The following is a 57,671-nucleotide window of genomic DNA, read 5'->3' as shown; positions in this document are numbered from 1 at the left end:
TTCAACAAAAATCCCTTTAATTCAACAACCTGCTATAGAAGTTTCTTTGGTTTATGCAGATAGTCTAAGTGCCGATAAAACCTATATAGCAGCAGCATTGGCAGCTTTATCAACGTATTTAAATAGAGAAATAAACGTCGAAAGTTCCTTAGATAACGAAGTATTGGAAAATAAAGAAAGTGATCTAACGATTTGGTTGAGTACTAAACCTGCTCCAGTTTCAGCTCGAAAAAAACTTGTATTTAAAAACGACTCCATTTCTAATGCGCTGATAATAAAAGGTGAAGATGAAAATACATTTTATATTACAGAAAGAATAACCACAGAAAACGCGGTATCTGGGAGATTAACAGAGAACCTACTTAGTATTTTAGATATCAATAAAGAGGTGAGAGAGCTACAGGCTAAAGTTGATATTCGCTCAGTCACAGAAGCGGACTTAGAAACTAATTTCATAGAAAATAAAGCATCTAAAACCCACAAAGCCAGCTGGAATCTGAATCCGTATTTATGGGTTGTTCTTTTGGTGTTATTAATTGTAGAACGCTTTGTAGCTTATAAACGAACACAGTAATGGAATCAGGAAAACTACACTTGATAAAATTTCACAGGCGTTGGCAAATCTTGTCATACGCAGAAACTGTCTTGTATGCTATTGGCATTGCCATTCTTTTCTATTTAGTATCTAAAAATCTTTGGGTTGGAATTTTAAGCTTTGTAGTTTCAATGGTTATAATTCTAGTAATAAAGAAGCCTTGGAAACATAATTTGTCTACCACAGGTACTTATATAGATGCAAATGTTGATGAGGCATCGTTTAGCACAGGGTTGTTGCTACAACCAGAAGATTCATTATCGAATCTTGCCAAGTTACAACGCTATAAAGTATCTGAAGAGCTTACGAAAAGGCTAGGTGCTATACAACCGCCAAACAAATTGAAACAGGCGGTACTGGTTACGCTAGGTTTAGTATTGCTTGGAGTTGTGGTTCAGAAATTAGACTTGTTTAAAAGCGTAGAAAGTGTTTTAGGGAATTCAACTAACGAAACACAAATTCAGTTTATAGCAACTGATAGTATTAGTGACAAGTCTATAATTCCAGAAATTTCCAGTCAAGATATTAGTGTTACATATCCATCCTATACACGAAAAGGAACAATTGCTGTAAGTGACCCAAACATAAAGGCGATTACTGGCGCAACGGTTCAGTGGCTTTTGGTCTTTGATAACTCTGTTACTGAGGTTTACTTAGACCGCATGGGGGAACTAATTCCGTTGCAAAAAGGCGAAAAGGGGTATCGTATACAGCAAGTAGTATCAGAATCGGGCTTCTACAATTTTAAATTTAAGAATGACGAAGGCATTGAATTTACGTCAGATTTATTCTCGTTGGAAGCAATACCCGATAATCCGCCAGGAATTGAGATTTTAGGATTAGAACAATACACCTATTTTGATTTTTCAGATACAAAGATTGTCCAACTACAAAGTGCAATTACGGATGATTACGGAATAGATGAAGCCTATATCATAGCCACCGTGAGTAAAGGATCGGGAGAATCGGTGAAGTTCAGGGAAGAGAAATTGAATTTCAAGGAAGCTATTTCGAAAGGTTTGAAATCGGTGAAGGCTACGAAAAAACTAGATTTAAATGCCTTAAAAATGGAATTGGGTGAAGAGCTCTATTTTTACATTGAAGCCTTTGATGAAAAACAACCCAAGCGAAATGTGGCGCGTAGCGAAACATATTTTGCAGTTATAAAAGATACCGTGAGTGAGCAATTTGGCGTAGAAGGGACTTTGGGCGTTGATCAAATGCCCGATTATTTTAGAAGTCAACGCCAGCTGATTATAGATACCGAAAAGTTAATAAAAGATAAGCCTAGCATTTCAAGCAAAGAATTTAAGTCTAGAAGTAATGAACTGGGGTTTGACCAAAAAGCGCTACGATTAAAGTATGGTCAGTTTATGGGAGATGAATCTGAAATGGAAGAAGCTCCGGCTGAGATCGAAAGCGATGAAGAAGGTGAGGATCATGATCATGCTGAAAATCAAGAAAATATCTTAAAAGAATATTCGTACGACCATGATGGTGATAATGAGCATAATTTGGTTGCGGCTGAAAAAGCAGAAGAGGCAGAAGATCCTTTGCACGACTACCTTCATAATCATGATGACCCAGAAGAGTCTACCTTATTTGAAGAATCGTTGAAGACAAAATTGCGAAAAGCTTTGAATATCATGTGGGATGCCGAATTGCATTTACGATTAAATGAACCAGAAAAATCATTGCCATTTCAATTTGATGCACTGACCCTTATTCAAGAAATAAAAAACAGTGCCCGTATTTATGTACATAGAATTGGTTTTGACCCACCGCCAATTAAAGAAGAAAATAGGCTTACTGGCACTATAAAGGATATTGAGAATTATCGAAAGAACGAAACCAAAGAAGTGGAAAATCCTTTTGAAGCATTAGAGAATGCTGTTGCTCGTTTAGAACAGTTAATACAGCAAGAAAGCACTTTTAATGAGGCTGATAATGTCCTTTTTACAGCTGCAGGCAATGAATTGGCTCAATTGGCAATAGCTAATCCAAGTAAGTATTTACAAGTCTTACAAGGCTTAAAACGAATTGAGAATAATACGGGGCGAACAATGAATAATTATAAATTCGTTCAAAAGGGATTATTATCAGCATTACCGAAAACACCGCAAATACCTGGAGCTAAAAAAGAGTATATAGACGAAATCAATTCATTGTTTCTTAAACAACTAGAGGTGTATGATTGATGGTTTCTCATTTTTACAAAAAGAGCTCATGATTCCCATCTTACTTTGCGGATTAGTAGTTTTTAATATTTATGTTTGGAAAGAATGGCAAACGAAACAAAGGGGGCGGTTTGTTATAAATTCTATTGTTGCTTTGTTAACAATCTTGGCATTGGGTATATTAATTCTAGAGCCTACAAAAGAAGTTGAGATTAATGATAGTCAGGCATTAGTGCTGACCGATAATTTTAATGTCGGAGTAAAAGACAGTCTTTTAAATCATTATAAGGGTATAAAGTTTTTAGATTATAATCCTGTAAAATCGATTCGTAAAGAGCTCGATTCCCTTACCAATGTTATTGTACTTGGTGATGGTATTAATCCATATGATTTTTATTTGTTCGATAGTATTCCCACAACCTATATTCCAAATGCTGCGCCAGTAGGAGTTACGCGATTGAACTATACAGAACAACTTGCATTGGGAGGTGAATTAAAGGTTTCTGGTAGTTATTCAAATCCTATAGAAAAGTCATTTTTAGTACTACAAGATTCAAGAAGTAACGGGTTAGATTCTATTCAGTTTACTAAAGATAAGAATGTAGATTTTAATCTAACTACTCGCCCAAAAGTAACTGGAGCATATGTTTATCAATTAGCGATTAAAGATAGTACAGGCATTGTTTTAGAAACGAATCCGATTCCTATAAAAGTGCTAAAAAAAGAACCACTACGTGTTCTGATCTTAAATACCTTCCCCACGTTTGAGACAAAGTATCTAAAGAACTTCTTGGCTGAATCTGGACATGAAGTCATTGTTAGAAGTCAATTGACAAAAGGGAAATATAAATTTGAATACTTTAATACGCCAACACAACCGGTTTATCAATTTACTGATGTGGTTTTGCAAAATTTAGACATCGTCATTACAGATTCCGAAACGTATATCAGTTTAGGGAAATCAGGCAAATCTAGATTTGAAAAGAGTATAGCAGAGCATGGTTTAGGACTATTTATTCAACCAAGTGATTTCCTTTTTATTAACCGAAGCAGCGATGCCTATTTCAAATTTAAACGTGATAGGATTAACACTGTGAAATTACCTATTTATGCTGCAGAAACAGAAAAGTACCCGTATCAGTTTGATGAGCAATTATTAGTAGAGCCAATTCACTTTGGCGGAGTATCAAACCTTGCTGCGTATCGACAAATGGGTAATGGAAAAATTGCAACAACATCACTATTAAATAGTTATCAGCTTTTGTTGAATGGAGAAAGTGAAGTATACCATGGTGTTTGGACCGCTATTTTAGATAAGATTACAAAGAAGAAAGGGCAGGCAGTTTCATGGGAATCCAATACTAAAACTCCTAGAATAGACGAGCCTTTTAATTTTGAAGTTCGAACAAACTTAGAGGAGCTCGGTATTATAAATGAAGATAGTATTTCGGTATCGCTTGTTCAAAAGGCATTGCTACCAAGTCACTATTCAGGCACTGTTTATCCGAAGAAAACAGGGTGGAATATGTTACAAGTTGAAAATGATAGTACGAACTTTTCATACTATGTTTTTGAAAAGAATGATTGGAAAGCTTTAACTAGTACCACGAACATAGCAGCTAATAAAAAGCAATTCGCAAACGAAACTCAAAAAAACAGGACGGTTTTTGTGGACCGTCCTGTTTCTCAATTATTGTTTTATATCCTCTTTCTGCTAGGGGTAGGGTGGTTATGGCTTTCACCAAAACTATCCGCCGAAGGCTAAACCACTTTACGAATTTAGTGGGGTAATTTATTTTTCACTAACCCGTAAACGAAAGTGCCTAAAAGTGCTCCACCAATAACAACCAGAATAGAGGAGTAGCCTGCACCAACAAGCACATACATAGGTCCGGGGCAAGCACCTGCCAACGCCCAACCTAATCCGAAAATAATACCACCAATTAAATAACGGGCAACACTTTTGGTCTTTGGATGTAAATTCATCTCATTGCCACCAATGGCCTTTATTTTATATTTTTTGATGATTTGAACACCAATAACACCGATAACAAGTGCAGAGCCTATGATACCATACATATGAAAAGAGCCAAATTGAAACATTTCATAAATGCGAAACCAAGATGCTGCTTCAGATTTATACATGATGATACCGAAAAAGATACCTATGGTTAAATAACTTATATATTTCATATTAACTGAATATTAGGGGGAATAAAAGGTGAATCATAACCAAGCCACCAATAAAGAAACCAATTACGGCAATAAGTGAGGGTAGTTGTAAATTACTGAGTCCAGATATAGCATGCCCACTGGTACAACCACCGGCATAACGAGCACCAAAGCCCACCATGAATCCGCCAATAATTAAAATTGCCAATACAAATGGGTCTGTAAGATGTTCAGAAGCAAATAGTTCTGTTGGTAAATATGCGTCACCGGCACTTTCAATTCCATAATCGGTAGAAAGTTGTTGAGCAACTTCAGGATTAATTTTCACTGTATTATCGGACATGAATTGAGAGGCAATAAAGCCGCCAATTACAGCACCCACTACAACAATCAAATTCCAGCGTTGAGCTCTCCAATCCAACTTAAAAAAATCTGAGTATTTGCCAGCACCACCAATAGAACACATAGTTCTAAGGTTAGATGACATACCAAATTGTTTACCTGCATAAAGAAGAATAAACATCGTTAGGGCAATTAAAGGTCCGGCCACATACCATGGCCATGGGTCATATAGTAAATTCATTATCTATTTAATTCAAGTTCAAAACCGCTAAAGAAAGCGCAAAGAAAATCAAACTTATGTAACCATGGTTACATAAGCATGACATTAACTTAAATGAATTACTATTTTCTGAATGAAATACCTAATTGAGATAGGTGGTTTAGGTAGTGTAAAATTCTGAAATTCGGTATGTTATGAATAAATGATGAGCTGCTTTTTTATTTTTTTAATGATAAGACCAGCTTTATAAGTTTAACACAGTATTAATCATGTTTCAAATCACATGAATTAATAATTCTACTAATTTTTAATTCCGAATTTTTTAAGAATAGTCTCTAACAAACACCATTTCGTAAACGCCGATTGTATAAGGTTTACACCTATAAAAACGGTGAACCATAGCCAGTTTATATGTACATAGACAGCTAATACAACACTCAATAAAACCATTATACCTACTATTACTCTAAAATATGTGTTTAACATGTTGATTTATTTTTAATATTATATTGATTTTTCAATAGGAACTACCACTGCTTTTATCGGGTTGTTCGTTTCCAGATTTTGATTGAATTCTTTAATGAGTTTAAAAAGTGTATCAATATTTTCATCTTCTGTAAAAGAGAAGAACAAACTAGATTCTAACCCACCCTTTTCAATAGGAAACCAACTAGTGGTTTGAACCAATGAAGAATGGTTTTTATAGCCATCAATATCTGAACCACTAAAGCTTTCTATACGCGCTTTTTTAAAGAGGCGTAGAATATCTTTTTCGAATTCTTCTACTACCGTTACGATTAGTAATTTCATTTTATCGTTTTTAGTCCTTATTTTTTTCTGTAATTTCTTCTATTTCCGTTTCAGGATAATTCTTTTTTTCTATCATGTAGTACACTAAAGGCACAACCAATAGGGTAAGCACGGTAGAAACAATAGTACCTCCCATTAATGAGATAGCCAAACCTTGAAATATTGGGTCAAATAAAATAACGAATGCACCAATAACTACCGTTCCTGCAGTTAATAGAATAGGCGTGGTACGTACAGCACCAGCTTCAATAGCCGCTTGTTTTATAGGTATTCCATCGGCTAAACGTAGATTAATGAAATCTATCAGTAGTACCGAATTCCGCACCATAATACCTGCGAGTGCAATCATACCAATAAAAGAAGTAGCGGTAAAAAATGCGCCCATAATCCAGTGACCTAGAATAATTCCTATCAATGATAATGGTATGGCTACCATCATTACAATAGGGGCTTTAAAGTTTTGGAACCATCCTACAATTAAAATATAAATCAAGATGATGGCTCCCATAAAGGCAATTCCTAAATCACGGAATACTTCAAGTGTAATTTGCCATTCACCATCCCATTTCACGGTATAGTCATCTTCAAACTCAGGTTGTCCTAAGTACATTTCGGTAATTTCATACCCTTTTGGTAAAGCAATTTCTTTAAGCTTTTCTTCCATACCCAAAATAGCATATGCGGGGCTCTCTAATTCACCTGCCATATCTGCCATTACATATACTACGCGTTTTTGATTTTTACGGTAGATACTTTTTGCACTTGTAGTTTCTTTAATATCAACTAAATCTGCAATAGGCACCATGTTACCCTGTTTAGAGGTAATCTTTAACTGTGAAATATCTGAAATTGTTGATTTCTCCTTTTCATCCAACGCCAATAGCAAACCTACTTGGTTACTAGCATTTTCATCATATAAATTAGTAATAGCCCTATTCGATAATGCCATGTTCATGGTATAGGCAATTTGCTGTGGTGCCACGCCATAAAGCATTGCTTTCTCTTTGTTGATTTCGAATTGATATTCAGTTTGGTCAGCTTCTACTAGCCAATCGATATCAACAACATCATCAGTGTTTTTCAAGATATCTTGAACGCTATTCGCAATTCTCATTTGCTCTTCATAGTCAGGACCATAAACTTCTGCTACAATTGTAGATAATACAGGGGGTCCGGGTGGAACTTCCACCAATTTTACATTCGCATTATATTTTGCCGCTATTTTTTGAATAGCTGGGCGCAATAATTTTGCAATGTCATGACTCTGGGCAGATCGTTCACCTTTGTCAATAAGATTAACTTGAATATCTGCCATATTACTACCTCCGCGTAAATCGTAATGGCGTACCAAACCGTTAAAGGTAATAGGGGCAGAGGTACCTACATAGTTTTGGTAATTAACAACCTCTGGTCTAGTAGATAAATATTGAGAAATTTCTTGAGCTACCACACCTGTGCGTTCAAGGGTGGTGCCTTCTGGCATATCTATGACTACTTGAAACTCGTTTTTGTTATCAAAAGGCAACATTTTTACAGCTACAGATTTGGTAAAAAACAATACCATTGATCCCATTAGCATTAAAAAAGTCAGTCCTAAAAACAACCAACGTTTGCTTTTGTTTTCAATAAGAGGGCGTTCATATTTGTTATAAATTCTGTAAATAAAGGTTTCCTCTAATGGCTTTTCTATCTTTTCAGCTTCACCTTTTTTATCTTTTTCTCTCAAGAAAATATACCCTAAATAAGGCGTTATGGTCAAAGCCACGAAAAGAGATAAAATCATTGCAATAGAAGCGCCAATTGGCATAGGTGCCATGTATGGACCCATAAGACCAGATACGAACGCCATTGGTAAAACTGAGGCGATAACAGTAAACGTTGCTAAAATAGTAGGGTTACCAACTTCGTTAATAGCATAAAGTGCAGCCTGCTTAAAAGGCAAGCGTTTCATTTTAAAATGCCGATGCATATTCTCGGCTATAATAATGGAGTCATCTACCACAATACCTGTTACAAAAACTAAGGCAAATAATGTAATTCTGTTCAAAGTATAGTCAAGCATATAATAACTCAACAACGTCAAAGCAAATGTAATGGGTACGGATAAAAATACGACCAAGCCACCACGCCATCCCATTGCTAACATAACCACTAATGTTACCGCAATTATAGACCCTATTAAGTGCAATAAAAGTTCTGACACTTTATGAGATGCCGTTTCTCCATAGTTTCTTGTAATTTCTACATGCACATCATCAGGAATTAATGTGGCTCGTAAATGGTCAACTTTATCAATAACGATATCTGCAATTTTCATCGCATCGGCACCCTTTCTTTTTGCTACTGATATGGTAACCGCTGGGTATTCGGATTTGTAATCTGATACCTTATCGCTTGCTTGACCAAAACCTAACGACACATAACTTTGAGGAACTTCTGGTCCGTCTATAATGCTCGCAATTTGCTTTAAATAAATAGGCTGGTTCTGTTGTACACCAACCACAAGATTTTCAACATCGGTTACCGAAGCCAAAAAATTACCGGTATTTACCAAAAACTCAGTATCATTCTTATCAAAACTACCAGAGCTCAATTGAGCATTGTTAGCTTTAATCATTTCAGAAACAGATAAGAAATCTAAGCCACTGGCGGCTAGTTTATCCTTATCTAGAACCACTCGTAATTGACGATCTTGATTACCAATTTTATGGGTAATAGCCACATCGTTAACCTTTTTTATCTCACTTTCTAGCTCTTGTGCCATTTGGCTTAACTGGTACCCATCATAATTTTCGCTCCATAAGGTAAGTCCAAGCATAGGCACGTCATCAATAGCACGAGTTTTCACCAATGGGAATGTTACGCCCTGCGGCATAATATCCATATGCTTATTAATTTCATTGTACAGTTTTACAAAAGAACGCTCTATGTCTTCGCCCACATAAAACTGAACAATGACCATACCTTGTTCTTTCATTGAAGTTGAATACACATATTCTACACCTTTAATATTGGAGATTAATTTCTCTAAAGGCTTAATTACACGCGATTCTACTTCAGCAGGACTCGCACCAGGGTAGCCTACAAAAATGTCTGCCATTGGCACGTCAATCTGTGGTTCTTCTTCCCTCGGAATCAAAAACGAACTGTACACCCCAATGACCATAAATACAATCATTAGTAGTACCGTTAACTTACTGCCTATAAATAATTTGGCAATTTTACCAGCTAAACCTTCCTTCATTATTTCTATATTTTATTAGTGTGTTACCACCTGCTGGGGGGCAGGTGGTCGGGCTTTCCGCTCATACTCCTCGTCACAAAAAGTGCCTGTGGGGTAACCGCTTCAATCCCTAACCCAAATTCGTTTATTGATTGGAGATTTTTGCTCCGTTAAATAATTTTCCTTCTGCAGAAACTATATATTGTTCATCTGCAGATAATCCTGATAATACTTCTACTTGATCACCAAAAGTTCTTCCCAATCGCAACCAACGTAATAAGGCTGTGTTGCTTTGGCTCACGGTATAAATTCCGGATAATTGACCATTCTTCACAATGGCTTCTACAGGTATCATTACGGCAGAACTTGTTGTTTTTCGTGCTACCGGAAATTGTACGGTTGCGTACATACCAGATAAAATCTGAGCATCGGTTTTGTCTAGTACTATCTTTACCAAATATTGACCTCCTGTATTTTTAGAAGAAGTACTCACTTCTGTCACCTTACCTTTTAAATTCTCATTTAAAGCTTTTACCTGTACGGTAACCTCAGTATCATTTTTAACAGCAAGAATTTCAGATTCCGGTACCATTGCCAAAACTCGATATTTTCCTGGAGATTCTACTTCTAGCAAAGGCATACCTGGGTTTGCCATATCACCTGCACTAATGAATTTATTAGTGACCACACCACTAAAAGGAGCACGAATATTCGCATAACCCATTTGTGCATTTACACCGTTTCTCATTTGTTTAGCAGACTCTAAGCGCGCCTTAGCCATGTTATAATTTGCTGTGATATCATCAAGTTCCTTCTGTGAAGCACTGTTTTCTTTAAATAAAGTTGAGAATCTATTAAAGTCTTTTTCGGCATTGGTAAAAGCAGCTTCAGCCTCAGTGATTCCTGCATTTACCTGTGCTAATTGAGCCGATACATCTGCATTGTTAACACTCATTAGTAATTGACCGTCACGTACCTTATCACCAACATTAACATATATTTTATCTACATAACCCATCATACGGGTACTGATATTTGCACTTTTAGCGGCTTCAATTTTTCCACTTACGGTTAAAAACGGACTACTACTATCTTCAGAAACAGTTTTTACTTGAACGGCTATTGCTGGCGAATTATCAACTACAGCTTTTTTATCTTCGCTTCCACAACTTGAGATTAGGATTGTTGCTCCTAAAATTGAAGTGATTATATATTTTTTATTTTTCATCTTTATGCTTGGTATTAAGTAATGGATTTATGCTATTCTTTCGTTAGAAATTGTACATACGCCAAGGCGTAATTATATTGAAAAATTGTTGCGTAATATTCTAATTGCTTTTGAGAGTATTGCGTTTCGGACATTAGCAAATCTGTAGTTTTTTCTAAACCTTGCTTGAACCTATTGGTTCGTATACGCAATGATTCTTCAGATTGTTCTAGAGCCAGTTTTGTAAGCTTTAATTTATTTTTAGCATCTTCATAACCTCTTTTTGCTTTGTTAAGCTCTAATTGGCTTTCAGATTTATACTGTTCTAATTGTAGTTTAGATTTGTCATATTCAGCCTTACTCTTTTGAGATTTCCCAAAACGCTTACTTCCTTCAAAAAGGTTCCATTTTAGTTCTGCGCCAAATAAATATCCTTGGGCTTGACCTTGAAAAATTTCATCGTCATGTAATTCATAAGTGCCAAAGGCATTTAATCTTGGTAAGAAAGCCATTTGGTCTGCCTTGTGCATTTGTCTATATGCTTCGGTAGCCGAATTCATGGCTAAAATATCTTTTCTGTTTTCAGATAAGTTTACAACCGTTGCAGTGGCATCATTAGTGATAGTTAATGAATCTGAAGGTTTTAAAATTTCATTTTTATCAGCATTCATTAAAACAGATAGGTAGTTGCTTGCATTTAGAATATTACTTTTTGCGTATTGCAATTGATTCTCTATTTCTGTAACCCGCACTTCTACAGAAAGAACATCAGATTTTTGTAGGTAGCCTTGTTTGTAGCTATTATCAGCTATACGCTTATTTTCTAAAGCTGTTTCTTGAGCTTTTTCTAAAACCTTCACCGTTTTATAGGCGAGTTGTAATTGCATATACGCTTTTTCAACCTCAAGCTCTAAGTAATCTTCTGTTCTCCCAGACTGTAGTTCAGTAGCTGTTAACTTAGCTTTTGCCGCTTTACGCTGATAGATGCCATCGAAGTTTATAAGCGGCTGTTGTACTTCAACCCGAGTTGCAAAATCTTCGATTTGACGTGGGTCATTTAACAAATCTGGGTTAAAATCTGCGGCAGTCAAAATTTCCTGATTCAGTTTAGAGCCAAATGCCATCAGCGGGTTTGTGGTAGCAATACCAGTATGCGATACACTAATATTGGGTAACAAAATGGCATTGGTCTGATTATAATCACCCTTTGCAGACAACACATCTTGCTGTGCCATTTTTAACGTGTTATTGCGCTCCTTAACTTTAGCTAGAACCTCATCTTTTGTAATTGACTTAGTTTGCTGTGCAAGTCCAGAATAAAAGACGAATAACAATATCAATCCTAATTTATACTTCATCGTATTCATTTATTTAAGGCAAAATTAAGGTGGTAAAATGGGCTGCACAGTAACAAATGTTACCGATGAATTTAAAAAGGACTTGAGAACCAACTTAATGTTCATGTATGCCAATAATTACTAGTGAAACAAATATATAGGGGTATTCTAAAGCTGTAAATGACTACCATCAGGAAACCGTAGTTTTAATTGATATTTTTTTTATTCTTCTATGATAATTATCATTTAAAAATAAAAGGCATTCCCATTATAGAAATGCCATTTATGACCAACCATTAAATTGAAATAAAACAGCTTATATTTCTTACTTAGAATTAAACCAGTAGCTAATACCGGCTGAAAAACAAATGTATATTCTTTTATGTTTTAGGAGATTTAATAAAAATATTGAATAGTAGTCCGCCCATTAAACCGCCATATAGTGTACTGTTTATTGGTTTGGAAGTAATGGCACCAGTACCATTAAGGCAACCAATTTCTGCGTAATACAAATACCCTGCAATAGCACCGATCACCACACCAATTGTGGTTAGAAAAATCCCTTTTTTAGTCATTAATTATTTGCTTTTCTAGTACCGCCATGACCACCAGCCACTACTAACATTATTTTTATGCTTAACCAAATGAACTTAAAAAATTGAATTATTGGGTTCATCATATAGAAGCGTTTCGATTTTGATATTCTCTGTGTCATTTTTTTTGGTCTTAAGTTTAATTAATTTAAAGTTTAGAGTACCATTCCTTAAGCTATTCAGGAATTAGCCACCAAAAAGGTTTCATTTTTGCTTTATAAATAAAAGCATAGTGTAAGGCTAGTTTTAACCAATGTCCGGCCAACCCAATTTCACCAAATGTTTTGCCTAATTGCCTTCCTTGTGTATCAGGATATTTGTGATAATCTGGTACAATGGGGTAGGTGGTAATACTAACGCCACTACCTTTTGTCATTCCATATCCTGCCGATGCAATACACGCAGCACCCATATTACCTAACGAACCTTTGTGGTGTAATTCTTTTTTTCCGTTAATAATATCAATAATATTATCTGCCACTAATTTTGCGGTAATACCAGATGGCATTCCTGTTCTGGGTGGGGCTGGGGATATAGTTGTACCATTTTTGCTTACCCTAGGTTTTGAAATTGCATGAGGTGGAGCAAAAGCAATACCAGGTGCAAAAATATTTTTATAAGATGGATTCTGATACGTTTCAGGCCAATCTTGTACACTCCATTCTTCATATGGTTTAGGCGTATAATCAGCATCTACCAACATAAATCCTTTAAAGAGTTTTTCTGTAATATCTTCGTTATTTTTATCAAACGCTTTAAATCCATGCCCTGAAAAAGCAGGTATTAGCATAGCAAAATCATAAGTTTCAGTATGGTATTCACCATCTAGTGTTTCATAATGAGCTATACCGTCTTCTATTTTATTGACCCCTGCACCAATAATCCATTTTATACCACGGTCTTCAAAAACCATCTCTACCATTTCGCTAGATTTCATGATATTGTTGCCGTAACTAAGTAGCATGCCATCCATACCAAAATCACCTAATTGATGCTCATTGGCAATCCAAACAACTTCAGCTTTGTCACGTACGTTATGTCGTCTCAATTCTTGTTCAACATTTAAAATATATTCGAAAGCTGCGCCTTGGCATGTAGATTTTGCGTGACCAGTGCCAATAAGTATTTTTACTTTTTTACCTTGTTTCATTTCCTGAATCAAGTCGTTCAAAGCATGCCAGGCATGTTCGGCGTGGGTATACGTACAAACAGAATATGCTTTATTAGTACCCGGATTTAAACCTTCAGTCATGTCAAAAGCTAATTTGGGTCCAGTAGCATTTATCAGATAGTCATAGGTTACTTTTTCGGTTTGTCCCTTTTTCTCATCGTTTACATATTCAATTTTTACAAAAGGCTTTGCAACTTCTATATCACCTTCTGGGTGAAACGTAGTTACTTTAGCTTGTTTATAACCGATATTTTTTTTCCTGTATATTGGAGCTAAGGGAAATAGAATTTGTTCAGACTTCATACGACCTATACCTACCCATATATTAGATGGTATCCATTGGTAATTGCTATTGGGCGAAATAACCAGAACTTCATGTTCTTTCGATAGTTTTCTTCGAAGGTGCGCAGCAGCAACATGTCCCGAAATTCCTGCACCTAATATGACTATTTTTGACATTATGACAAGGTTTAAAGTTTACACGAAGTTCACTTTAATCTTAATGTTGTACAGCAACATTTGTTACATATGGACCATTATTCACTATGTCATATTAAGTAAAATAGAAAAGACCGATTTACAGTCTAAAATTGATTAATATCATATTTCTATTTCTGTGTGATGATTAGTTTTGAAGGTGTTTTTTAAGAAAGATTACAAATGAGAGGAAGTTCAAATACACTGATTTATATTATTGCAGGTATCATCATGCTTCACTTTGTCGTAGGTTTTATTTGGCTTATTTATAAGCTCAACAAGAAAAAAGAAGAGAAAGAATAGGCTAATCTAAACTAATTTCGAAGCCATGTTTTTAAAAGGTAGTTTTTTATGGATTTATTTTTATTTAAAAACCGTCAAATTCTGTAAGAAGCTTTATCTTTTTTAGTGTTTTCAATTAATAGCTCGTATCGTCTAATTGCACTTTTCCATTAAACGTTTTATAGAGGAAAATAAGATAACCCGCTAATAACGGTGCACCTACAACGACCATGGTCAACATAATACCCAAAGATTTTTGAGATGATGCTGCGTTATAAATAGTAACACTATAAGTTGGGTCGATAGTAGACAGTAATAAAACAGGATATAATTGAAAAGCAACCAACATTAATAAAAACGCCATTGTCAATGAAGAGAATATCAGTGCTTGAAAATATTTTTTCTTCGAAACCAGTCTAGGTACATTGGCCACTGCCAAGAAAGCCAATATGGGTAAAATAAAGAATAATGGTTGTTCTTTAAATTTGTCTGTTACTCCGTGTATGAATATTAAAGTATACAGCGAGGTTATTGCAAAACTTGAGATAAAAAAAATCATTCCTTTTTTAAGTAAAAAGGTCAGTCTTGCATGTAAACGACCTTCGGTCTTTAGAAGTAAAAATATAGCACCCTGTGTCATAAACAACGATAGTGTGGTAAAACCTGCCATGATTGCATACGGACTTAGAAATGAAAAGAATATGCCTCCTTTGTAACTGAAGTTTTCTTCCAATTCAAAACCTTGTAATATATTTCCGAGTACAACACCTAATAGAAAAGCTATTAGAACATTAGATGTGAAATAAACGATATCCCATGTTTTTCGCCACCATAACATCTTTTCGGCACTTCTAAACTTAATTGCAGAAGAGCGTAAGACCAACAAAAGTAAAAATAACATGAAAGGAATGTACATCGCCGAAAGCATAGTTGCGTACATAACAGGAAAACCTGCAAATAATGCACCACCACCTATAATAAGCCAAACTTGGTTAGCATCCCATAACGGACCAATGGCATTGATGGCGATACGCCTGCTCAAATCTTTTTTAAAAAAAAGATGCCATGAACCTGCACCATAGTCAAATCCTTCTAAGACTGCATATCCAGAAAATAATAATCCGACGACTAAATACCAAAGGGTAGGGTAATCTATACCTAAAAAAGTTTCCATAATTTGTGATTAAACGTATTTTAAAAATTCATCAGGATTTTTAGCTTCATCGTACGGACCATGCTTTATTTTCTTATTCACCGAATAAATAAATAATAGGAAAAGTACAGCGTAAACGACTAAAAAGAATATCAATGAAAATAGAATTTGGTTGGCAGATACTTCTTGCGAAAACCCTTCATCTGTTCTTAAATGTCCGTAAACGATCCACGGTTGTCTTCCCATTTCTGCGGCAAACCAGCCTACTTGATTTGCTATCTGCGGTAATAATACGGCAAACGCAAAAATATGTAAAAGCCATTTTTTATCGAATAAAGTACCTCGCCACCATAAAAAACTGGCATACAGGGTTAAGGCAATTAAGAACATTCCGATAGAAATCATTATATGATAAAACTGAAAGACAGCATTTACTTGACCTGGACGTTCATTTTCTGGGAAGGCATTTAAACCTGTAATAGGAGCCTTAAAATCTTGATGAACGAGAAACGATAAGCCGCCAGGTAGTTTTATTCCTGTAACTTCTTGCGTTTCATTATCTACCCAACCAAACAAGTAGAGATCGGCAGAGGCAGATTTTTCATAATGCCCTTCCATAGCAGCTAATTTTGCAGGTTGGTTTACGGCAACACCATCGGCAGAACTGTGCCCAGATAGTAGTTGAGTTAATGAAAAGATGGTTGCTACAGCAAGAGCAATTTTAAAAGCTTTTTTCGAGATTTCAACATATCTACCTTTCAATAAATAATAGGCATGTACACTTAATACTAAGAAAGCACCTGCTAAAAGTGCTCCTTGCCACACATGTATAACCCTATCAACACTAGATGGGTTAAATACCATAGCCCAAAAATCTGTTACTTCGGCTCTGGCATTAAAACCTTCACCTACAATATGATAACCTGCAGGTGTTTGCTGCCAGCTATTCGCTACCACGATCCAAACTGCAGAAAACATTGAGCCTAAAAAAACCATAATGGTTGATAAGAAGTGAACCTTAGGCGATACACGGTTCCACCCGAAAAGTAGTATACCTAAAAAGGTACTTTCCAAACCAAAAGCAAACAAACCTTCGGCTGCTAAAGCACTACCAAAAATATCGCCAACGTACCTTGAATAAACGGCCCAATTGGTACCAAATTCAAATTCCATAATAATACCGGTGGCAACACCGATACCAAAAGTAATAGCAAATATTTTTAACCAAAAACGGGTTAAGATTTCATATTGTTTATTTCCTGTTTTGAGGTATAAACCTTCCATTATTACCATAATTAAGCCAATTCCTATACTTAATGGCGGGTATATGTAGTGAAAAGCAATAGTAAAAGCAAATTGGATACGGGCAAGAATTTCAACATCCATAACAGGTAATTTTTATACAAAATAAGGTAAATTCATAGGGTGGTTAGGTAACCTATGTTACATATTTGAAGAATAATCATAATTAAAACATAATTTAAGAGCCTATAGTATTATACATATAAACTGTTATTTAACACTATGTTTTTCATTAGAATAAACTACTCAAGAAATAAGGGAAAAGAAAAATCCCTAGAAATTATATAACCAATTCTAGGGATTGAGGTATATAAGCGTTTGCGTTAGTCTTTATATGCAGAAAGCATCCAAACTAATTTTTCTTGCTGTGTAATATAGTCGCTCATTAATGAAACTGTTCCTTCATCTTCAGCCTCAGCAGCGATTTTAAGTGTAGCCCTTTCTTTTTTTAATAAGATACTTAAGCTTTCTAATATATTATCAACAGCCTTATCCCCGTCAACAACATTTTCTATAGGCTTAATCTCAGAGCTTTCTATATACTTGGCAAAAGTATGAATTGGTGTATTGCTTAAAGTAAGTACACGTTCTGCAATTTCATCTACTTTAATTAAAGCGTCATTATACAATTCTTCAAATTTCATATGAAGTTCAAAAAATTTTCTTCCTTTAATATTCCAATGAAAACCTCTTAGATTCATATAAAACATTTGGTAGTTAGATAACACATCATTTAAATGAGTTGCGATATCGTTAGTACTGTTTTTGTCTAATCCGATGTTTGATAAATTTGTATTTGCCATAATTCTTAGTTTTTAAACAGTTACTTAATAGTTAAAATTTATTGTTATATTAATTTTTGATAAAGATAATCTATATGTTAAAAGTGAATGGTAACATATGTTACATACTTATCTTTTTAACTTTCTTTAACATAAAGCTGTAAACATAATACTAAGGTATTAGTCAAATATCTATGGCTAAGAATAAAAATTAATAATATCTGCGAATGTGACTAAAGTCACATTTTAAATCAATAAGGGCGGTTAATTTTGCAGCATGAAGTTGTCAAGCTTTACGATATCAATTCTGTTTACATTCATTTCAATAGCAAGTAGTTTTAAGACTGCTAGTGTAATGAGCTATTATGCTTTGTTTACAACTGATTTTGTGGAGCGCTTTTGTGAGAATAAAGAACGACCAGAATTAAAATGTGATGGTAAATGTGCCCTATCTCAAATGTTATCTCAGAAAGCCGATGATGAAAAGACACCCATTAATTTAGACTTACTTAAAAACGAAACAGTATTGTTTATTGGATCGTTGACTGCATATGAGTTTGTACAACAACCTAGAAAAGTGGTGCATAATGTACGGTATCGTGTTCTTTACGATTTTCATTTCTTTGAACGTATCAAGCATCCTCCGAAAATTTAAAAATTTTACTTCAATTTAATGTGTCTAGCTCCTTATTAATAGGGAGTTGGATAGTATTTCTATTAATTAAAATTTTTTAAATGAACCTAAAATATCTTTGGGTACTATCGGTATTATTATCGACACCCTTTCTATACGCACAAAATTTATCAGGAAAAATCATCTCTGAAATTGACCAACAACCACTTGATGGTGCTCACATTTTGACTAATAACGGATTAGCAACATATACTAATTTTGATGGTGATTTTGTTTTAAAAAATGTTGAAGAAAATGTGATATTGACCATATCTTATGTTGGGTATAAAACCATACAACAACAAGTACTTGACATTAATACCCCAATAGTAATCACCTTACAAGAAGCGCCCATTGGCATAAATGGAGTTTTAGTGACAGGAAATATGAAAATTGACCCAGTACTTACCTTAGAGACCAATGATTATGTCAAAAAAATAGTTCAGCCCAGAAACGTGGCTGATTTATTCAATGATGTTAATGGTTTTTCATTGATTAAAAGAGGGAATTATGCAATTGATCCTAGTTTTAGAGCAACGCAATATGAGCAGTTAAATGTGCAGTTTGATGGTGGTACTAAAGCCATGAATGCATGCCCCAATCGTATGGATCCCATTACTACCCATGTGATACCAGAAGAAATAGAAAAAATTGAAATTATAAAAGGACCATACTCTGTTAGATATGGTGCTACTTTTGGTGGTATCGTTAATATGGTAACCCAAAAACCAACTGTAGAAGATTATGGTCTTCATGGTAGTGTAAGTGGTGGTTATGAAAGTAACGGTAATTCTATGGTCTCTATGGCAAGGTTACAACAGACAACTGAAAAATATGACGTAGCAGGTAATATTGGTTTTCGTGATTTTGGTAATTATGAAGATGGTGACGGTACAGAAATTCCGTCTTCTTTTAGAAGCTTGGATTATGGCATAAAAGCGGGTGTTAATTTTACTGAAAATCAAAGACTACAAGCACATTGGCGACAGTCATTCGGTAGAGATGTTTTACACGCTGGTCTACCTATGGATACCGAAGAGGATAATAGTAGTATTCTCTCATTAGATTATAAATTAGGCAGTATGCCAGGTCTTGTAGAAAGCATAGATTCTAAAATCTACTATAGTTATGTTGATCACATAATGACCAATTACAATAGACCGACCTTTATGATGACATCTGCGATTTCTGCAATTGATGCTACAACGGCAGGTGGTAAAGTAGAGTTAAAATTAAAACCAACAGACAATCTTGCCGTATTTACAGGTGTTGATGTTTTGCATATTGCACGAGATGGCAATAGAAAACGTTTAGTAAAACGCAATGCTATGGGAATTTTAGAAACACCCTTGACATTTGAAGATAAGATATGGCAAGATTCCTATATAAATGATATTGGTTTATTTGCAGAAGGTAAATACCCCATAACAGAAAAAACCATGTTAACTGCAGGTGTTCGTTATGACAATGTAACTTCTGAATCAAAAGATCCAGAAGCTGATTTTGCTGCTTTATACACTGATTTAGATAAAAGAACCGAACATAATGTTAGTGGTACCGCTTCAATTAAATATGTGTATTCTCCGCAATTTATTATGGAAGTGGCGTATGGTCGTGGTGTTAGATCAGCAAATATGATAGAACGTTTTATTAATCATTTTAGCGTAGGTCAAGACGCGTATGAATATGTTGGTAATCCTAATTTAGAGGCTGAAGTAAATAATCAATTTGAAGTAGGTTTTAAAGGGAAGATGCCTATTTCAGAAAACACTTCAGATATGTTTAGGTATAGTACTTCTTTCTATTACTCGTTATACGAAAATTATATAGTTGTTGTAATAGACGAAACGCAAATAAGAAAATTCATGCCAATGAACCAACCTTCTAACGCAAAAGTCTTTAGAAATTTAGATGATGCATACAAGACAGGTTTTGAAATTATGGCAGGTGTAGACTTCTGTACTAATTTTAATTTTACAACCGAACTTGCTTATGTATACGCTAAGAATAATGACTTAAATGAGTCATTGCCATTGGTGCCACCTCTAGTTACAAGGTTTAAATTGGACTATGAAAAAGAAAAATTTTGGGTGAATGCAGAATATAGGCTGACTGCCGAGCAAGATAATATTGCGTATTCTTTTGGTGAGCAGGTTACACCAGGGTATGAAATAATGGATTTACGTTTAGGTGTAATACCAATGAAGAACCTAACCTTAGGTGTTGCTGCATTAAATGTTTTCGATAAAACATATAGTAATCACCTTAATTTCGCATTTAATAATCAGGCTGAATTTGGAACGGAACCCATCAATGACCCAGGAAGAAATCTATCGGTTTTTGTTCAATATGAATTTTAATAAATAAGCTATAAAAAAGGGACCAAATTTGGTCCCTTTTTATATTTTAGTGCCGGTAAAACGAATAACCGAAGCATCACCAATATGGTAAATTCCTTCGTTCAATTCTATTTCCTTTTCTTCTAAAATTTCAAAACTTATTCCATTAAACTCATTTTCAATTTCATCAATTGCATAGAGCATGTCAATATTCTTAGGTCCACCAGAAGATTTTCCTAGTTGATTTTTAGAGAATGCCTCAAAAATGATATGTCCTTTTGGTTTTAATGATTTTAAAAGATGTTGGTTTGCTTTCTTTCTAATAGCTGCTGGAAAATGCGCATAACAGAAGGCGATTACATCAAACTTTTTCACAGATTTAAATTCAAGAACATCTATTACTTGATAATTTAAGTCGAAGCCATGGTCAGTAGCTAATTTTTTGGCTTTGATTTTAGCAGATTCACTAAAGTCGAAAGCCAATACTTCCCAACCTTTAGATAGTGCATAAAGGGCATTTCTACCTTCACCTTCGGCAGGCAGTAAAATAGAACCTATTTTTAATTTATCTAGCTGTTGTTTAAAGAATTCATTTGGTGAGCTCCCATAAGCATAACTTTCTTCGTCATAACGCTCGTTCCAAAAATCTTTCATGTGGTAATTATTTATGGCATTAAAATATAACCGTCCATTTGATAATTGGCAAGTACCATCATTGCAGATAGCCCTAATTCTGTATTCGGGTTCAAATCTTCGGCAACAATGCCTCTAGATGCAGTTGCTTGTGCACAAACATAAAATTTTACTCCGTAGTCTTTTAATAATTTTATAACGGCTGCATCAGGATTTTCTTTTTTATATTTTTCTTTGTATTTCGCATCGTTTAAAGCAGTGAAAGTTGCGCCACCATGTATAGCTGCAACGACGTTCACTTTATCTGCAGAAACCCCACTGGCGCCTAGCATGTTTATCATTCTGGCGATTTTGAAATACCCTACATTAATACCCTCCAATTCACGATCATCTTTAAGATCAAATACAAGGTTATATTCTTTAGTTGGGTCTGGCTGAGTAGCCACATCTTTAAATTCTTTAATTTTTCCGTATCCATCAATGATAGGGGTAGTCCATTCTTGGGCAGTGATTATTTGTGTTCCCATAAGTACTATTGCAATTAGAAGTGCTTTTTTCATGTGTTCGTCAATTTTAAAAAGAATATAATTTGGTTGAAATAAAATTTTGATTACTACTAATGTCCGCTATTTTTGAAAGTAATAAAAGTAAGTTAAAGTATTTAACGTTAGTGTAACTATGGTTACTGTAGTTATCATGTTTAAATTATAGATTCGTTATTTAAATTCGCGTAAGATTACAGTTCTATGAATGAATTACGAATATTGGCAAAACAATTTTTTAAGCTATTTGCGATAGTATTCGTTTTAATCGGTCTAGTGTTTACATGGCTATTAACGTATGAGCCAAGTGTAAAAAGAGAGGTGATTATTGAAACTGAAGAAATTGTAGCCAGCGAAGTTTGGCACCCTAAAGATGCAATAGCAGAGTTGCCCTCCATGCCAGCGACGGTTAAGGAAGGCTACTATCTTATTGCCGAATCTTCAAAATACATGGGTCCGAATGCTGCGCGTGCCGAAGATCGATATAGCGGTAATAATTTAGCTTGTGCCAATTGTCATTTACAAAAAGGAGCCCAAGCTGGTTCTGGATCTTGGGTGGGTATTATAGAACGATTTCCTCAGTTTGGTGGTCGTGGTAACAAAATAGGTACTATTGAAGATCGCATAAATGGATGTATGGAGCGTAGCATGAATGGCAAAATGCTTCCGGTAGATTCTAACCAGATGAAGGCGATTGTAGCATATATGAATTGGTTGAGCGAAGGAGTGCCAGAACATAGAAAAGCAGAATTTAAAGGATATCCAAATATAGAAATTCCTACAGTGGCGGTCAATTTGGAAAAAGGAAGTCAGGTGTATAAAAAAGAGTGTATCATCTGTCATGGTACTAATGGCGAAGGAATTCTCAATGCTGTCGATGGTAAAAGCTACACGTATCCGCCACTTTGGGGTCCAGATAGTTTTAACGATGGTGCAGGTATGAATAGGGTAATTACTTCGGCGGAATTTATTAAAAGTAACATGCCGTATTTACAAGCCACTTGGGACAACCCGAAACTAACAGATGAAGAAGCATTTCATGTAGCAGGATATATTAATAGTTTTTCTAGACCACATAAATTGAATACCGAAAACGATTATCCTGATAAGACGTTAAAACCGGTTTCTACGCCTTATGGTCCTTGGGCAGATGATTTTTCTGCACAACAGCATAAATACGGACCTTTTCTACCTATAATGGACTTTTACCAGAAGGAATACGGAATTACCAAAACAAAGTAACCCCATGCGATTAATATATCTGTTTGTTTTTTGTTTGCCTATTTTTTCAATGGCACAAGATTCTATTGAATTAAAGAAAAGGGGAAAACTTTCTGGGCAATGGCGTACCTATTATATGATGACCTCGAATAAAGGGGAATTAAAAGATTTTAATTCTTTAGCAACAGGAGGAAAATTAAAGTACCAATATAATTTGATAGAAAACCTAGAAATAGGTGCAGCATTATATAATGCTACCAATTTAGGAATACAAGATTTAACCATACCCGATGGGACAACAGGGAGACTTAGTAGATATGAAGAAGGATTGTTTGATAGGTTAGATTTAGAAAATGATGCCGTTTTTTTATTTGGCGAACTGTATGCGAAATATCATTTGGATCAGCATTCATTTACGCTTGGGCGGATGAAAATAAATACACCGTTGATAAATCCGGAAGATGGTAGAATGATACCCACTTTGGTTCAGGGGTTTTGGTATAAATACAATAAACAGAAGACATCGTTTCAGTTTGGAATATTAAATGAAATAGCACCACGCTCTACTGGAAAATTTTACGGAATAGGAGAAAGTATAGGCACATACCCAGTAGGTAGAAATAACTTTGGTACTGCATCTCAATATGCAGACAACACGGCATCTGATTATATCTTAATGGCAAATGTCGATTTTGAAGTAACCGACGATTTTAATGTGAGAATATGGAACCAATATGTAGACAATATATTCAATTCGTTCTATATAAAACCTGCTTATAAAATTTCTGCATCGTTGATGTTGGAAGGGGAGTGGTTGCATCAAAATAAGATGGGCGAAGGTGGTAGCGGTATAGATTCCCTTCGCTATTTTAATCAGAAATCATCAGATGTTTTAGGAATGAAAATCGCGTATAAAAGTAAAGCAGGACTAGTTTCTTTGAGTTATAATAGAATTTTACCGCACGGTCAATTTATCTCACCAAGAGAATGGGGTAGAGAAGATCTTTTCAGTTTTCAAAAGCGAGAACGCAGCGAAGGTTCAGCAGATAATCATGCTTTAGTTTTAAATTATAAAAAGGACTTTACCCTATTAAAAGATCTAAATCTTATGTCGATCTTAAGTATCGGTAAGCATTGGAAACCATATCCAATCGATGCTATTTTAAATAAGTATGCCATGCCAGATTACACGCATATAAATTTAGATATTTTCTTCAATATTAAAAAGTTAAAGCGCTTACAACCAGAGCTATTATTGACCTCTAAAATGGGCAATGGCGATATACCAGACAATGCTAATTTCTTTTTTAATAAGGTCGATATGTTTCACTTAGATTTAATTCTTAACTATAATTTTTAGTTACAACGTTCATTACCGCTTTCTATGATCTCATTAAATTCGTCTACAGATAAATATTGTGGAACATAGGTTCCATCCATTTGGTTTATAGACCCTACAAATGCTCTTAAGTGATTTCTTGAACCACACTGTAAACTTTCAAAAACATTTAAAATATCGTTGCTAGAAATTGATTGCATAAGTTCTTCAAGATCTACAATGTCCAAATCTTCAATGGTGGCACCAATTAGAAGAGCATCAAGTTGATTTTTGTTTCCCTCTATAATAAATTGATTGTATAAACTTTGCAATTCTTCATTCACAAATTCGCCTTCTGGCAACATAGTAAATGTTATGTTATACTTGTCTATTAAATTAGATACGGCATTTACATGAGATTGTTCACTTTTTTGAATATTCAAAAATTGATTGTTTCCCCATAATTCTCCTAAATAAGTATATGTATCTAGGGCTAATTTCTCTTCTTCTATCATAAAAATTAGTGCACTTTCTTCTGTTGATGATAATGAATTTTCAATTAGAACATTGTTTTCATCTTTGTTGCAAGCGGTAACCAACACTATTAGCACAACAACCAGTAAACTTGATATGCTATTTTTTCTTATCGTTTTCATAATAAAATTTTTATAATTATTTCACCAAGTTCCTGATTTTAATGGATGGCTACAGTTACAATGGTTGCATAACATATGTTTTATGAAATTTTTAGCAAAACTTGAGTTATTCATTTTAAAGTCAAAAAACCCTTAGGTTTTTAGACTAAGGGTTCAAGTAGAGTTAGTAATAATATGCTATTTAAACATCCTTACCTTTCATCATCTTGTTCCAGTACAAGTAGGGTAATCCGTATTTTTTAAGCATCCATAATCTCCAATGTTCTTTAGAAGAATCGGTTATAAGCATTCTTTTCAATTTAGGGTCAGGCGTAAAATTATTGTCGTAATCAAATTCTGCCAACACCATTTTTCCATAATCTGTAACCAATGGGCAAGAAGAATACCCGTTATAAGATTTAATTCCCATTTTATGACTGTTCATTAACAAGTTTAAGTTGTCAACTACGATAGGCACCTGCTTGCGAATTGCGGCTCCTGTTTTAGCAGTAGGTAAGGCAGCGACATCGCCTAACCCAAAAATATTGGCGTAGGTATTATGTTGCATAGTTTGATGGTTAACATCTAACCAACCCGCTGCATTAACTAAAGTCGAATCTTTTACAAATTTAGGAGCCACAGAAGGTGGAGCAGTATGCATCATATCATAATGAATTCCATAACGGTTGCCATCAATGCTAACTTTTACATCTTTATAATTATATTGAAATTTTTCGTCTAATTTTAAGTCATCGACCTTATTACTAGAAATAACCACACAACCACCAGCGGTAATTTCTTGACCCATTTCATACCAGGCAATTTGCTTGTCACCATCTACGGCAACCAATTTATGATGAAACCTAAGGTTAATATCCTTTCGGTCAACTACCTCCATTAACGTTTTAGCAATTTTCTTTACACCAAAAATAACCGTACCACCTGTAGCAAAAATTACATCGGTTTTTTTACGGATTCCACTTTTTCTAAAATGGCTTTCAGCCAAGTACATTATTTTTTGTGGTGCTCCACCACATTTAATTGGGGTTGTAGGTTGCGTAAAAAGTGCGGTACCACCTTTGAAGTTTTTAATAACATCCCAAGTATGTTTAGGGTCCGTGTAATTACTACAAACCACTCCTTTGTCTATGGCTTTACCTAAGCCAGGTACTAAACTGAAATCATAAGCAAGACCTGGTGCTACTACTAAATAATCGTACGTAATATCTCCTTTAGATGCAGTGTGTACGATATTATTTTCTGGGTCGAAACCAGTTGCTTTATCTTTTATCCAAGTAGCATTTTTGGGCATAACCGATGACATCGGTCGAGCCGTTTTGTCAAAGTCATAGGTACCTGCACCTACAAGAGTCCAAGCAGGTTGGTAATAATGTGTATCTGCCGGTTCAATAATTGCGACGTCTTTAGCTCCTTTTTGAGTGAGAAGTTGGGCTGCTACCATGATACCTGCAGTACCACCTCCAATAATTAATACCTGATGATGTGAACTCATTTTGCTGTTATTTTTATGAATATGATAAATATAACAGATGTAAAATATATATAATGTAACAAATGCTACACAGTATTATTAACACGTAAATTAGTCATCGATTTATTTAAGCAAAATGTTTTGGTTTAATAAGGTAATCTTACTATTTAACCTTACAAGTGCTGCCACCGAACAGCGTATACAAAGGGCAAAAACTAATAAATGAAGTTAATATGAAAATGGCTGCCACTGCTAGCGCCACATAACCTAAAACACCGGTTACGGTATCTGTCAAAAATGCAATTATAAGCGCTGCCGCAATTATGAATCTTATGAATTTATCTGTGGTTCCCATATTTTTTTTCATGATACTTGTTTTTAAATTAATGAATTAAGTCAAAATGTAATGTTATTACGTTATTTCAGACTTAATCAAAAGCGAACAAATTTTAGCTAGCTTTCTACTGCAAAGTAGTGCTAAATAATTTTGCGACAAATGATATTGGTCATATGCAAAATTGCTCTGTATCATTCTATTGTAAAGTAACTTTGGTTACTGTAGGGTCATTTTTAATAGTGTAATTTTGCAAAAAGCAAATGTAGAATGGAAGCATATATAGATGCGTTTTTAAATGCGGTGACGGGAACTTTTAGTTGGACATGGAAATCAATTCTTTTTCAAGTACCCTGGTATCTTAATTACTTTTGGGGCTTAATTTCTATATCGCTTATAGTTTGGTTTTTAGAAATTGTTTTCCCTTGGAGAAAACAACAAGGAGTTTTTAGAAAAGACTTTTGGTTAGACGGTTTTTATATGTTCTTCAACTTCTTTCTATTTGCAATTGCCATAAGTGGTATTTATAAATTATTGCAAGTGTTTTTTACTGACATCGGTATAAAAGCAAATAGTTTAGCACTAATAGATATATCTGGTTGGCCGATGTGGGGTCAGCTTTTATTATTCTTTATCGTATTAGATTTTGTGCAATGGTTTACCCATACATTATTACACAAGTATGCCTTTCTTTGGAATTTTCATAAAGTACACCATAGTGTAAAAGAAATGGGTTTTGCAGCTCATTTGCGTTACCATTGGATGGAGAATATTCTGTATAAACCTTTAAAGACTTTCGGAGTTATGATTCTAGGAGGTTTTGAACCAGAACAAGCTTATATCGTTCATTTTATAGCTATTGCAATTGGTCATTTTAACCATTCTAATATTAAAATTACATGGGGACCTTTGAAGTATGTTTTAAATAACCCAGTCATGCATTTGTACCATCATGCATATGACTTACCAGAGGGAAAATATGGTGTAAATTTCGGAATTAGCTTAAGCCTTTGGGATTATATTTTTAAAACCAATTACATACCGGAAGATAGCGGAGATGTGAAATTAGGTTACCCAGGAGATGAGAATTTACCAAAAGACTTTTTAGGGCAGATGACCCATGGGCTTAAAACAAAGAAGAAGTAATACGTAATTACTTCTTCTTTAGGTTTTTTAAATCAGTCAGATAATTTACCTGTAGCACAGCTTACAAAAGACTTTGCTTTTGATAGTACCGAATTCTCTTGATCTAGACTTGGGTAACCAAGTGCCTTTAATTTAGTTTTTGCAGTATCAATATCTTCTTGCTTTAAAGCATCAAAAGAAACCGAAGATGATTCTACTGATACCGATACATTTGTTAGGGTAGGTATCTCTTCTAATTTAGAAATAATTGTTTTGGCACAACCACCACATTTTAAATTCTGAATAGGAATTACTGAAGTCATATCTTACTTATTTTGTTCGTCTTTAAAACTTATACTCCAAATACCTCTAACCTCATTCTCTTTATAGCCTATAGCTTCGTCATATGGGTATTTATCGTTCAAAAATTGGGTAACCTTTGTATCGATATTTGTTTTTGGCACACCATGGCAATTTAGGCACATGGTATTGGTAACAATAGGAGAATAGAAATTAATAATTCCGTTTTCGTTAGTTAGTATAGGTTCGTAAGACTCGTTATTATTAATTTTTGATTTAAAATACGCAATATATTCAAGCTCTTTTTTACTTGCTTTATTATTTTGATTTCTAGGTTTATCACTTACCCTTTTAATTTTGGCATGATGAACAATTGCCATACTATCTGTAAGCGGATATGCATTTTCATTACAAAACTCTACAGCACCTAATGCACCATTTTTCTGTATGTTTAGCATAAGGTTCTTACCTAATACTTTTTGGGTACTTTGTGCATACAATTTACCTTTTTCCATTGGAGATGGTTCAATCGTGTTAAAAACCCCATTCATTCTCTTACCTTTTTGATGATAATTTTTATCTCCGTGATTTTGTTCCCAATGTTCTTTGAACCAAGAAGGTTCTTCAATTTGGTAATCGAAAATATAATCTGAAATTTTACGTATTTCATTTTCGTTAAACGACTGATATGGCATTAGTCCAAAACGATTAACAGCTCCTTTCATTTTAACCTTTTCATTGGTAGGTTTTTCTACAAAGTTCCAAATAGCATCTGCAAAAGACTCTTTTGCAGAATGGTCTCTGAGATATCTAGCTTTAATAGCAACCATAGGTGGTGCCAGTACATTGTTTTCATCTGATTTAGGATTATGACATATGTAGCATTTAGCTTCTAAAAGTTCTTTACCCTCATTGAGTGTTTCTTGAGTATTATATTCACTCTCGTTTTCTGTGAGCACCTTAATTTTGCTACTAGGGGAATCTTGACAACTAGAAATTAAAATGATAGATAAAATTAGAAGTGCATTCTTCATTTTTTGATGTGAAAGATTAAATGAATATTTTATGATTAATTCCAAGAACTGTATCCTCCTTTTAAATCATATACTTGTGAAAAGCCCATTTTCAATAACTTTCGAGCGGCTTTTTGACTTCTTGCCCCTGATCTGCAATAAACATAAACAGGTTTATCTTTATCAATCTTTTCAAAATAAGTATTAAAATTACCAGCATTAAAAAAATCAACGTTTATTGCTTTTTTAATATGCCCGCTGTTATATTCAGACGGCGTTCTAACATCAAAAGGTTTTATGTTATTAGCTACAATTTGCGTAGCATATTCGGTTTTGTTCAACACGGTAATATTACCTGTGGCTTCTTCTTTTTTACCGAAAAGTGTACTTAAAAATGACATAGTTTTTTATTTATAATTAATATTCAATACTAAAAGGAAACGGTCTTTTGTATATGACCGTTCCCTTCAAAACCAACCAACAAAAAATTAATTTAGACTTTTCTTTGCTAAGTACCAGTCTACTTTTTCTAAAGTATCGTCTTCTAAACGGGCATTTAATTCATCTAATGTTTTAGGAGGAGATACGATGACCTTGTCACCTTTTTTCCAATCTAATGGCATTGAAACTTTATACTTATCTGATGTTTGCAAAGCTTCTAAAGCCCTTAGAATTTCGTTCATGTTTCGCCCAACATTTAAAGGGTAATACATTACCAAACGTATTTTTTTCTTTGGATCGATGAAGAAAACGGCACGCAAAGCTGCAGTTTCGCTTTCATTGGGTTGAAGCATTCCATATTTTTTAGAAACCTTCATATCTAAATCTGCTATGATGGGAAAATCAAAATAGACACCTGTGTTTTCACGTACGTTCTGTACCCAACCTAAATGCGCATGCACACTATCTATACTTAATCCTAATAATTCTGTATTAAGAGCATCAAACTCTGGTTTACGCACCGCAAACCCACTCATTTCAGTAGTACAAACGGGAGTAAAATCTGCAGGATGCGAGAACATTACAATCCACTTATCTTTTGCAAATTCAGATAATTTTATTTTTCCTTTAGTAGTTATCGCTTCAAAATCTGGAGCAATATCTCCAATTCTTGGCATGCTGATTATTTCATTATTTTGTATTGTTTCCATGTTCTTTTAATTTTAATTAAAGGTACAGTTACAGTCTAGTAGCTACAGTAACTCTGGTTACATAGCGAAGAAAAAAAACAATAAAAAGAGGAGTATTTTCTTAAAAAAGTACTCCTCTTAACATCAACCAACCTGCTAATGTGCAGACCTAAAAAACTAAATTATATTTTGTCATAAATAGACTTATAAGTCTATGTCAAATTTTATTTATAATGTAGTAGGACAAACAAATTCAGTAACGGGTATACTAGCTTCTTTAATATCTTTAAATCCGCCTTTTACATCTATAAGATTATGAATGCCTCTACTTTTTAAAATAGATGAAGCGATCATGCTTCTATAACCACCTGCGCAATGCACATAAAATGATTTTTTATTTGGGAACTCGGCTAAATGGTCGTTTAGAAAATCTAGCGGTGTGTTTTTGGCATCAATAATATGTTCAGAAAGGTATTCAGATTCTTTACGAACATCGAATACCGGCACGCGTTCGGTTTCAATAGCCTTCTTAAGTTCATCTGCGTCAACCTGGCTTACCGTATCATACTCCATCGCAGCTTTTTTCCAAGCATCGAAGCCGCCTTCTAAATACCCTAGCGTACCATCAAAACCAACTCTAGATAAACGAGTTACTGCTTCTTCTTCCATACCAACAGGCGTCACCAGTAAAATAGGTTGTTTTACATCTGCAATTAAAGCACCTACCCATGGGGCAAAACTACCATCTAACCCAATAAAAATGGAACGTGGTATATGACCTTTGGCAAAATCATCTTGATGGCGTACATCTAAAACTATGGCACCGGTTTCATTTGCTGCAGCTTCAAAAGCCTTTGGGGAAAGTGCTCTTGTACCACGTTCCAAGACTTCTTTTATGTCTTCATAGCCCTCTTTATTTAACTTTACATTTAAGGGGAAGTATTGAGGTGGCGGTAGTAAACCATCGATTACTTCATCAATGAACTCTTCTTTCGTCATATCTGAACGTAAGGCATAATTCATTTTCTTTTGGTTGCCCAATGTATCGACTGTTTCCTTCATCATATTCTTTCCGCATGCAGAACCGGCACCATGAGCGGGATAGACGATTACGTCATCTGCTAAAGGCATAATTTTTTCACGTAGACTGTCAAATAAGAATCCGGCAAGGTCACGCTCTGTTAATTCGCCCATTTTCTGTGCAAGATCAGGTCTGCCGACATCACCTAAAAATAAAGTATCTCCGCTAAAAATAGCATAGTCTTTACCATTGGCATCTCTTAATAAGTACGTGGTACTTTCCATTGTATGACCAGGAGTATGTAAAGCAGTGATGGTAATATCACCTAATTTAAACTCTTGATTATCTTTTGCGATAATAGCTTCAAACGACGGATTGGCTTTTGGTCCGTAGATAATATCAGCACCAGTTTCTTTAGCCAAGGTTACATGACCACTAACAAAATCGGCATGAAAATGCGTTTCAAAAATGTATTTGATTTTAGCATTATTAGCAGTTGCTTTTTTTATGTAAGGTTGCACTTCTCTTAAGGGATCAACAATAGCGACCTCACCATTACTTTCAATATAGTATGCACCTTGTGCAAGACAACCCGTATATATTTGCTCTACTTTCATCAGTCGAAAATTAAATTATGCTCAAAATTACATATTGAATTTCTCACGCACAGTAACCTAGGTTACATAGATGAATAGATACAGAAAAGCCCTGTGCGATACAGGGCTTTTTAATTATTTAAGAAATTATAATAAGGTAGAGGGGCAAACATATTCTGATCTGGGAATTGATGTTTTTGAAATTGCTTCAAATCCACCTCTAACATCTGTGAAATCTTGCCATCCTCTTTGCTTTAAAATCGAAGCTGCTATCATACTTCTATAGCCACCGGCACAATGCAGCACAAAAGGCTTGTCTTTTGGGAATTGGGCAAGGTGCTCATTAATTTCATTTAAAGGAACATTAATAGCATCAATAACATGTTCAGAATCGTACTCGCTCTTTTTTCTTACATCGATAATCAAAGGTTTGGTAGTAGCGTATAATGCTTCCAATTCCTTACCATCGATTCTATCATTTGTTTCGTAATCCTTTTTAGCTTCTTTCCAAGAATCAAAACCACCTTTTAAAAAGCCTACCGTATTATCATAACCAACACGTGCCAATCTTGTAATAGCTTCCTCTTCTTTGTCTTTGTAGGTAACCAGCAATATTTCTTGTTTTATATCTGGTATCATTTCACCAACCCATTGGGCAAAACTGCCTTCTAATCCAATATTAATACTGTTAGGAATAAACCCTTTGGCAAAATCCTCGGCATTTCTGGTATCTAAAACTAAAGCTCCAGTTTCATTGGCAACAGCCTCAAATGCCTCGGGAGTATAAGAGGTAGTGGCACGGTCCATGATTTTGTCTAAACTCTCGTACCCTTGAATATTCATTAAAACATTTTTAGGAAAATAACCCGGAGGAGCTGTGAGTCCGGTTAAGAGTTCTTTGATAAACTCCTCTTTCGTCATATCTGGTCTCAAAGCATAATTTACTTTCTTTTGATGCCCTAAAGTATCGGTAGTTTCTTTACTCATCATTTTACCACAAGCAGATCCTGCACCATGATTTGGATACACTATTAAATCATCACTTAGAGGCATTATTCTATTTCTAAGAGAATCGTATAAATGTCCTGCTAACTTTTCTTCAGTCAAATCTGCCACTACATGTTGCGCTAGATCAGGTCTACCAACATCACCAATAAATAAGGTATCTCCGGTAATAATGCCATGCTCTTTTCCATTCGCATCAATTAAAATATAGGTAGTGCTTTCCATAGTATGACCAGGAGTATGAATAACCTTTACCTTATAATCGCCAACTTCAAAAATTTGATTGTCTTTTGCCGTAGTAGCTTTATAAGCGGGTTTTGCACCAGGTCCGAATACAATTTCTGCACCTACCTTGTTTTGTAATTCTAAATGACCACTTACAAAGTCGGCATGAAAATGTGTTTCAAAAACATATTTGATTTTAGCATTATCTTTCTTGGCGCGATCAATGTAGGGTTGTACTTCTCGTAAAGGATCGAATACTGCAGCTTCACCATTACTTTCTATATAATAGGCAGCGTGTGCCAAACATCCGGTATAAATTTGTTCTACTTTCATGTTGTTATTTATTTTAATTAATACTATAAAATTACCCTTTGTATAAGACGTATACAGTGACATTGGTCACATAAGCGAAATTTTTTAAAAGAACTCCATATAGAAAATAAAGGCTGCCATTACAAGAATAAAATAGCCGAAACCTGTTTTTAATTTTTTGCTATCAATGAAATTACTGAGGTAGCTACCAATAAAAATACCCACAAAAGATAGCGATGTAAAAATGGCAAGAAACTTCCAGTCAATGGTCATGGTCATGGCATCACCTAAAAAGAAACCCATTAAAGATTTAATGGCAATTATAATTAATGAGGTGCCAACGGCAACTTTCATTTCGACATTTGCTAAAATGACTAAAGCAGGAATGATTAAGAATCCGCCACCGGCGCCAATCAATCCTGTTATGCTACCAACAAGTAACCCTTCTAATAATATTAATGGATAATTATAAGAAACTTTACCACTTGTAATAATGCCTGTTTCCTTTTTTAGCATAGAATATGCAGCAGGAATCATCAAAATAGCGAACAGCCCAAACATGGCCATTCTACGTGTAAACTGAAAGTTATCAACTTCAAATAAAACATCGGGCATTGCAGGTACCACATAGTGCCTAACAAGTGTAACACCAATAATAGCTGGTATGCCAAAAACAATCGCGGTACGCCAATCTACATAACCTTTTAAATGTTGTTGCCAGCCACCGACCAATGCACTTGCACCAACAATAAAAAGGGAGTAAGCGGTTGCGGCTTTTTCATTAATTGAAAAGAGGTAGGCTAAAACAGGCACGGCTAATATGGAGCCACCGCCTCCAATGAGTCCTAATGAAACACCTATTACCAAAGCGCTTACGTATCCAAAAACGTGCAAAATTTCCATGTGATGTATTTAATATCACAAAAGTAGAACGGTACGGAAACCTGCGCAGTAACATTTGTTACAGAGGTGTTATAAATCTAAAATTTCTAAATAATTACGGTGGAGTTTAATTTTGCCCATTTCTTCAAGTTTCTTTAAAAGTCTAGAAATTACAACTCTAGAACTATGAAGGTCGTAGGCGATATCTTGATGGGTACTATGAATGATATTGTCTTTTGTTACCCTAGATTTTTCTTTGAGGTAACCAATTAGACGTTCATCCATTTTTTGGAATGCGATATTATCCAAGGTGCTTAAAAGCTCATTTAATCGAACATGATAGCTATTGAATACGAAGTTTCTCCAAGACTTGTATTTGGCGGTCCATTCTTCCATTTTCTGAATAGGTACCATAATAAGTTTTGCATCGGTTTCTGCAATAGCTCTGATTTCACTTTTTTTGTCGCCCATACAACACGCCATGGTCATAGAGCAGGTATCACCTTTTTCTAAATAGTATAGTAAAAGTTCATCGCCATCTTCATCTTCTCTTAAAATTTTAATGACTCCAGAAATTAATAAAGGCATACCTCTTATAAAATCTCCGATCTCCATTAATTTATAGCCTTCCGGTACTTCTTTAAAAGTACCTACCTGTACTATTTCATTAATGAGCTCCTCTTCAAAGATATTTCCGTATTCTGTCTTTAAGTCTTGAATCATTCTTTTAAGAATTAATTTTCTGTGCTATTTCCTTTTCAAATTTAAAAAACATATTCGCCCAAATCGATTTAGAAACTGCGGCTATCCATGGCATTGTTACAACTAATGATGCAACGATAACAACAAATAAAGCACCTATTGAAAGTTGAAGTCCGAAGAGTAAAGTTAATACATACGCAGCAACTGCTACAGCAATACCTACTGCATAAGAAACGTACATTGATCCCGTATAAAAACTAGGCTCAATACTATATTTTAAATCGCATTTTGGGCAACGTTCTTTAACCTTATTGAAGTTACTTAATTTATAAGGATTTGCCTCGAAAAATTCACCTTTATGACATCTAGGGCATTTTAAAAATATGATACTGTACAATTTAGAGCCTACTGGTAGCATGGGTATAAATTTTAATTCAAAATTATTGGATCTGATTAATTTCTTAGGTAACATTAGTTACATAGAACAACTATTCGTGATATAATTTCAGGGCAAGTTATTTTTTTTCGATGTGCTGTGAACTGATAAAAATCATATTATATGCTGTCTTAGACATGTAAGTTTGTGACTAAATAAGAAGTTTATGTGTTCGCTTGTTCAAAAGTATAATGTACCAGGACCTAGATATACTAGTTACCCAACCGTTCCTTTTTGGGATATCAATACCTTCTCTGGAAAAAAGTGGGAAGCGTCGGTAAAAAAGAGTTTTCATGCTAGTAATTCGGTATCAGGTATTAGTCTATACATACATTTACCATTTTGTGAAAATATGTGTACGTTCTGCGGATGTCATAAGCGTATTACAAAACGACACGATTTAGAGATGCCGTATATAAAAGCGGTTTTAAAAGAATGGCAATTATATAACGCACTGTTCGATGAAAAACCGGTTATAAAAGAGTTACACTTAGGTGGTGGTACGCCAACATTTTTTACTCCAGAAAATTTGAAGTATTTAATTGATGGTATTCTAAGAATAGCCGATAGGTCTGAAGATGGCGAGTTTAGTTTTGAAGGGCACCCGAACAATACCACTAAAGAACATTTGCAAGCATTGTACAATGTTGGCTTTAGAAGAGTAAGCTATGGTGTGCAAGATTATAATGAAACAGTACAAAAGGCAATCAATAGAATTCAGCCTTTTGAAAATGTAAAAAATGTAACCGAGTGGGCTCGTGAAATAGGGTATACATCTGTAAGTCACGATATCATATTTGGTCTCCCACATCAGAAGCTAGAACATGTAATTAATACGATAGAAAAGACCAAAGAATTAAAACCAGATCGTATTGCTTTTTACAGCTATGCACATGTGCCGTGGCTGGCAGGTAATGGTCAACGTGGTTATAATGATGCAGATTTACCTGCAGGCGATGAAAAAAGAACGCAGTACGAAGTAGGTAAAGAATTGTTATTAGAATATGGTTATCATGAAATAGGAATGGATCACTTTGCTTTGGAAAGCGACGGATTGTTTCAGGCTATGGAAAATGGAAAACTGCATAGAAATTTCATGGGCTATACCAGCTCTAACACCAACTTAATGATTGGTTTAGGTGCATCGAGTATAAGCGATAGTTGGTACGGTTTTGCACAGAATGTAAAAAATGTAGAAGAGTATCAAAGTCTTGTGGAAAATGATATAATTCCGCTATACAGAGGTCATATTTTAACAGAAGAAGATCAAATTATAAGAAGACATATCTTAAATTTAATGTGCCAGTTTAAAACAACTTGGAGCGAATTTAAGTTACATCTACCACAAATAGAAAGTATTCTAAATAGGTTAAAAGAAATGGAAGAAGATGGTTTAGTGACCATTGCCGAAGGCAGTCTTCAAATTACTGAAAAGGGTAGACCTTATGTTAGAAATGTATGTATGGCTTTTGATTTGCCATTGCAGCAAAAGTCACCAGACACCAAGATTTTTTCAATGACCGTTTAATTTTAAAATGAGAAGTTCCTAATCTTAATAATTGCTAAACAAAATTACCATGAAAAAAATAATCGTACTTACAGATTTTTCAAATCAATCAGAACAAGCGCTAAAGGCAGCTGCAGATTTGGCTAAAAAACATAAAGTTGAACTTTTGGTAGTTCATATGCTAGAACTGAATCAGGCAATAATTACTTCGCCCGATGGTATGTATATCGAGCAAACAGTTTTCATGGTGAAATTGGCAGAAAAGAATTTAAAAGAGTTTTTAGAAAAACCATATTTAAAAGGTGTTACCGTAACCCCAGTAATTAAGCACTATAAAGTATATAGTGAGCTGAATACTATTGCAAAAGAACATGATGCAGATTTAATAGTAATGGGTTCTAACGGCTCTAGCGGATTTGAAGAAATGTTAATTGGTTCTAATGCAGAAAAAGTAGTTCGTAACGCGACAATACCTGTATTGGTAATAAAAGGAGAGGTAACTAATTTAAGTTTAGATCGTTTTGTATTTGCATGCGATTTTAACGATGATAATTTACCGGCTTTTCAAAAAGCTAAAGAGTTTGCAGAAATGCTAGGTGCTAACATGGAGGTTGTTTTTATCAACACGCCAAACGATGAATTTATGAGTAACAGAGATGCCTATCAAAAAATAAACAAATTTTTGACCAAGGCCAATTCTGCGCAACAAGTTGAAATTTATAATGATTATAGTGTAGAGCAGGGTATTATAAATTATGGTAAAACCATCTTAGCAGATGCTATAGCAATGCCTACACACGGGCGAAAAGGTATTTCGCATATGTTTAATGGTAGCATCGGCGAAGATGTCGTAAACCATTCTAAAATACCTGTGATTACTTTCAAAATATAGATACTAACTTAGTCTATACACAAATAAACCCAAGGTGAAAGCCTTGGGTTTATTTGTGTATAGTTTTTATGACCAATAATTACTTGCCCAGGTGTTCATTATAAAATTTCCAAGCCTGTTTAGCAACGTCTCTACCTAATTCTAAACCCGCAATATTATCTGCTTGTATATGATAACCGCCCATAACTCTAGACATACCAGCCATGTTTGCCGATTCTGTAAACGTAGGGAAGGTAATGGTCACTGGTTTTCCGTAAAAAGCAGCATCAATTTCGGTTAGTGTACCAGGCATTAATTCTACCGTTTCACCAAAATATTCATCGCCAGTAAACAAGCGTAACACCTCAGCACAGCCACCACTAATGGTACTATGCCCAGAGGTATAACTAGGGAATGGCGGACATAAGAAAATATCTGGAGAATAAGGTCTCCAATCCTGTCCCTTCATTTCTATAATTCCAACTCCGGGTCCGCCCCAAGCTTTAATCGTTTTGTCTTTGTAGTATTCATGAACAAGTGCATAAGGTCTAGCGTAATCATAGAACATTTTAGAATCCCATGAAGCTATAAAGGCATCCATAGCGGTAATTTCGGTTAAGAAATACATTTTTACATCTTGGTCTAGGGTATGGTTATCGCGGCGAGAAACATCTTGAGCGAATTTCAACCAGTGTCCCGCTTGTTGAACAGATTGCGGTCCGTCTCGCATGAATTCGACCAACGCTATATCTTCATCAGAGAGGTTAGCTTGTAAATCAACCACTTCTTGTACCTCTTTTTTCAATTGCTCAGAACCATACATTGGTGGTGGTCCCGGTCTAAATTGATCAGCTGATGTCATGGTGATAGGAATTACTTTTTGCCAGTAGGGCGTAAGGCACCCAGGGGCATATTGCCCACCATTACCATCAGAAAAGTATTTAGGTTGCCAACGGTTGATATCGGTACTTTTATCAGCAGAATTTACAGGGCTGTAATTTGTGTAGTCAAAATAAGGTTTTCCATCAGAGCCTTCGGCAGTACCGTACTGATTGCTGCCATCATTTTTTCTAGCTTCAATGGTTGCCTTTGCAGCTAAATTACCAACACCTTCTGGAGTAGTGGGGTCAGTAGAAGTATTGTCTGGGTCAAGACCTAATTCCACCATAAATGCACTAAACATTTCTGTATCAGAATAGTAATATTCTTTCATGGCACCAAAAGCGGCATAGCTAATAGCAATTTCTTTATTTGAAAGTTTTTGCTCTGCTAATGGTCTTCTTTCTACATTTTTTAGGTAAACAGGAATTGCATTTTCATCATATACAGACCAAGCATCAAAAATGGAGATAAAGATTAAACCTAAGTATCGAGAAGTAATTGTTGGTCTTGGTTTAAATTTTTCAGTGTCAGATGCTGTCGCTTCTAAAGCCATTTTCCCCCATTTATAGGCAATATTTTCAGTTCCTTTTGGTTCTTCTGGTTTTTCTTGGGCAAAAGTGAAACCCACACTCAAAAAAGCAAGCGTTATGGTTAAAAATAAAATACGTTTCATTCGTTTAGTTTTTTGGCTATTTATGAGTATTAAATATAGCTATATGAGAAAAAAACAGAAAATTTACTGTGTAAGAACATTCGTCATAAAATCATGTAATTGGTGCATTTGGGGCTTGCCTTTTTTTTTGCCACTTCTACCGGCAAAATATAGTACAAACCATAGCGCTATTAGCATAATCATGACACCTACTTGAATGTGGTAGTCTTTATGTAAAGATGCACTTGAATATGCCCAAATACCTATGATTATAAAAAGCGTTGCAATTACAAAGTGTATGAACATAAAAAATGTCCATAGGGTAGGGTTGGGACCGAACACACCATGTAGACGACAATTGAAATCATCTACCTCATCTATCTCTAAATGTAACTGAGGAGACCAAAAGTGATGCTCTTTTTGGTTGAATTTTATGAAAACGTGCTCGTCTAATCTATTAACCAGAAAAGGTGATTGGGCAGCAACTTCAAAATTAGATAGCACAGTTTCTTTAGATTGTTCCACATTCATTTGAAACCTAGGGCGAAGTGCAATTTCGTTCGGTAATGGTTTCATATAAGTTTGTATTTGGCTTAAGCCATTAGTTATGACACTCTATTGCACTTGAAGCTAATTGTGTTACTGGTGCAGGCGATACGTAAGGTATGCCTAAACCAAGCCCTCTAAGTATAAAAAGTGCACCGATAATAACCACAAACACAGGAATTGCCTTTTGTACTTTTTGACGTATACCACCTTTTAATAAATTACTGAAATAGATGGCAGCGGTCATTAGGGGTAAAGTACCTACACCGAAAAGCATCATGTATAAACTACCTTGTAAAGCATCGCCCATAGCAATAGATCCAAAAAGCGCCATATATACGAGTCCGCATGGTAAAAATCCATTTAAGAATCCGATCGTTAAAAATGTATCGGGCGATTTTTTCTTTAGTTCCTTCCCTAATTGGTTCTTAACTTTTGATATGATTTTGTAGATGGGTTTAGACAGGTTGTATTTGTTGAATGTTTTATACGGAATCAATACTATTAAAATCATAATAATACCAATACCTATAGATAGTTTTTGTTGTATACCAAAAATGGAAAGCCCTTTACCTAGTAGTCCGAATATGAGACCTATAAGTCCATACGCCATTAAGCGTCCAAAGTGATAGATAAATATCTGTCCGAATTTTTTGTAGTTGTTCGTTCTATCTACCGGAAGCATAAAAGCAATGGGTCCGCACATACCAACGCAGTGCAAACTACCCATTAGACCTAATATGAGGGCAGATAATAGCATATTTAAAAGGTAATGCTCTCTTTATGAAGAAAATTTTTTCCTTCGTGTTCCCAAGTAATTTTAATGTCCCAGCGACCATCCAACAATTGATTGTCAGGTATGAGCAAATGTGAATTGGATAAACTAATGGGCAAATTAAAATCCAAATTCTTGTTGGATGGTCTATATAGGGACACAATGCCTTTTACATTGGTATCATCATATCCTTCAGGGAAAAGAATCATTAACCCTTCAGAAGTTTTTTGTATTTCTATTTGTGTAGCTGCGATTTGAGCATTTTTCTCTGCATCTATTTCTTTTTGATAGCCAAGCTCCGCTTTATAATAATCTTCGGTAACCAAATCATGGTTAGCATCATGACTGGTAGTCATTGTAATTACAAAATACATGATGAAGCTAATGAATGCAACTATGGCAATAACAATACCGGTACCCCAATTAATTTTCATGATTTTTTATTTAAGTACTATTTGTAACTACGTGGTGCTAAAAAGCGAGCCGTAGTGGTCTCTATTAACTTATCGTTACTATAAACTCCAATTTTAAGATTGTTCTTATCGCCGCTTAATGCAGATGCGTTTATTTCAATAAACAAGGTACCTTCTGCCAAGGCCTCTGCAGCTACATCAAAATTCTCATGACGTACCAGTTTAATTTCACCTTTTGGTGATATCAGCTTAAAATGAACATCTTCTATCGGTTTAGTGGTTTTGTTCAATAGTTTATAGGTGAACACATTACTAATGATATTTCCATCTTTATGTTCGTAAAGTTGACCTGGTAATCTAAGAATATTTGCTTCAAGATCATTTCTTAAGAACATCATACCTATTAGAACTCCGGTTAAAATAACCAGTACAGCCGTATATCCCTTCAAACGAGGTGTAAATTTGAATTTTTCTTTTTTAGTAATTTCATCTTCACTGGCATAGCGAATCAAGCCTTTTGGTAGATCTACTTTTTCCATGATGGTATCGCATTCATCGATACAAGCGGTACAGTTAATACATTCTAACTGCGTTCCGTTTCTAATATCGATACCGGTTGGGCAAACGTTTACACATTGATTACAATCAATACAATCGCCATTACCTAGTTCTTCACGATTTTCATTTTTACGCCATTTTTTTCTGCCGTTTTCGGCCTCTCCTCTTTTGTAATCATAGGCAACAACAATCGATTTATTATCAAGAAGAACCCCTTGCATACGACCGTAAGGGCAGGCGATGATACATACTTGCTCTCTAAACCAAGCAAATATAAAATAGAATACACCTGTAAAAATTAATAGCGACACCATAGTGCTTACATGCTGTGCAGGACCGTCTGTTACATATTGAATTAAACGGTCACTACCAATAAGATAAGCAAGAAAAACATTCGCTATAATAAACGATATAATAAAAAAGATAATCCACTTTAAAACACGTTTACGAATCTTTTCTGAATTCCATTCTTGTCTATCTAATTTTATTTGAGCACCTCGATCTCCGTCGATCCAATATTCTATCCTACGGAAAACCATCTCTAAGAATATAGTTTGTGGGCACATCCATCCGCAGAAAATACGTCCGAAGGCAACTGTAAATAGGGCGATAAAAACCACTCCAATAATCATTGAGATTACAAAGAGGTGAAAATCTTGTGGATAAAATGGAAATCCGAAGATATTGAAACGTCTTTCCAACACATTGAACATCAAGAATTGGTTGCCGTTTATTTTGATAAAAGGAGACGCAATCAAGAAAACAAGAAGTACGTAGCTTACATATTTTCGGTACTCATAAAGTTTACCACTTGGCTTTTTAGGGAATACCCAAGCTCGTTTACCATCTTCTTTGATAGTACCGATGGAGTCTCTAAAATTATCTTGATCTTGTGACATTGTATCTCTCTTTATAGGCTTGAGCGGTATTACGCTCTCACTTTACTCAGTTCATGGTAACACTTGCAGAATCTATTTCTACAACGGGTAATGCTGCTTCAGTAGGAGTTTCTTGTGCCGGCGCATTCGGGTCAACCCAAATATCACCTTCAGCAGCTTTCGGGTTAGCAGGTGTTGTACCTTGAAAGCTTAATACATAGCTAGCTACTTGTGCTATTTCTGCTGGTTTTAAGTTTTGTTTCCAAGCAATCATACCTTTACCGTCACGACCACCTTCAGAAATGGTATGGAATACGTTTTTGATACCACCACCAAGAATCCAGTTTTGATCTGTAAGGTTTGGTCCGATACCACCGCCACCATCTGCCATATGGCAAGCAACACAATTACCTTCAAAAATGCCTTTACCGGCACTAATATCTGATGCATCAGTTAACAACTCAACCGTATTGGCATCAACAAGACCTTTTGCTGTTTTCTTATATTCTTCAATTTCTAATTGAGCTGCAGCGACTTCTTGTTCATACTCCATTGTTTGGTTATAGTCATTAAAGACGTGAAAACGAAGTAAGTATACTACACCAAAAACAATAGAAGCATAGAATAAGTATACCCACCATGGTGGTAAATTATTATCCAATTCTCGAATACCATCGTAGTCGTGATCTAGTATAATTTCACCCTCTGCCTCCATAGGTTTACTGCCCAACAATTTGTCGTACATTTTCTTGCCCCATGTCCATTCCCATTTTTCTTCTTTAGCAGCAACATACCGCACCTTTGCTTCTTCGTCAAGCGTATTGTAAAGTACATTTTCAATAGCTTGTACGATAAAGGCAATACCTATTAACAGCAATAGAATAAGTGCCATAAAGCCAAACATCAAGGTAGGGTACACCAGAAAAGCTGGCTTGTCACCGCTATCAATATAAACTTCCATAAGTACAATGACCGCGAAAAAGGCCACTGTTATTCTTAACCACCAGGCTGTATTGTTTTTCATAATTGGTTGTTTAGTTGGTTATTTTCTTCTAAAGGCAATTCGCTAACTTCTTTAATGTATGATTTTGAGGCTGTAATTACCCACCAAAATAATAATGTGAAAAACACAAAGAAGATTAGTAATGATATCATGGGGTAGGTTGCTACGCCCTCTATAGTTTCCATGTAACCTTTTACAAATTTGAACATGATTTTTTATTTTAGTTGTCAGATAATATTTCACCAGTTTCTTTGACCTTAATGTCTGTACCTAATCGCTGTAGGTAAGCGATCATAGAGACAATTTCACGATCTCTCATTTCTATAAATTCTTCGCCATTTTCAGCAGCATATTTTTTATCTGCTTCATAAGATTTTGCAAAATCGGGATCACTGTATAAGTTTTTCTCGATTTTTTCTGCTTGCGCATCCATAAGAGCAACGGCATTAGCAATGTCATCTTCCGTATATGGTACACCTAAGGTTACCATAGCTTCCATTTTAGTTTGTATGTTACCTCTGTCATGTTTATCACGCACTAACCAAGAATACGAAGGCATTATAGAACCAGAAGAGGTACTTTGAGGATCGTACATATGATTTAAGTGCCAGTTATCAGAGTATTTACCACCAACTCTTAATAAATCTGGACCAGTACGTTTACTGCCCCAAAGGAATGGGTGATCGTATACGAACTCACCTGCTTTGGCATATTCACCATAACGTTCTACCTCACTTCTAAACGGACGAACCATTTGAGAGTGACAACCCACACAACCTTCACGTATGTATAAATCACGACCTTCTAATTCTAAAGGCGTATATGGTTTTACACTGGTAATAGTAGGTATGTTAGATTTTACCAATATGGTAGGTATAATTTGTATAATACCACCAATAAGGATAGCAACAGTAGCTAAAATGGTTAATTGAATAGGCTTACGCTCTAACCAAGTATGAAAAGTTTCACCAGCTGTTCTGCGTTTAGACACTACAGTAAGTGCAGCTGCTTCAGCCAATTCATCTTCTATAGCACTACCAGCTTTAATGGTACGAACTACATTGTAGATCATAACACAAGCACCCACAATATAAAGGCTACCACCAATGGCACGCATCCAATACATTGGCATAATTTCATTTACTGTTTCTAAGAAGTTACCGTAAACTAAAGTTCCGTCAGGGTTAAAATCTTTCCACATTAAAGCCTGTGTGAAACCGGCAACATACATTGGTAAAGTGTAAAGAATGATACCTAACGTACCGATCCAGAAGTGAAAATTTGCTAAACCAATTGAGAATAATTTGTTCTTGGTCATTTTAGGTACCAAGTAGTAAATCATACCAAAGGTCAAGAATCCGTTCCAAGCTAATGCACCTACGTGTACGTGAGCAATAATCCAATCACTAAAGTGGGCAATTGCGTTTACGTTTTTAAGAGAAAGCAAAGGACCTTCGAAAGTTGCCATACCATAACCGGTGATTGCAACAACCATAAATTTTAAAACAGGATCGGTACGAACTTTGTCCCAAGCACCACGAAGTGTTAGAAGTCCGTTGATCATACCACCCCAAGATGGAGCCAACAACATAATAGAGAAGGCAACCCCAAGATTCTGAGCCCAATCAGGCAAAGCAGAATATAATAGGTGATGCGGACCAGCCCAGATATATATAAAAATTAATGACCAGAAGTGAACGATAGATAGTCTATAAGAGTACACCGGTCTGTTGGCCGCTTTAGGAACAAAGTAATACATAAGACCTAAAAACGGAGTAGTCAAGAAAAATGCAACCGCATTATGACCGTACCACCATTGTACCAATGCATCTTGCACACCAGCGTACACCGAGTAACTTTTAAAAGCACTAACAGGTAATTCTAAACTATTAAAAATATGAAGTACCGCTACCGTAACAAAAGTTGCCAGATAAAACCAGATAGCCACATAAAGGTGACGTTGTCTTCTTTTTATCATGGTACCGATCAGGTTTATACCAAATGCTACCCATACTACAGCGATAGCTAAATCTATAGGCCATTCAAGTTCGGCATATTCTTTAGAGCTCGTATAACCTAGGGGTAAAGTAATAGCTGCAGCAACGATAATTGCTTGCCAACCCCAAAAGTTGAACTTACTTAGAAAATCGCTGTACATACGCGCCTTTAATAGACGTTGGGTGGAGTAGTATACCCCCGCATAAATAGCATTACCTACAAATGCAAAAATTACCGCGTTGGTGTGCAACGGGCGTAAGCGACCAAAACTTAACCATGATATACCATCGGTTACGTTGGGGAACATGAACATGAAGGCTAACAATAAGCCTACAGACATACCTACAATACCCCAGAACATGGTTGCATAAAGGAAATTTTTCACGATTTTGTTATCGTAATAAAACTGCTGTACTTCCATAATTATACTTGTTTATTTAGTTGGATTTTCTCTTGTTTTAAATCTATGATGTCGGTCTTTTTTGGTTTCACCAATTCATCTTCAAAAAGCATTCGAACCGAAGGAGTGTAAGAATCGTCGTATTGTCCTTGTTTTACAGATACTATAAAGGCGACAAAAAAGATAATTGCCACCACCAGGCTTATCGCCAATAAAATATATATAACACTCATACCTACCTTAATTATTCGGTAAAAATAAGTGGGTTGTAAACCTTAGAAAATGACAATTGTCATACTTTAAAATTTTTCTTAAAAAACATAAATATTCTGGGGCGTGTAGTATGAGTAGAATGCATTTAATATATTGTTAATAAATGAGTTGAGCCTTTTAAAGAAGCTAGGTGTTTAATTTCATTTATGTTAAAATATATGATTCTGTATTTTATGAAAAGATAAATGTAAGTCGCAGAATGCGGTACCATCTAATTATAGTTTTTGCATGAAACAGCACTTGCAATAACAGTCTAATTACGGAAGTTTTCTACCAATAAGATTCGTCATCACCGTAGTGAAAACAACAATGGTAATAGAGCTTAACGGCATTAGAATTGCAGCTATAACAGGCTCTAACTGCCCTGTTATGGCAAAATACAGTCCCACACAATTATAGAAAAGCGATAGCATGAAGCTCATTTTAATAATGCGCATCGCTTTTTTAGAAGCGAGAATATAACTGTACAGTTGTTGAAATTTAGAAGCATCTAATATGGCATCGCAAGCTGGTGAGAACACGTTGATATTTTCAGATATGGCAATACCGACATTACTTTGGGCAAGTGCACCGGCATCATTTAATCCGTCGCCAACCATCAATACTTTTTTACCTTGATCTTGTAGCGATTTTATGAACTCAAGTTTTGTTTCTGGTTTCTGATTGAAGTAGAGCGGAGTCAATTTTGGCAACAATGCTTCTAACCGTTCTTTTTCACCTTCATTGTCACCAGAAAGTATCGCCAAACTTAACGATTCAGACATCTCTTTAAAAACAGAAGAGAGTCCGTCACGATATTGATTTTGAAAAACATATCTGCCCTTATAAGCATTATTTGAGCTGATGTAAATAGAGGTGTCGAGAACATTCTCTGTGGTGTTGTTACCCACAAAATTAGCAGAACCAATCTTCATATTTATATCATCTTTAGAACTTTCTAGTCCTTTGCCAACATGCTCTTCATATTCATCTAAGGTGATGATATTCTGTTCTTTAAGTAGATCATATAAAGATCTGCTTAAAGGGTGGTTAGAAGCTCTAATGGTATTTTTAAGTATCGATTCTTCATCGGGTGTTAATGGCATGCCTTCGTAGTGCGCCGTGCTCTTTTGTGTAGTTGTAATGGTACCGGTTTTATCAAAAATTGCAGTATCTATTTTTGCTAAGCGCTCAATGGTTTGCGTGTCTTTAATGTAGAATTTCTTCTTTCCAAAAATACGTAGCATATTCCCTAGAGTAAATGGAGATGCTAAAGCTATGGCACAAGGGCAGGCGATAATTAATACCGCCGTAAAAACATTCATGGCTTTAGACGGGTCATAGAATAACCAAAAAGCAGTAGCGACAAATGCAATAGAAAGTACGGTAATGGTAAAACGTTTGCCAATACTATCGGTAAGGTTTTGAAAGGAGGTTACTTTATCCGTCTTAAAAATGGAATTTCCCCATAACTGTGTCAAATAGCTTTGAGAAACCGATTTTAAGGCAATCATTTCAATTATACCGTTGAGTTGCTTTCCACCGGCAAAAACCTGTTCACCGATATTTTTAGATACGGGCTCAGATTCCCCTGAAACAAAACTGTAATCAATTTGTGCATTGCCGTACACTAGTGTACCATCTACAGGGATCATTTCTTCGTTACGGATTAATATTCGATCTCCCTTTTCAATTTCTTGAACAGGCACGATTTCTTCTTTACCTTTTAAGTTCAGTCTAGTAATCGCTATAGGGAAGTATGATTTGTAATCGCGCTCAAACGATAAAAAGCTATACGTTCTTTGCTGAAAGAATTTACCTAGTAATAGAAAAAATACGAGTCCGGTGAGGGAATCGAAAAATCCGCTACCTAAATCAAAGGCGATATCGTAGGTACTTCTAAGAAATAGAACAAGAATACCCAGTGCAATGGGCACATCAATATTTAAAAGTTTCGCTCGTAACCCTTTAAACGCAGATACAAAATAATCCCATCCAGCATAAAAAACTACAGGTAAAGAGAAGATGAACATCATCCATCGAAATAAGCCTTGATATTGGTTTAGCCAATATTCACCACCAGAAGCTGCGCTAGAACCTAAATCGAAATAATCGGGAAAAGAAAGAAACATTACATTACCGAAAGCAAAACCGGCAACACCTAATTTGTAAATAAGCGTTTTATCAGAAACCTTCTTCTTGCCTTCAAAATCTTCTAAAGAAATATAAGGTTCATATCCTATTTTAGCCAAAAGCAAGACGAGCTCTTTTAAGCTAAAACCCTCTTTTTTGTAAGTGATACGAATTGTTTTCTTCGGAAAATCAACTTGAGAATTCGTAACATTCTTATTCAGCTTGTTCAAATTCTCTAAAATCCAAATACATGAACTACAGTGAATTGTGGGAATATATAGGTTGATGATTTGGATATTACCATCATTAAATTCTGTTAGTTTCGCTATGATTTCTTCATTATCCAGAAAATCATATTTCCCTTCAATAGCTTTGGGTGTATTACCTGCCGCGGCTTGTAAATCATAATAATGAGACAAATCGTTTGTTGAGAATATTTCATAAACGGTTTTGCAACCAGCACAACAAAATGATTTTTCATCAAATGTTATAAGTTGTCTATCACAAGGATCACCGCAATGAAAACAATTAGTTGCCTGCATAATTATAAATGAATTCGAAATACAAAGGTGAAAATGAAACAGTTTTTAAAACATGATAATTGTCAGTTACTACCATTTTAAGCTTGTTTAATTTTGTCTAAGTATAATTTATGAGGCTATGGAAACTAGATGTGAAAATTGCATAATACGACAGTTTAATTCGCTCCGTGCGTTAAGCAAAGAAGAATTAAAAAAGGTGGCGGACTCAAAAATTTCTAAGAAGATTAAAAAAGGAGAGGCATTATTTATAGAGGGGCAAAAGCTTGATGGTGTTTTTTGTGTACGAGAAGGCGTTTCTAAATTATCTAAGTTAAGTAGCAACGGTAAAGAGCAGATTGTGAAATTGACCAATAGGGGTGAAATTATGGGACAACGCTCTGTAATCGCTGAAGATTTTACCAATTTAAGTGCTACGGCTATTAATGATATGGAAGTGTGTTTTATACCCAAAGAGGTCATATCGAATACATTGAATTCCAATCCTTATTTTTCTTTAGAAGTGTTGCGACATATGGCGCACGATTTAAAAGAGGCAGATGATGTCATCGTAAATATGTCTCAAAAAACAGTGAAACAACGTTTGGCTGAGGCATTCGTCTATTTGAAGAAAAATTATGGTGAAGATGAAAACGGATTTCTACTATTGACACTTAGTAGAGATGATTATGCGAATATCGTTGGGGCGGCAACGGAGTCTTTAATTCGTATGATATCTGAATTTAAGAAAAAAGGACTTATAAAGACAGAAGGTAAAAAGATTGGTATCGTAGAAGAGGAGATGTTACAAGAACTAGCCGACGGATTTTAAATTTTTTAGTATTCTGATAAATGTCATAGTTTCAATTCTGTGGGGAGGCTACATTTATCATCAAATGATGTGTCTCATTTATGAAAAATATATTAGTACCGACCGATTTTTCAATAGCTGCATGGAATGCTACACAGTATGCCTTGCAATTATTCGCAGAATCTGAATGTGTATTTCATTTTTTAAATGCCTACACTCCAGAATTACATAGTAACCGCTTAATGGCAGGGAGAGTTACAGATGCCGCCAAAGATTATTCTGCGCAAACAGCTTCAGAAAAAGGATTGAAAAAGACCCTTCAGTGCATCAAAAAACAATACCATAATCCGCTACATAAGTATAAAACGATATCTAGCTTCTCAATGCTAATAGACGTAGTGAAAGAAGTGGTCGAAAAACAGCATATAGATTTTATAATTATGAGCGCCAGCGGTGGTGCAGATGATGAATCTATTTTCTTAGGTAGAAATACGGTAAGAATATTAAACCATATTGATTCATGTCCCGTAATGGTTATACCGGAAAGGGCAGTTTTTGAAAACTTACATTCCATTTCTGTTATATCAGAATTCAACCATTTATTTAAGGGTGATGAATTAAACCCCGTGGTAGAATTGGCAAGGTATTTTAATAGCACAGTGCAAATTGCAAGTATGCAAAATGCTACGCCTCAGATTACAGAGTTACAACAGATAAATCATGAGATTATCGCTGAAAAACTAGGGTCTATTTATCATAATTTCTATAAATTAGATACTGAAAGTTCTTTAACAACCACTTTAAAAAAGTATGTTGATCATACTAATTGCCAATTACTTGTTATGTCTAACAATGCAAATAGCTATTTAAGAAACTTGTGTAATGATTATATTGTAGGTAAATCGATTTTCTGCTGCCATGTGCCAATTTTATCATTACAATTAATTGAAAATAATATCAGTATCAGTCATTAACTTTTTGCTTTAGAAAATCGTTTAGCAAGGTTTAATCACAAAATTTTAATCATTACTTAATGATAAGTGGAATGCTATCGATTATTTCTAAATATCTTTAGAGCCAAATAACCATAATATAACCAAAAAGTGAGCGCGGTAAACGAGAAGAAAGTAGCAGCATTAGAAGCAGTAAAATATATAAAATCAGGTATGACCGTTGGTCTAGGCACTGGGTCTACAGCATTTTATATGATCGAAGCTATTGGCGAAATGGTACAGAACGGCTTAGAGCTTAAAGCAGTTGCAACTTCTGACGAAACTGAAAAATTAGCAAAGAAACTGGGTATACATGTGATTACCCTTGCAGAAGCCAAAAGATTAGATGTTACCATTGATGGTGCCGATGAGGTAGATGAAGACTTTCAATTGATCAAAGGCGGAGGCGGAGCATTACTTCGTGAAAAAATCGTTGCCCATAATTCTGATATGAATATCATTATTGCCGATTCGTCTAAGAGTGTTGCTAAACTAGGTAAGTTTAAGTTACCTATAGAAACAATCCCCTTTGCCACTCAACTGATTATTAAAGAATTGGAGGGTATGAAATTGTCACCTATACAGCGAAAGAGAGGTGCAGAAGATTACAAAACCGATGAGAACAACGATATTGTCGATATTGATATTTGGGATACCGATATAAAACTAACCGATTTAGAGCAGCAATTAAAAACAATACCCGGCATCGTAGAAACAGGATTATTCTTGACTACCACAAATTTGGTGATTATTGGCACAGGGGAGAAGGCTATTGTAAAAAAGCGATAAGGTCCAAAAGGCAATTAAAGAAAACACTTGTGGAAAATTTTTTTGATAAAAACGAATGTTACTTCGAGTGATTTTTTGGGCTAAAATGGAGAAAAATTGTATCGATAACTTACTAAGTAATTAAGGTTTTTGATGTATAAAATAAGCTATTTTTGAGGGTTTAAAATGATGAATTAAAAACTAAAGAGGATACATAAGTGTTCATCTGAAGTCACAAAAAAGAATAAACTATGCAAGACGAAAAACATTATGGTACACGAAGTAATTGGTTGCGAGCAGCAGTGCTTGGTGCCAATGATGGTATTTTGTCTACAGCAAGTTTGGTAATTGGTGTCGCAGCGGCAAGCACTACAAGAGAGCCTATTATTTTAGCCGGTGTAGCAGGTTTGGTGGCAGGTGCCTTGTCAATGGCAGCAGGGGAGTATGTATCTGTAAGTTCACAAGAAGATTTGGAAAAATCTGATCTAGCGCGCGAAATGAAAGAGCTAGAAGAAATGCCCGAGGAAGAACTTAAAGAACTCGCTTTAATTTATGAAGAGCGCGGTTTAGATTCAAATTTGGCAATGCAAGTAGCTACACAATTAACAGCCCATGATGCTTTGGGAGCACATGTCAGAGATGAACTTGGTATTAATGATATAACACAGGCAAATCCGTTAATGGCGGCATTATCATCTGGTGCATCTTTTGTTTTCGGCGGATTACTTCCTGTTTTGGTTGCTTATTTTGGTCCGTTAGAGCAAATGGAATATGTACAATATGGTTTTGCAGTAGCATTCTTGGCAGTTTTAGGCGCGATAGCGGCAAAAGCAGGAGGTTCGAATATATTGACAGCCGTATTAAGAATAAGTTTTTGGGGAACCGTAGCCATGGTCATCACAGCTCTGATCGGGCATATGTTCGGGGTAAATGTGGCGTAGTGCTATTCTTTACTATCTATGGGAGAGGTAATCGATTCAAAATCTTTCATCGTAGCATCATCACGTAAAATATGGTCTAAAAATTCATAAATCAATTCAGGAAACTCGTATCCGAGAGACGCCCACTCGTGTCCGCCTTCCGCATTGAAATACACTTTGTAATTTCCATCGATTTCAGAAAGGCGCTCGGCAATAGCTTTAGGTCCGTTAATACGTATATAGCCAACATCCGTAGGGGTACAAAATCGATGCGGATTCGTGTTATAAGGAACAACAGAATCTTTAACTCCGTGAATAAATAGGGCAGGAGTCTTATTGCTGGCATCAATATAATTTTCATCTAATACAGCACCAGAAAAACTTACTAATCCTGCAATTTTAGCATTAGGGTAGGGCAGTCTTTTAAAACGATAATCGTATCGCATAAATTGAAAATTCAAAACGGTTTCGGCACCGGCACTACTACCGATTAAGAATATTTTTGTCGGGTCGGTCTTAAACGGCAATGAATCTTTCGTTAAGTAATTAATAGCTTTAGAAAGATCGGCAACCGCCTCGATGTAAGTATCAATTTTTATAGAAGCAGGGCAATCGCACCCAAAAGATTTTCTTTTTCTAGACAACCTGTAATTTATAGAAGCCACATTAAATCCTTTAGCTGCCAGGTATTTACTTAGTCGCTTTTCATCACCACCATTCCGTTGTCCCGCAGTAAAGCCACCACCATGCACCAAAACGACTGTGGGTTTAAGTTCCATGTCATTAGACGGTATACTATAAAAATCGAGTTGTAGGGTATCGGCATAGTTATAGGTCTTCATCTGTACGGCATCCGGCTTGGAGTTTGGGCCTTGAGCAAATGAGGGGCTAATGGTAAAAATGAAACCAAATAATATGATGAAATAATTGAGGATATGTAAAGCTATTTTTGAGGTCATAAGCGAAATTGTAATGTTTAGGGGAGCATCCGAAGTAAACAGAATAGCATTAAAACGTTATATAACAAAGGTTATCAGTTTTATAAAAGTTTGAATAAGTATATATTAACATCTTTCTAAAAAAATGCATAAAGCGTGCAAATGTACACTGTAAGTGTCTTACTTATAGTAATTAAAGATGAATTGGGTTAAAAAATGATTCATAGAATGTTTTCGAAAACCCTTTCGCTATAATATATCTGCGAAATTAATGGTGTATGAGCGTTTATGACTTGAATTCTATAGAATTATGTTAGGCGAAATATTTTAATTAGCGCCTTATATAAAGTATCTTTGGGGAGATTTTAGTAGATAATAAAATAAACACGAACCTGAAAAATAATCTAATAATATAATGAACAACGAACTAGATCAATTAGCAGCCGATAATATAAGGGCATTAGCTGTAGCGATGGTAGAAAAGGCAAACTCTGGACACCCAGGTGGGCCAATGGGAGGCGCAGACTACATGCACATTTTATATTCTGAATTTTTCAACTATGATCCTTCTGATATGAAGTGGCCGTTTCGTGACCGTTTTTTCATGGATGCTGGGCACTTATCTACTTTAATGTACGCTCAGTATTATTTATTGGGTAATTATGAAAAAGATGATGTAGCTAATTTTAGACAATGGGGATCGGTAACACCGGGCCACCCAGAAGTTGATGTTGCAAGAGGTATAGAAAATACATCTGGGCCATTAGGTCAAGGGCATACTATGGGTGTTGGTGCTGCAGTAGCGGCCAACTTTTTGAAAGCACGTTTTGGAGATTGGATGAACCATAAAATTTATGGTTTTATTTCTGATGGTGGTGTACAAGAAGAAATTTCTCAAGGTGCAGGTAGAATTGCGGGTCACTTAGGTCTAAGCAATTTTATTATGTTCTACGATTCTAATGATGTTCAATTATCATCTAAAACAGATGAGGTTACTTCAGAGAATACGGCAATGAAATATGAGTCATGGGGATGGAAAGTCGTAACTATCGACGGCCATGACCATGATCAAATAAGAAAAGCACTTACAGATGCTAATGCAGAAACAGATAAGCCTACGTTGATTATCGGTCAAACGATAATGGGTAAAGGCTGTGTAACTGCAGATGGCACTCCGTATGAAGGGTATACAGAATTACACGGTAAGCCAATTGGCGATACTGGTGCAGATTATGAAAAGACATTATTGAACTTAGGTGCCGATGTAGCGAACCCTTTTGATATCTATTCAAAAGTAGAGGAGTACTACGAAGGTATAATCAATAAAAAGAAAGATCAAGCTCAGGCTAAGAAAAGAGAGATCGATGCGTGGCGTTCAGAGAATGCTGAGCTATCAGCAAAATTAGATGGTTTCTTAGAAGGTAAATTACCAAACCTAGACTTCAGTTCTATCGAGCAAAAAGAAGGTCAAGCAACCCGTGCAGCTTCTTCTAACGTTTTAGCGTATTTAGCGCAGAATGTAGAGAATATGATTGTATCATCTGCAGATTTATCGAATAGTGATAAAACAGACGGATTCTTAAAGAAAACTAGCATTTTAAAGAAAGGTGATTTCTCTGGAGCATTCTTACAAGCAGGTGTAGCAGAATTAACAATGGCAACTATGGCAAACGGTATCGCGCTTCACGGCGGGGTAATGGCAGTAGTGGCAACATTCTTTGTATTCTCAGATTACATGAAGCCAGCTATTCGTTTAAGCTGTATTCAAGAATTACCGGTGAAGTTTGTTTGGACACATGATGCCTTTAGAGTAGGTGAGGACGGACCAACACACCAACCAATAGAGCAAGAAGCACAAATACGTTTGTTAGAGAAATTAAAGAACCATAGCCACGAGCAAAGTTTCGTAGCATTACGTCCTGCAGATTCTCAAGAAACCAATGTAGCTTGGAAAATGGCAATGGAAAACCAAAAAACGCCAACCGGACTTATTTTATCTCGTCAAGGGATAAAAGATCTTCCTGCGAAAAGTGGTAACCGTTATCAGGAAGCTTTAGGAGCAGAAAAAGGAGGATACTTAATACAAGAAGTAGCCGATCCAGATGTTATTTTGATTGCTAATGGTTCTGAAGTTGCAACTTTGGTAGCGGCAACTAAATTATTGGAAGAGAAAGAAGGTTTAAAAGTGAATATCGCTTCAATACCATCAGAAGGTATTTTTAGACAACAGTCAGAAGCTTACCAAGAAAAAGTAATTCCGCCAAACAAACCAGTTTTCGGACTTACAGCAGGTCTTCCTGTAAACTTGGAAGGATTAGCAGGAGCTAACGGAAAAGTGTTCGGTTTAGAGCATTTTGGTTATTCTGCGCCAGCAACCGTACTTGATGAGAAATTCGGATTCACCGGTGATCAAGTATACCAACAAGTAGTAGATTTTTTAAAGTAAATAGTATTTAGGGTTTGCCCTAAAGACATTCATAATAATTTTAAAATTAGAAAAAGATGAAATTTTTTATAGATACAGCAAATTTAGACGAGATTAAAGAAGCTCAGGATATGGGTATTTTAGATGGTGTTACAACTAACCCATCTTTAATGGCAAAAGAAGGTATTACTGGTGCTGATAATATTTTGGCGCATTACAAGAAAATATGTGATGTAGTTGATGGTGACGTTAGTGCTGAGGTTATTTCTACCGATTATGAAGGTATGATAGCAGAAGGCGAGAAGTTGGTTAAAATTAGCCCACAGATCGTTATTAAGGTACCTATGATCAAAGAAGGTGTAAAGGCAATTAAGTATTTCTCTGATAAAGGATACAGAACTAACTGTACTTTGGTATTTTCTTCTGGTCAAGCATTATTGGCTGCAAAAGCAGGTGCAACATATGTATCTCCTTTCATTGGTCGTTTAGATGATATCTCTACAGACGGTTTAGGGTTGATTGCTGATATTCGTTTAATCTATGATAACTACGGTTACGAAACTCAAATTCTTGCAGCATCTGTACGTCACGTAATGCATATTATTGACTGTGCTAAAATAGGTGCTGATGTTATGACAGGTGGTTTAAGTTCAATTGTTGGACTTTTAAAGCACCCATTAACTGATAGCGGTTTAGAGAAATTCTTAGCTGATTACAACAAAGGAAACTAAGTCGTAAAATTTAGGCTATTGATATAAAAAACCATCACTGAAAAGTGATGGTTTTTTTGTTTTATCTTAGTGCTTCTAAAAATGGGATATATGTAATTGTACACATATCCCTACGTTACCTGCAAGCGAAAAAAACGAAACCAAGAATAAGTGAAAATTAGAAAAGTAATTATCCAAGACATTGAAAACCTAAAGGAAATTGGGAAATTGACTTTTGCCGAGACATTTTCTTCCGATAACAGCGAAGAAGATATGCTGAAATATTTGGAAGAAGGATTTTCGACCGAAAAACTGAAAAAGGAACTGAAAGACGAAAACTCTGAATTCTATTTTGCGGAACTTGACGAGAATGTGATTGGGTATTTAAAAGTGAATTTCGGACAATCACAAACAGAAATAAAGGATAAAAACTCACTCGAAATTGAACGGATTTACGTGCTAAAGGAATTTCACGGAAAAAAAGTCGGACAAATTCTTTACGACAAAGCGATTGAATTGGCGAGAGAAAAAAACGTAGAATATGTTTGGTTAGGCGTTTGGGAACAAAACCCAAGAGCAATCAGATTTTATGAAAAAAATGGATTTGTAGCATTTGACAAGCATATTTTCAAATTGGGAAATGACGAACAGACGGACATAATGATGAAACAAAAACTGAATAAATAAGCCAGCAGGCAACACGGTATATAGCAAATAGGGCTATTAGTGGTTTACGAAAGTTCAGTGCGATTAACAAACACCGCCAAATCGTTGATTTGGCTTTTAAGATGAATAAATTAAAAACAAAATACAACGCTTTGGCTCAGTGCAAACCTGAAAGTTTATCGCTTTCTACTGCCCTACTTGCCATAGTGTGCCGAGCAAGCAACGAGCGGCAAAATACTTGTTGTGAACTGTAATTAAGATGGTGGAACCGACCCACC

Annotated in this window: 55 protein-coding genes (1 of these 55 running past the window's edge); 17 read left to right on the top strand and 38 right to left on the bottom strand. The window is 35.4% G+C overall.

What is annotated here, in order from left to right:
* The 3 genes in view from ACEN2N_RS08360 to ACEN2N_RS08350 are tightly spaced (at most 50 nt apart) and all read left to right on the top strand, a layout consistent with a single transcriptional unit that may run on beyond the window.
* On the top strand, nt 1-574 hold the 3' end of the coding sequence (locus ACEN2N_RS08360; protein WP_441823900.1) for a BatA domain-containing protein. Its footprint begins 731 nt before the window's first position; 574 of the gene's 1,305 nt are visible here — the last part of the coding sequence; the start codon falls outside the window, past its left edge; its stop codon occupies nt 572-574.
* Between the two features lie 50 nt (nt 575-624).
* Nucleotides 625-2,793, top strand: a complete 2,169-nt coding sequence (locus ACEN2N_RS08355) for a tryptophan-rich sensory protein (protein ID WP_441823899.1) — start codon at nt 625-627, stop codon at nt 2,791-2,793.
* A 28-nt stretch (nt 2,794-2,821) separates the two neighbouring features.
* Nucleotides 2,822-4,537, top strand: coding sequence for a hypothetical protein (locus tag ACEN2N_RS08350; RefSeq protein WP_441823898.1), 1,716 nt, complete (start codon nt 2,822-2,824; stop codon nt 4,535-4,537).
* A 14-nt stretch (nt 4,538-4,551) separates the two neighbouring features.
* On the opposite strand, the gene ACEN2N_RS08345 is transcribed toward ACEN2N_RS08350, so the two are convergent.
* The 13 genes from ACEN2N_RS08345 to ACEN2N_RS08285 form a co-directional block, all read right to left on the bottom strand.
* Complete coding sequence (locus tag ACEN2N_RS08345) at nt 4,552-4,965, bottom strand: DUF6691 family protein (RefSeq protein WP_027067570.1); 414 nt, start codon at nt 4,963-4,965, stop codon at nt 4,552-4,554.
* A gap of 1 nt (nt 4,966) precedes the next feature.
* Nucleotides 4,967-5,527 carry a YeeE/YedE family protein gene (locus ACEN2N_RS08340; protein WP_441823897.1) on the bottom strand — a complete coding sequence of 187 codons (561 nt, stop codon included), beginning with the start codon at nt 5,525-5,527 and terminating at the stop codon, nt 4,967-4,969.
* A gap of 279 nt (nt 5,528-5,806) precedes the next feature.
* On the bottom strand, nt 5,807-5,992 hold the full coding sequence (locus tag ACEN2N_RS08335; RefSeq protein ID WP_441823896.1) for a YgaP family membrane protein: 186 nt from the start codon (nt 5,990-5,992) through the stop codon (nt 5,807-5,809).
* Between the two features lie 18 nt (nt 5,993-6,010).
* Complete coding sequence (locus ACEN2N_RS08330) at nt 6,011-6,316, bottom strand: hypothetical protein (RefSeq protein ID WP_441823895.1); 306 nt, start codon at nt 6,314-6,316, stop codon at nt 6,011-6,013.
* Between the two features lie 10 nt (nt 6,317-6,326).
* Entirely contained in the window at nt 6,327-9,560 is a 3,234-nt protein-coding gene (locus ACEN2N_RS08325; RefSeq protein WP_441823894.1) for an efflux RND transporter permease subunit, read from the bottom strand.
* A 124-nt stretch (nt 9,561-9,684) separates the two neighbouring features.
* On the bottom strand, nt 9,685-10,767 hold the full coding sequence (locus tag ACEN2N_RS08320; protein WP_441823893.1) for an efflux RND transporter periplasmic adaptor subunit: 1,083 nt from the start codon (nt 10,765-10,767) through the stop codon (nt 9,685-9,687).
* A gap of 32 nt (nt 10,768-10,799) precedes the next feature.
* Entirely contained in the window at nt 10,800-12,104 is a 1,305-nt protein-coding gene (locus ACEN2N_RS08315; protein WP_441823892.1) for a TolC family protein, read from the bottom strand.
* 359 nt (nt 12,105-12,463) lie between these two features.
* Nucleotides 12,464-12,658 carry a DUF6132 family protein gene (locus tag ACEN2N_RS08310; RefSeq protein ID WP_441823891.1) on the bottom strand — a complete coding sequence of 65 codons (195 nt, stop codon included), beginning with the start codon at nt 12,656-12,658 and terminating at the stop codon, nt 12,464-12,466.
* Nucleotides 12,658-12,798, bottom strand: a complete 141-nt coding sequence (locus tag ACEN2N_RS08305) for a hypothetical protein (protein WP_170861966.1) — start codon at nt 12,796-12,798, stop codon at nt 12,658-12,660. The genes ACEN2N_RS08310 and ACEN2N_RS08305 overlap by 1 nt, the downstream gene beginning before the upstream one ends.
* A 53-nt stretch (nt 12,799-12,851) precedes the next feature.
* Nucleotides 12,852-14,306 (bottom strand): NAD(P)/FAD-dependent oxidoreductase, encoded by a 1,455-nt coding sequence (locus ACEN2N_RS08300; RefSeq protein ID WP_441823890.1) that lies wholly within the window; start codon nt 14,304-14,306, stop codon nt 12,852-12,854.
* Nucleotides 14,307-14,742: 436 nt separating this feature from the next.
* Entirely contained in the window at nt 14,743-15,780 is a 1,038-nt protein-coding gene (gene cydB, locus ACEN2N_RS08295) for a cytochrome d ubiquinol oxidase subunit II (RefSeq protein ID WP_441823889.1), read from the bottom strand.
* Between the two features lie 9 nt (nt 15,781-15,789).
* Nucleotides 15,790-17,145 (bottom strand): cytochrome ubiquinol oxidase subunit I, encoded by a 1,356-nt coding sequence (locus tag ACEN2N_RS08290; RefSeq protein WP_441823888.1) that lies wholly within the window; start codon nt 17,143-17,145, stop codon nt 15,790-15,792.
* A gap of 239 nt (nt 17,146-17,384) precedes the next feature.
* On the bottom strand, nt 17,385-17,864 hold the full coding sequence (locus ACEN2N_RS08285) for a Dps family protein (protein WP_441823887.1): 480 nt from the start codon (nt 17,862-17,864) through the stop codon (nt 17,385-17,387).
* A 256-nt stretch (nt 17,865-18,120) separates the two neighbouring features.
* Here ACEN2N_RS08285 and ACEN2N_RS08280 point away from each other — a divergent pair, with 256 nt between their 5' ends.
* Complete coding sequence (locus ACEN2N_RS08280; protein ID WP_441823886.1) at nt 18,121-18,498, top strand: hypothetical protein; 378 nt, start codon at nt 18,121-18,123, stop codon at nt 18,496-18,498.
* 80 nt (nt 18,499-18,578) lie between these two features.
* Nucleotides 18,579-20,876, top strand: coding sequence for a TonB-dependent receptor domain-containing protein (locus ACEN2N_RS08275; protein WP_441823885.1), 2,298 nt, complete (start codon nt 18,579-18,581; stop codon nt 20,874-20,876).
* Between the two features lie 39 nt (nt 20,877-20,915).
* On the opposite strand, the gene ACEN2N_RS08270 is transcribed toward ACEN2N_RS08275, so the two are convergent.
* A complete protein-coding gene (locus ACEN2N_RS08270) occupies nt 20,916-21,509 on the bottom strand; it encodes a class I SAM-dependent methyltransferase (RefSeq protein ID WP_441823884.1) in 594 nt (197 codons plus the stop codon).
* A gap of 11 nt (nt 21,510-21,520) precedes the next feature.
* Nucleotides 21,521-22,048, bottom strand: coding sequence for a DsrE family protein (locus ACEN2N_RS08265; protein WP_441823883.1), 528 nt, complete (start codon nt 22,046-22,048; stop codon nt 21,521-21,523).
* Between the two features lie 186 nt (nt 22,049-22,234).
* Between ACEN2N_RS08265 and ACEN2N_RS08260 the strand changes: the two genes are divergently transcribed.
* Nucleotides 22,235-23,272, top strand: coding sequence for a c-type cytochrome (locus ACEN2N_RS08260; RefSeq protein ID WP_441823882.1), 1,038 nt, complete (start codon nt 22,235-22,237; stop codon nt 23,270-23,272).
* A 4-nt stretch (nt 23,273-23,276) separates the two neighbouring features.
* Nucleotides 23,277-24,611 (top strand): OprD family outer membrane porin, encoded by a 1,335-nt coding sequence (locus ACEN2N_RS08255; protein ID WP_441823881.1) that lies wholly within the window; start codon nt 23,277-23,279, stop codon nt 24,609-24,611.
* Here ACEN2N_RS08255 and ACEN2N_RS08250 read toward each other — a convergent pair.
* The 3 genes from ACEN2N_RS08250 to ACEN2N_RS08240 form a co-directional block, all read right to left on the bottom strand.
* A complete protein-coding gene (locus ACEN2N_RS08250; RefSeq protein ID WP_441823880.1) occupies nt 24,608-25,225 on the bottom strand; it encodes a DUF2202 domain-containing protein in 618 nt (205 codons plus the stop codon). The genes ACEN2N_RS08255 and ACEN2N_RS08250 overlap by 4 nt on opposite strands.
* 181 nt (nt 25,226-25,406) lie before the next feature.
* Nucleotides 25,407-26,717: an FAD-dependent oxidoreductase gene (locus ACEN2N_RS08245; protein WP_441823879.1), complete on the bottom strand. Its 1,311-nt coding sequence runs from the start codon at nt 26,715-26,717 to the stop codon at nt 25,407-25,409.
* 142 nt (nt 26,718-26,859) lie between these two features.
* On the bottom strand, nt 26,860-27,063 hold the full coding sequence (locus tag ACEN2N_RS08240) for a YgaP family membrane protein (RefSeq protein ID WP_441823878.1): 204 nt from the start codon (nt 27,061-27,063) through the stop codon (nt 26,860-26,862).
* A gap of 237 nt (nt 27,064-27,300) precedes the next feature.
* Between ACEN2N_RS08240 and ACEN2N_RS08235 the strand changes: the two genes are divergently transcribed.
* A complete protein-coding gene (locus ACEN2N_RS08235; protein WP_441823877.1) occupies nt 27,301-28,176 on the top strand; it encodes a sterol desaturase family protein in 876 nt (291 codons plus the stop codon).
* A gap of 32 nt (nt 28,177-28,208) precedes the next feature.
* On the opposite strand, the gene ACEN2N_RS08230 is transcribed toward ACEN2N_RS08235, so the two are convergent.
* The 9 genes from ACEN2N_RS08230 to ACEN2N_RS08190 all read right to left on the bottom strand — a co-directional run bounded on the left by ACEN2N_RS08230 (nt 28,209) and on the right by ACEN2N_RS08190 (nt 35,759).
* Nucleotides 28,209-28,478 carry a cation transporter gene (locus ACEN2N_RS08230; protein ID WP_441823876.1) on the bottom strand — a complete coding sequence of 90 codons (270 nt, stop codon included), beginning with the start codon at nt 28,476-28,478 and terminating at the stop codon, nt 28,209-28,211.
* A gap of 3 nt (nt 28,479-28,481) precedes the next feature.
* Complete coding sequence (locus ACEN2N_RS08225) at nt 28,482-29,489, bottom strand: c-type heme family protein (protein WP_441823875.1); 1,008 nt, start codon at nt 29,487-29,489, stop codon at nt 28,482-28,484.
* Between the two features lie 35 nt (nt 29,490-29,524).
* Nucleotides 29,525-29,869: a rhodanese-like domain-containing protein gene (locus tag ACEN2N_RS08220; protein ID WP_441823874.1), complete on the bottom strand. Its 345-nt coding sequence runs from the start codon at nt 29,867-29,869 to the stop codon at nt 29,525-29,527.
* Nucleotides 29,870-29,956: 87 nt separating this feature from the next.
* Nucleotides 29,957-30,619, bottom strand: coding sequence for a peroxiredoxin (locus ACEN2N_RS08215; RefSeq protein ID WP_441823873.1), 663 nt, complete (start codon nt 30,617-30,619; stop codon nt 29,957-29,959).
* Nucleotides 30,620-30,826: 207 nt separating this feature from the next.
* The gene (locus ACEN2N_RS08210) at nt 30,827-32,236 is read right to left on the bottom strand and encodes an MBL fold metallo-hydrolase (RefSeq protein ID WP_441823872.1); all 1,410 of its coding nucleotides are present in this window, start codon (nt 32,234-32,236) and stop codon (nt 30,827-30,829) included.
* A gap of 126 nt (nt 32,237-32,362) precedes the next feature.
* The gene (locus tag ACEN2N_RS08205; protein WP_441823871.1) at nt 32,363-33,778 is read right to left on the bottom strand and encodes an MBL fold metallo-hydrolase; all 1,416 of its coding nucleotides are present in this window, start codon (nt 33,776-33,778) and stop codon (nt 32,363-32,365) included.
* Nucleotides 33,779-33,862: 84 nt separating this feature from the next.
* Nucleotides 33,863-34,660, bottom strand: coding sequence for a sulfite exporter TauE/SafE family protein (locus tag ACEN2N_RS08200; RefSeq protein WP_441823870.1), 798 nt, complete (start codon nt 34,658-34,660; stop codon nt 33,863-33,865).
* A gap of 69 nt (nt 34,661-34,729) precedes the next feature.
* Entirely contained in the window at nt 34,730-35,362 is a 633-nt protein-coding gene (locus ACEN2N_RS08195; protein ID WP_441823869.1) for a Crp/Fnr family transcriptional regulator, read from the bottom strand.
* Between the two features lie 4 nt (nt 35,363-35,366).
* A complete protein-coding gene (locus ACEN2N_RS08190) occupies nt 35,367-35,759 on the bottom strand; it encodes a DUF983 domain-containing protein (RefSeq protein WP_441823868.1) in 393 nt (130 codons plus the stop codon).
* Between the two features lie 184 nt (nt 35,760-35,943).
* On the opposite strand from ACEN2N_RS08190, the gene hemN reads away from it, so the two are divergent.
* Nucleotides 35,944-37,305 (top strand): oxygen-independent coproporphyrinogen III oxidase, encoded by a 1,362-nt coding sequence (gene hemN, locus ACEN2N_RS08185; RefSeq protein ID WP_441823867.1) that lies wholly within the window; start codon nt 35,944-35,946, stop codon nt 37,303-37,305.
* A gap of 49 nt (nt 37,306-37,354) precedes the next feature.
* Complete coding sequence (locus ACEN2N_RS08180) at nt 37,355-38,176, top strand: universal stress protein (protein ID WP_441823866.1); 822 nt, start codon at nt 37,355-37,357, stop codon at nt 38,174-38,176.
* Between the two features lie 79 nt (nt 38,177-38,255).
* Here the strand turns inward: ACEN2N_RS08180 and ACEN2N_RS08175 are convergent, their stop codons facing one another.
* The 10 genes from ACEN2N_RS08175 to ACEN2N_RS08130 form a co-directional block, all read right to left on the bottom strand.
* Nucleotides 38,256-39,710 (bottom strand): vanadium-dependent haloperoxidase, encoded by a 1,455-nt coding sequence (locus tag ACEN2N_RS08175; RefSeq protein WP_441823865.1) that lies wholly within the window; start codon nt 39,708-39,710, stop codon nt 38,256-38,258.
* A gap of 63 nt (nt 39,711-39,773) precedes the next feature.
* A complete protein-coding gene (locus tag ACEN2N_RS08170) occupies nt 39,774-40,265 on the bottom strand; it encodes a GTP-binding protein (protein ID WP_441823864.1) in 492 nt (163 codons plus the stop codon).
* 25 nt (nt 40,266-40,290) lie between these two features.
* Nucleotides 40,291-40,995: a sulfite exporter TauE/SafE family protein gene (locus tag ACEN2N_RS08165; protein ID WP_441823863.1), complete on the bottom strand. Its 705-nt coding sequence runs from the start codon at nt 40,993-40,995 to the stop codon at nt 40,291-40,293.
* 2 nt (nt 40,996-40,997) lie between these two features.
* Nucleotides 40,998-41,444, bottom strand: a complete 447-nt coding sequence (locus ACEN2N_RS08160) for a FixH family protein (protein ID WP_441823862.1) — start codon at nt 41,442-41,444, stop codon at nt 40,998-41,000.
* A gap of 17 nt (nt 41,445-41,461) precedes the next feature.
* Entirely contained in the window at nt 41,462-42,880 is a 1,419-nt protein-coding gene (gene ccoG, locus ACEN2N_RS08155) for a cytochrome c oxidase accessory protein CcoG (RefSeq protein ID WP_441823861.1), read from the bottom strand.
* Nucleotides 42,881-42,926: 46 nt separating this feature from the next.
* Nucleotides 42,927-43,883, bottom strand: a complete 957-nt coding sequence (locus ACEN2N_RS08150; RefSeq protein ID WP_441823860.1) for a cbb3-type cytochrome c oxidase N-terminal domain-containing protein — start codon at nt 43,881-43,883, stop codon at nt 42,927-42,929.
* Nucleotides 43,880-44,071, bottom strand: a complete 192-nt coding sequence (locus ACEN2N_RS08145) for a CcoQ/FixQ family Cbb3-type cytochrome c oxidase assembly chaperone (protein WP_441823859.1) — start codon at nt 44,069-44,071, stop codon at nt 43,880-43,882. Before ACEN2N_RS08145 ends, ACEN2N_RS08150 begins: the two co-directional genes overlap by 4 nt.
* An 11-nt stretch (nt 44,072-44,082) precedes the next feature.
* Nucleotides 44,083-46,281 carry a cytochrome-c oxidase, cbb3-type subunit I gene (gene ccoN / locus ACEN2N_RS08140; protein ID WP_441823858.1) on the bottom strand — a complete coding sequence of 733 codons (2,199 nt, stop codon included), beginning with the start codon at nt 46,279-46,281 and terminating at the stop codon, nt 44,083-44,085.
* Nucleotides 46,282-46,283: 2 nt separating this feature from the next.
* Nucleotides 46,284-46,493 carry a cbb3-type cytochrome oxidase assembly protein CcoS gene (gene ccoS, locus ACEN2N_RS08135; protein WP_282075609.1) on the bottom strand — a complete coding sequence of 70 codons (210 nt, stop codon included), beginning with the start codon at nt 46,491-46,493 and terminating at the stop codon, nt 46,284-46,286.
* Between the two features lie 297 nt (nt 46,494-46,790).
* Nucleotides 46,791-49,187 carry a heavy metal translocating P-type ATPase gene (locus ACEN2N_RS08130; RefSeq protein WP_441823857.1) on the bottom strand — a complete coding sequence of 799 codons (2,397 nt, stop codon included), beginning with the start codon at nt 49,185-49,187 and terminating at the stop codon, nt 46,791-46,793.
* A 118-nt stretch (nt 49,188-49,305) separates the two neighbouring features.
* On the opposite strand from ACEN2N_RS08130, the gene ACEN2N_RS08125 reads away from it, so the two are divergent.
* The 4 genes from ACEN2N_RS08125 (at nt 49,306) to ACEN2N_RS08110 (ending at nt 52,675) form a co-directional block, all read left to right on the top strand.
* Nucleotides 49,306-49,995 carry a Crp/Fnr family transcriptional regulator gene (locus ACEN2N_RS08125; RefSeq protein ID WP_441823856.1) on the top strand — a complete coding sequence of 230 codons (690 nt, stop codon included), beginning with the start codon at nt 49,306-49,308 and terminating at the stop codon, nt 49,993-49,995.
* A gap of 80 nt (nt 49,996-50,075) precedes the next feature.
* Nucleotides 50,076-50,948, top strand: a complete 873-nt coding sequence (locus ACEN2N_RS08120) for a universal stress protein (RefSeq protein WP_441823855.1) — start codon at nt 50,076-50,078, stop codon at nt 50,946-50,948.
* Nucleotides 50,949-51,077: 129 nt separating this feature from the next.
* A complete protein-coding gene (gene rpiA, locus ACEN2N_RS08115) occupies nt 51,078-51,755 on the top strand; it encodes a ribose-5-phosphate isomerase RpiA (RefSeq protein WP_441823854.1) in 678 nt (225 codons plus the stop codon).
* Between the two features lie 230 nt (nt 51,756-51,985).
* Nucleotides 51,986-52,675: a VIT1/CCC1 transporter family protein gene (locus ACEN2N_RS08110; protein WP_441823853.1), complete on the top strand. Its 690-nt coding sequence runs from the start codon at nt 51,986-51,988 to the stop codon at nt 52,673-52,675.
* Between the two features lie 2 nt (nt 52,676-52,677).
* On the opposite strand, the gene ACEN2N_RS08105 is transcribed toward ACEN2N_RS08110, so the two are convergent.
* On the bottom strand, nt 52,678-53,613 hold the full coding sequence (locus tag ACEN2N_RS08105; protein ID WP_441823852.1) for an alpha/beta hydrolase: 936 nt from the start codon (nt 53,611-53,613) through the stop codon (nt 52,678-52,680).
* A 394-nt stretch (nt 53,614-54,007) separates the two neighbouring features.
* On the opposite strand from ACEN2N_RS08105, the gene ACEN2N_RS08100 reads away from it, so the two are divergent.
* The 3 genes from ACEN2N_RS08100 (at nt 54,008) to ACEN2N_RS08090 (ending at nt 57,414) form a co-directional block, all read left to right on the top strand.
* The gene (locus ACEN2N_RS08100) at nt 54,008-56,038 is read left to right on the top strand and encodes a transketolase family protein (protein ID WP_441823851.1); all 2,031 of its coding nucleotides are present in this window, start codon (nt 54,008-54,010) and stop codon (nt 56,036-56,038) included.
* Between the two features lie 56 nt (nt 56,039-56,094).
* Nucleotides 56,095-56,748 (top strand): fructose-6-phosphate aldolase, encoded by a 654-nt coding sequence (fsa, locus tag ACEN2N_RS08095; protein WP_027067520.1) that lies wholly within the window; start codon nt 56,095-56,097, stop codon nt 56,746-56,748.
* Nucleotides 56,749-56,898: 150 nt separating this feature from the next.
* Nucleotides 56,899-57,414, top strand: a complete 516-nt coding sequence (locus ACEN2N_RS08090) for a GNAT family N-acetyltransferase (RefSeq protein WP_441823850.1) — start codon at nt 56,899-56,901, stop codon at nt 57,412-57,414.
* Nucleotides 57,415-57,671: the final 257 nt, after the last annotated feature.

Source organism: Maribacter spongiicola (assembly GCF_052119685.1).
Taxonomy (GTDB): Bacteria; Bacteroidota; Bacteroidia; order Flavobacteriales; family Flavobacteriaceae; genus Maribacter; species Maribacter spongiicola_A.
Note: the sequence above shows the minus strand (reverse complement) of the source record. Positions and strands in the feature narration are given on the sequence as shown.

Coding starts and splice junctions, on each gene's coding strand:
- ACEN2N_RS08265 (WP_441823883.1), bottom strand. CDS start 22,048: ATGAAAAAAGCACTTCTAATTGCAATAGTACTTATGGGAACACAAATA.
- ccoS (WP_282075609.1), bottom strand. CDS start 46,493: ATGAGTGTTATATATATTTTATTGGCGATAAGCCTGGTGGTGGCAATT.
- ACEN2N_RS08170 (WP_441823864.1), bottom strand. CDS start 40,265: ATGAAACCATTACCGAACGAAATTGCACTTCGCCCTAGGTTTCAAATG.
- ACEN2N_RS08150 (WP_441823860.1), bottom strand. CDS start 43,883: ATGAAAAACAATACAGCCTGGTGGTTAAGAATAACAGTGGCCTTTTTC.
- ACEN2N_RS08195 (WP_441823869.1), bottom strand. CDS start 35,362: ATGATTCAAGACTTAAAGACAGAATACGGAAATATCTTTGAAGAGGAG.
- ACEN2N_RS08165 (WP_441823863.1), bottom strand. CDS start 40,995: ATGCTATTATCTGCCCTCATATTAGGTCTAATGGGTAGTTTGCACTGC.
- ACEN2N_RS08250 (WP_441823880.1), bottom strand. CDS start 25,225: ATGAAAACGATAAGAAAAAATAGCATATCAAGTTTACTGGTTGTTGTG.
- ccoN (WP_441823858.1), bottom strand. CDS start 46,281: ATGGAAGTACAGCAGTTTTATTACGATAACAAAATCGTGAAAAATTTC.
- ACEN2N_RS08130 (WP_441823857.1), bottom strand. CDS start 49,187: ATGCAGGCAACTAATTGTTTTCATTGCGGTGATCCTTGTGATAGACAA.
- ACEN2N_RS08160 (WP_441823862.1), bottom strand. CDS start 41,444: ATGAAAATTAATTGGGGTACCGGTATTGTTATTGCCATAGTTGCATTC.
- ACEN2N_RS08320 (WP_441823893.1), bottom strand. CDS start 10,767: ATGAAAAATAAAAAATATATAATCACTTCAATTTTAGGAGCAACAATC.
- ACEN2N_RS08175 (WP_441823865.1), bottom strand. CDS start 39,710: ATGAAACGTATTTTATTTTTAACCATAACGCTTGCTTTTTTGAGTGTG.
- ACEN2N_RS08240 (WP_441823878.1), bottom strand. CDS start 27,063: ATGAAAAAAAATATGGGAACCACAGATAAATTCATAAGATTCATAATT.
- ACEN2N_RS08205 (WP_441823871.1), bottom strand. CDS start 33,778: ATGAAAGTAGAACAAATTTATACCGGATGTTTGGCACACGCTGCCTAT.
- ACEN2N_RS08110 (WP_441823853.1), top strand. CDS start 51,986: ATGCAAGACGAAAAACATTATGGTACACGAAGTAATTGGTTGCGAGCA.
- ACEN2N_RS08225 (WP_441823875.1), bottom strand. CDS start 29,489: ATGAAGAATGCACTTCTAATTTTATCTATCATTTTAATTTCTAGTTGT.
- cydB (WP_441823889.1), bottom strand. CDS start 15,780: ATGGAAACTTTTTTAGGTATAGATTACCCTACCCTTTGGTATTTAGTC.
- ACEN2N_RS08280 (WP_441823886.1), top strand. CDS start 18,121: ATGAAGTTGTCAAGCTTTACGATATCAATTCTGTTTACATTCATTTCA.
- ACEN2N_RS08260 (WP_441823882.1), top strand. CDS start 22,235: ATGAATGAATTACGAATATTGGCAAAACAATTTTTTAAGCTATTTGCG.
- ACEN2N_RS08105 (WP_441823852.1), bottom strand. CDS start 53,613: ATGACCTCAAAAATAGCTTTACATATCCTCAATTATTTCATCATATTA.
- ACEN2N_RS08300 (WP_441823890.1), bottom strand. CDS start 14,306: ATGTCAAAAATAGTCATATTAGGTGCAGGAATTTCGGGACATGTTGCT.
- ACEN2N_RS08215 (WP_441823873.1), bottom strand. CDS start 30,619: ATGGAAACAATACAAAATAATGAAATAATCAGCATGCCAAGAATTGGA.
- ACEN2N_RS08335 (WP_441823896.1), bottom strand. CDS start 5,992: ATGTTAAACACATATTTTAGAGTAATAGTAGGTATAATGGTTTTATTG.
- ACEN2N_RS08305 (WP_170861966.1), bottom strand. CDS start 12,798: ATGACACAGAGAATATCAAAATCGAAACGCTTCTATATGATGAACCCA.
- ACEN2N_RS08275 (WP_441823885.1), top strand. CDS start 18,579: ATGAACCTAAAATATCTTTGGGTACTATCGGTATTATTATCGACACCC.
- ACEN2N_RS08125 (WP_441823856.1), top strand. CDS start 49,306: ATGGAAACTAGATGTGAAAATTGCATAATACGACAGTTTAATTCGCTC.
- ACEN2N_RS08200 (WP_441823870.1), bottom strand. CDS start 34,660: ATGGAAATTTTGCACGTTTTTGGATACGTAAGCGCTTTGGTAATAGGT.
- ACEN2N_RS08310 (WP_441823891.1), bottom strand. CDS start 12,658: ATGACTAAAAAAGGGATTTTTCTAACCACAATTGGTGTGGTGATCGGT.
- ACEN2N_RS08345 (WP_027067570.1), bottom strand. CDS start 4,965: ATGAAATATATAAGTTATTTAACCATAGGTATCTTTTTCGGTATCATC.
- ACEN2N_RS08255 (WP_441823881.1), top strand. CDS start 23,277: ATGCGATTAATATATCTGTTTGTTTTTTGTTTGCCTATTTTTTCAATG.
- ACEN2N_RS08235 (WP_441823877.1), top strand. CDS start 27,301: ATGGAAGCATATATAGATGCGTTTTTAAATGCGGTGACGGGAACTTTT.
- hemN (WP_441823867.1), top strand. CDS start 35,944: ATGTGTTCGCTTGTTCAAAAGTATAATGTACCAGGACCTAGATATACT.
- ACEN2N_RS08210 (WP_441823872.1), bottom strand. CDS start 32,236: ATGAAAGTAGAGCAAATATATACGGGTTGTCTTGCACAAGGTGCATAC.
- ACEN2N_RS08220 (WP_441823874.1), bottom strand. CDS start 29,869: ATGTCATTTTTAAGTACACTTTTCGGTAAAAAAGAAGAAGCCACAGGT.
- ACEN2N_RS08230 (WP_441823876.1), bottom strand. CDS start 28,478: ATGACTTCAGTAATTCCTATTCAGAATTTAAAATGTGGTGGTTGTGCC.
- ACEN2N_RS08285 (WP_441823887.1), bottom strand. CDS start 17,864: ATGGCAAATACAAATTTATCAAACATCGGATTAGACAAAAACAGTACT.
- ACEN2N_RS08330 (WP_441823895.1), bottom strand. CDS start 6,316: ATGAAATTACTAATCGTAACGGTAGTAGAAGAATTCGAAAAAGATATT.
- ACEN2N_RS08340 (WP_441823897.1), bottom strand. CDS start 5,527: ATGAATTTACTATATGACCCATGGCCATGGTATGTGGCCGGACCTTTA.
- ACEN2N_RS08190 (WP_441823868.1), bottom strand. CDS start 35,759: ATGCTACCAGTAGGCTCTAAATTGTACAGTATCATATTTTTAAAATGC.
- ACEN2N_RS08120 (WP_441823855.1), top strand. CDS start 50,076: ATGAAAAATATATTAGTACCGACCGATTTTTCAATAGCTGCATGGAAT.
- ACEN2N_RS08350 (WP_441823898.1), top strand. CDS start 2,822: ATGATTCCCATCTTACTTTGCGGATTAGTAGTTTTTAATATTTATGTT.
- ACEN2N_RS08145 (WP_441823859.1), bottom strand. CDS start 44,071: ATGTTCAAATTTGTAAAAGGTTACATGGAAACTATAGAGGGCGTAGCA.
- ACEN2N_RS08180 (WP_441823866.1), top strand. CDS start 37,355: ATGAAAAAAATAATCGTACTTACAGATTTTTCAAATCAATCAGAACAA.
- ACEN2N_RS08325 (WP_441823894.1), bottom strand. CDS start 9,560: ATGAAGGAAGGTTTAGCTGGTAAAATTGCCAAATTATTTATAGGCAGT.
- ACEN2N_RS08315 (WP_441823892.1), bottom strand. CDS start 12,104: ATGAAGTATAAATTAGGATTGATATTGTTATTCGTCTTTTATTCTGGA.
- ACEN2N_RS08100 (WP_441823851.1), top strand. CDS start 54,008: ATGAACAACGAACTAGATCAATTAGCAGCCGATAATATAAGGGCATTA.
- ACEN2N_RS08290 (WP_441823888.1), bottom strand. CDS start 17,145: ATGGATGTTGAAATTCTTGCCCGTATCCAATTTGCTTTTACTATTGCT.
- ACEN2N_RS08270 (WP_441823884.1), bottom strand. CDS start 21,509: ATGAAAGATTTTTGGAACGAGCGTTATGACGAAGAAAGTTATGCTTAT.
- fsa (WP_027067520.1), top strand. CDS start 56,095: ATGAAATTTTTTATAGATACAGCAAATTTAGACGAGATTAAAGAAGCT.
- ccoG (WP_441823861.1), bottom strand. CDS start 42,880: ATGTCACAAGATCAAGATAATTTTAGAGACTCCATCGGTACTATCAAA.
- ACEN2N_RS08245 (WP_441823879.1), bottom strand. CDS start 26,717: ATGAGTTCACATCATCAGGTATTAATTATTGGAGGTGGTACTGCAGGT.